The sequence below is a fragment of the Glycomyces sp. NPDC050141 genome, assembly GCF_055586545.1.
Map to the genome: position 1 here is coordinate 55,719 of NZ_JBVJHZ010000010.1, position 57,019 is coordinate 112,737.

The window sequence follows — 57,019 nt, forward strand, 5'->3', positions numbered from 1 at the left end:
GCGCAGATGGCGTCCACGAGGCGCTGCACGGGCGTGATGTCGGTGGGGAGGGTCCAGCGGTAGACCGGGACGGCGACGGCCGCGCCGCCGCCGTCGCGCACGGTCTGGATGAAGTCCTCGGCGGGGTCGCCGTGGAGCTGGATCGCGACCCGCTGGCCGTTGACGCCGTGCTCGCGCAGGTACTCCACGACCTCGTCGCCGGTCTCGCTCGGAGCGGTCCACTCCTCGGTGAGCCCGGCCGCGCGCACCGCGCCGAGGGCTTTGGGCCCGCGGCACAGGATGCGCGCGCGGCCCATCACGGTGAGCAGGTCGTCGCCCATGCCCCAGCCCTCGGCGGCTTCGAGCCAGCCGCGGAAGCCGATCCCCGTGGTGGCCACCACGAGGTCCGGGGCCTCGCGGATGAGCTCCACTGTGGCCGCTCGCAGCGCCTCGTCGTCCGGGAGGGGGACGATGCGCAGCGTCGGGGCGACCACCGTGCGGGCGCCGCGGCGCTCCAGGAGGGTCGCCAGCTCGTCGGCGCGGCGCTGCGCCGTGACGGCCACGGTGTAGCCGGTCAGCGGTGCGAGCGCCGTCGGCGACTCGGCGTCACGGGAAGGGGCTTGGGCTGCGACCATCAGGCGCTCGCTTTCACTTCCGATTTGAGGCCGACGCGGACCTGGCCGTCGAGGACTTCGACGGCGAAGACCTCCAGGGCGACGGTCGCATCGTCGAGGCAGACGCCGGTCTTGAGCGAGAACGCCTGCTTGAGCAGGGGGCTGGTGACGACCGGCTCGCCGCCGCGGTCGCCTACGAGGCCCCGGCTCATGACGTTGGCGTCCATGAACGGGTCCAGGTTGGACACGGCGTAGAGGCTGTCGTCGTGGAGGCGGAACACGGCGACCTGGGTGCCGTCCTCCAGGAGGGCGGCCACGCCGCGGCCGGGGATGATCCGGTCGTACTCGCAGATGGTTTCCATGCTGATCACTTCCTTACGGGCGTGCCGAGGGCGACGGGCGTGCTGTGCGAGCGCTCGGTGGACCCGGCCGGGAACTTCTGGCCGCGGACCTCCTCGAACTCGATCTTCGGGTCCGGGGCGTCGGGGGCGTTGACGAAGGACACGAACCGCTGGAGCTTCTCGGGGTCGTCGATGACGCCCTTCCACTCGTCGGCGTAGTTGTCGACGTGCTTCTCCATGAGGGCGTCGAGTTCGGCGCAGATGCCGAGCTTGTCGTCGACGATGACCTCGCGGAGGTAGTCGATGCCGCCTTCGAGGCCTTCGACCCACTTCGAGGTGCGCTGCAGGCGGTCGGCGGTCGAGATGTAGAACATCAGGAACCGGTCGATGGTCCGCACCAGCGTCTCGGAGTCCACATCGGACAAGAGCAGGTCGGCGTGGCGGGGCGTGAAGCCGCCGTTGCCGCCCACGTACAGGTTCCAGCCGTGCTCGGTCGCGATGATCCCGAAGTCCTTGCCGCGGGCCTCGGCGCACTCGCGCGCGCAGCCCGACACGGCCGACTTCAGCTTGTGCGGCGAGCGCAGGCCCCGGTAGCGCAGTTCCAGGTCGATCGCCATCTTCACCGAGTCCTGGACGCCGTAGCGGCACCAGTCGGTGCCCACGCAGGACTTCACCGTGCGCAGGGACTTGCCGTAGGCGTGGCCCGACTCGAAGCCCGCGTCCACCAGCTTGCGCCAGATCTTCGGCAGGTCCTCGACGCGCGCGCCGAACATGTCGATGCGCTGGCCGCCGGTGATCTTCGTGTACAGGTCGAATTCCTTGGCGACCTGGCCGATGACGATCAGCTTGTCCGGCGTGATCTCGCCGCCGGGGATGCGCGGGACGACCGAGTAGGTGCCGTTGCGCTGCATGTTCGCCAGGAAGTGGTCGTTGGTGTCCTGGAGGGACGCCTGCTCGCCTTCGAGGATGTGCCCGTTCGAGAGGCTCGCGAGGATCGAGGCCACGGTGGGCTTGCACAGGTCGCAGCCGGTGCCGGTGCCGTAGCGGGCGATGAGCTCCGAGAAGGTCGTGATGCCGGTGACCTTGACGATGTCGAACAGCTCGGCGCGCGACTGCGTGAAGTGCTCGCAGACCGCGTTCGAGACCTCGACGCCGCCTTCCTTCAACAGCTGCTTGAGCATCGGGATGCACGAGCCGCACGAGGTACCGGCCTTGGTGCAGGCCTTCAGCTCGCCGACGTCCTGGCATCCCTGCTCGTGGATGGCGCCCATGATGTCGCCCTTGGTGACCGCGTTGCACGAGCACACCTGCGCCGCGTCCGGGAGCGACCCTTCGATCTCGCCGCCGCCGAGCAGGTCCGCGAGCTTGCCGGGGACCTTGCCGCCGACGGAAGCACGAAGCAGCGGGTACGGCTCGGCGTCGCCGACGAGCATGCCGCCCAGCAGCGTCTGCGCGTCATCGGAGAGGATCAGCTTCGCGTACGTGCCGTGGGCCGGGTCGAGATAGGTGGTCGAAAGCGGACCCTCCATCGAACCGAACTGGGCCACGTCCACACCGAGGAGCTTCAGCTTCGTCGACATGTCGGCGCCTGGGAACGTCGCTTCGCCGCCCGCGATCCGGTCCGCGACGACCTCGGCCATCGAGTAACCAGGCGCGACCAGGCCGTAGCACATGCCTTCCATCGCCGCGACCTCGCCGATCGCGTACACGTCCGGGTCCGAAGTGACACAAGACAGGTCGGTGATGATGCCGCCGCGCTCGCCCACCTCGATGCCGCACTCGCGGGCGAGCTGGTCGCGGGGGCGCACGCCCGCCGCGAAGATGATCAGGTCGGTGTCGTACGCGACGCCCTCGCGGTTCGTCTCCATGCGCAGACGGCCGTCGACCGCTTCGATCTTGGTGCCGCCCGTGCCGCAGTCGACGCCGATGCCCAGCTTCTCGATGTGCTGCTTGAGGATGCCGCCGCCGGCCTCGTCCAGCTGACGGGCCATGAGCCAAGGGGCGAACTCGACGATCTGCGTCTCAAGACCCAAGAGCTTCAAAGCGTTCGCGGCCTCAAGACCCAAGAGCCCGCCGCCGATGACGACGCCGTGGCGCCGACCCTCAGAGTGGGCCTTGATCGCCTCGAGGTCCTCGATGGTCCGGTAGACGAACACGCCCTCGAGGTCCGCGCCCTCCATCGGCGGCACGAAAGCATAAGAGCCCGTAGCAAAAACAAGCTTGTCGTAGGGGTACTCGCCCTTGTCGGAGTACACGACCTTGCTGGTGCGGGCGATCGAGACCGCGGCCTCGCCGAGCTTCACGTCCACGTTCGGCAGGTCCGAGGCGAGCGAGAGCTCCTCCGCGCTGACCCCGTCGAAGAACGCCGACAGGCGCACCCGGTCGTAGGCCGGACGCGGCTCCTCGCAGAGGACCGTGACCTCCCAGGACGGGTCGCGCTGGGTGATCGCTTCCAGGAACCGGCGGCCGACCATGCCGTCGCCGATGACTACCAACTTGCTCATGCTGACACCTCATTCAATTGCTCGGCAGCCTGACCGATTCCAGCGACAGTGCTGTTCAGCCACTTGCACAGACCCGCGACGTCCTCGGCACACGTGCCGCATCCCGTCGAAGCCTGCGTAGCCTCCGACAGGGCCTCGGGCGTACGCGCTCCATCGAGGAACGCCTTGCCGAGCACCCCTTTCGTGACGTTGTTGCAGCGGCAGACCACGGCCTCGTCGGACATGGATGCCGGAGTATCGGGGGCCACCGACACGGACTCGCCGGGGCGGCCCATCAGGAGGGTGCGGCGGTCGTGCGGCACCGGGTCGCCGGTGTCGAACAACTGGACCACCTGGCCCACCATCGGGTTGTCGCCGAGCATGACCGCCCCCGCGAGGCGGCCTTCGGCGTCGATGACCAAGCGGGCGTACGTGCCGCGCGTCGGGTCCGCGAACGAGACGACCTCGTCGCCCTCCACGTCGCCCATCGCGGCGAGCTCGATGCCCGAAGCCTTCAATCGCGTGACCAGGCGCGAGCCCTCGTAGGCCGCGTCCGGGTTCGACTCCGTGATCAGGTCGACCACGACATCCGCCTGCTCCCAGGCGGGCCCCACGAGCCCGTAGGGAATCCCGCGGTGCTCGGCGCAGTCGCCGACCGCGAACACATCGGGGTGGGAGGTGCGGCACTGGTCGTCGATCTTCACGGCCCGACCGCACTCGATGCCCATGGACTGGGCCAGTTCGGTATTGGGGCGGATGCCGCAGGACACGACCATGAGCTGGCCGGTCACGGTGCGGCCGTCGGCCAGGACGAGCGTCAGGCCGTCGTCGCCGTGGATGACCTTCGTGGTCTGCGCGTCGACGATCGAATTGACGCCGACCTCGGCGTACGAATCAGCGAGGACCTTGGCGCCCAGGGGGTCGAGCTGCCGGTCCATGAGGTGGCCGGCCGCGTGCACCACGGTGACGTCCATGCCGCGCTTGGCGAGGCCGCGCGCGGCCTCAAGACCGAGGAGCCCGCCGCCGAGCACGATCGCGCTGGCGCGGTTCGCGGCCTCGTCGAGGATCGACCGAGCGTCCTCGATAGTCCGGAGAACATAAGCACCAGTGGGCAGAGGAAGCAGACCGGGAATAGGAGGAACGAAAGCGCCAGCGCCGGTAGCCAAGACCAACTTGTCGAAGGAGACCCCGTTGACGACCTTGTTCTCAAGGTCGACCGACTCGACCGCTTCGCCGAGCCGCAGCTCAACCGATTCGGGCGGGACCGGGAGGGCGATCTCGTCCTCGGTCTGCTTGCCCGCGATCATGCTGGAGAGCAGGATGCGGTTGTAGGCGGCCTGGGGCTCGTCACCGAACACGGTGACCTCGACGCCCCGCCGCCCGAGCTCGCGGGCGATGCGGGCCCCGGCCATGCCGTAACCGACGATCGCGACCTTCACGCGCTGGACCTCCCGGTGCTGGACTGACTGCGTAGGCGGCGGTGGGCTCGCAAACTCGCGTTTCCCGCAAGCCCGCCCGCCGCGCGCTGTCTGGGCGACGACGCTGTCAGTCCCCGACTGGGCTCTAGAGTCGCCTGGACCTGTTACGTGAGCGAGCGGTGAATGTTTCGCGTGTGCTAAGTAGTCCGCACTCTCCCGTTTCCAGCCCTCGACAGCTCGTGCCGGAAACCGGACCCCGCGTGAGCACCGGGAACGCCGATACAGCGGCGGAGACGGGGGATCAATGGGACGAACAGCAGGCGTCTGTGACGTGAGGGGCCATTGAACACCTGGGCTATTCTCGCGAACGGATGGACGTCGGCGCCCGGAGCCGGCGACACGAGGAGTGATCGAACATGGACAGACGGGTACTCAGCGGCGACGACGCCGTCGCCCGCCTAGAAGAACGCCAGGCCGCTTTCCAAAAGACAGTGGCGGCGACCCAGGAGATGGCGACGCGGATGCGGACCCTGACGGCCACCGCGAGCGACCCGAACGGCCTCGCCACCGTCACCGTCGACTCCAGCGGGGTCCTGCTCAAGGCCGACTTCTCCGCACGCATCCAGCGCACCGCCCCCGAGGCCGTGTCCCGCGCGCTCATGGAGGCCCTGGCCTACGCCAAGCTGCGCGTCGCCGAGCAGACCCAGGAGGTCATCGCCGAGACCGTCGGCGCCGACTCCGCGACCGGCCAGGCCGTCTCGCAGGACCTCCAGAACCGCCTCGGCGGCCGCCAGTGAGCACCGGCATCGAGGTCGACCCCGAGGAACTGCGCACCCACGCCGGGCACATCGACAGCCTCATCGCACGCTACGAGACCGTCAAGGCGGCCTCCGCGCAGATCTCGGCCGCACCCGACGCGTTCGGGCCGCTCTGCGAGTGGATGGCCGGCATCCTCGAGGACAAGCACCAGATGGTCGAGCCCCTCTTCGAGAAGGGCAAGAGCAACCTCGGCACCCACGTCGAAGCACTGCGGACCTGCGCGGACCTCTACGAGGAGTCCGACGCCGCGTCCGGGAGCGAATTCGACAAGCTCACCGGGGAGATGTAGATGGCCGAGAACCCCCTGGTCGCCGACGTCAAGGACTCGCACCACTTCTGGAAGGGCGCGGGCATCGGCGAGGACATCGCCGACATCGTCTCCGCCATCAAATCCGAAGACTGGGTCGACGCCTCCCTCGCGGGCGTCGGCGCCACACTCAGCGCGGTCGGCTTCCTCGACCCGCTCGGCGCGATCGTCTCCACCGGTGTCTCCTGGCTCATCGAGCTCATCGGGCCGCTGCGCGAGCTCCTCGACGACCTCACCGGCGACGCCGACATCCTCACCGCCCACGCCACCACGTGGACCAACATGGCCGAGGAACTCAACGCCATCAAGGACGAGCTCACCGCGTTCATCGACAGCGACATCACCGGCTGGCAGGACGACGCCGCCGATGCGTACAAGGCCAACATGGGCAACAACGTCGAAGGCACCAACGGGCTGGCGCAGCTGTGCGCGGCCATGAGCGCCGCGACGACGGGTGCCGGGACGCTCGTGACCGTCACCAGGGAACTCGTGCGCGACCTCATCGCGCAGCTGGTCGCGACGCTGCTGATCCGCCTCCCGGTGTGGTTGGGGCTGTGCGCAACCGGCGTGGGAATCCCCGCAGTGGCGGCGCAGGCGGCAGGCATGATCGCGCAGGTCCTCGCCACGGTGGTCGGGATCATCATCGCGCTCGTCCAGAGCCTCACGGCCCTCCAGCAGCTCCTCGACAGTTAGGCCAAGATGCGCGCTCTAGCCAAGCTTCTCGTCGTCGCGGCCATCGCCCTGGCGCTCAATACTCCTAAACCAGGCCCGAAACCCGGCGGCCCGAAACCGGGCGTTCCCAAAGTCAAACCGCCGGTCAACGGCGTCTCCTCGGCAGTGACTGCTGCCTGGGACGCGTTCGAGCAGGGCCAGGCCGGCGGTGGGACCACCCCGAACGGACCGAAGAATCCCAACAGTCCGACCACCAGCGGCTGGACCCCTGAGCAGCTGAAGAACATGCCGAACCTCGGCGACACGTCCAAGCGCAAGACCCACATCCTCTACGGTGAGTACGGCACTGGCGGCAAGCTCATCAGCGGCGGCCACGCTCCCGATGCGGGCGGCGGCACCGAGTTCCCGAGCAAGTGGTCGGAAGGCCAGATGATCGAGGGCATCGAGAATGTGGCCCGCAACCCGACCTCGATGACGCCGCGAGACGGCGGCGGCTACGAGGTTCGCGGCGTGCACAACGGCGTCGAGATCGAAGTGATCCTCAACGCGGACGGCACCGTGTGGACCGGCTATCCGACCCCGACCCCGGGCAACATCAGCGAAGGCGTCGTTGTCAACGACAAGGGCCTCTTGTTCTAGGAATTGAGGAAGACCGTGCAGGACGATTACAGGACCACTCTGGTGGAGCAGGTGCGCAAGTACGCGCCGTCGCTTGCTGCGGGCGTGGTGGACTCACTGCGCACGAAGGTGCTCGTTGGAGAGCTCTCCCTCGCCTCCGTCGATTTCGTGAGCGCCCTTGTCAGGGCTCAGGTGCCAGTTGACCCGCAGGACATCCCGACGCTCCGGTGGTTGTTGGAAAGCGTGACCCTGCCCCCGGACACCCCGCCTGGTCTGGCAGACCAGCTGACGGTCGCCTGAAAACACAAAGGCGCGCTTCCCAACACAAGGGAAGCGCGCCTGACGCTTTCACGGGCAAACCGGTCTAAGCGGGGGTCCCAGCTTTGATAGAGGCAAGCAGCCCACCAAGATCGGCAGAGCTAACGCGGAGGTGGGAGTAAGTGTCTGCGACAGGGGATTTCGTGTCCCCCACCGCAACCTCAGATCCCTGGACCGCAACCGCAACGCACTGTCCATTGCCCGAACTGTCGCTGCGGGAACTCTTCCGGAATCGCTCACGGGCCCACGAAGCTGACTGACGGTCGGACATTTCACTCATTTCAATTCCTCGGCGATGGTCTTGATTTTCGCTACGGAGTCGCCCGCCGAAAGCGCGGACCGGCCCCAGAGCTCGGCGTAAGCCACTCGGAATGAGTCTATGTCAGGCTCTTCCAGCACCACCGAGCCCGCAAGCCCCGCCTCGACCTGCACCAGCGTCGGCCACTCATCAGGCATCTCAAGGACACGGAAGCCGGTCGTAATCCCGGCCGCGATGTGGTCCCGACACTCGATCGGAAGCACCCGAAGCTCGATGTTCGGAAGCTCGGCGATGTCGAGCAGGTGCTCAAACTGCTCCACAAGGATGTCCGCTTCCACCCCTCGCTGCCACAGGATCGCCTCGTGGACAAGGAACTGGACTTCGGGCGCGTTCTCGCGCTTAAGCAGACGACTGCGCATCTGCCGCTGCTCCAGATCGCGGCGGACCTGAAGTTCATCGCCGCCACCCGACCCCGCCTTGATCAGCGACTCCGCGAAAGCCCGCGTCTGGATCAACCCGGGTACGGTGTCGAGCTGGAAGATCTTGATGCTGCTCGCTCGGTTTTCGGCCCAGAGGAAGTCGGCAAAGGCCTTATCGGTTACATAGCCCTCCCACCAACCACGCTTCGCGACCTCGACCGAGTCGCGCAACAGTCTTTCCCGTTGGTCCATATCGGAGATGTGGTACAGGTCCATAAGCTGCACCAGCTCGCGGTCACCGACCGGGTAGCGCCCGTTCTCGAAGCGCACCACATACGCCTGCCCACGGCCCAGGATCTCGCCGACCTCGTGCGATGTCATGCCGCAGTCCTTGCGCAGTTCGCGCAGCTGGTCGCCGAACTTCCGAGCGCGCCAGGAAGGATTTCGCTGTGCCATTCGTTCCTCACTGCCTTCCGGGAGATGCGGGGTGCCGAACATCGTACGGGTTTCGCGGCCTGGACACCAGATGCGAAACCGGTCAGGCATCGTCTGAATTAAATCACGGCGTGTCCCTTGACTCCAGACATCTAGCATGCCACCATCGAAAGGTGATGAACACCGCCGCAGCGGGGCATCACGACCAACCGCATACGGCCGCACACAGACTGCGGCCCGCGCCGGGAGAAATCTTTGGACGGATAGACCCAGCGCGGGCCGCTCACCTCAGAGAAACGAGCGTTCTCATGGGTCTCATCAGCGTACCTGCCGAACCCGTTCCCGCCCGGGCCCTGATCGCCCTGGAACTCCACCGGCCTGTCAGGTCCTGGCTCCGCCTGGGCCGCTGGCGCTGCGAGTGGTGCCATGAAGCCTGGGGCCGGTTCGGCTGCTGGCTCCGCGAAACCGCCGCCCGCACCTTCGTCACCACCGCGACCGCCGCCCAACACCAAGCGGCCCTTGCCGAAGGCCGCATCTCCCGCGACGACCTCCACCTCCGGCGCCGCAAGCGCCCAGTCGGTGCCCACCGCCCGAAACCAAGCCGCAAGCCCAGCCCCAACCCCAAGCCCTCACTCTTCGAGGGCATCGACCTCTCGGCGGTGCGAGCATGAACGCCTCCGAACCCAACCCCGGCGCTGCCGCCACCCCGGCCCCCGCAACCGGAGCCACCAAGATCGGCACCGAAGTCATAGGCGTCCGAGTCATCTCCGGCTCCGTGAACCAGGCCGAACCTTCCGCCGTGGTCCTCCATCAGCTCTACCCCGGAACACCAACCACCATCGGGGTCATCGACTCCATCACCGAAGACTCAAGCCAAGTCACCATCTACCCGACCCACCGCCGCGACTGGACCACCGTCGACCGCCTCCGCCTCGCCGAGTTCTTCGCCGCCCGCTACTGCGAACGCTTCTCCCCCACCCAAACCCAGGCGGCAGCCAATGATTGAAATCGGCCGCCGCGACGACACCGCAGCCTCTCCCGACTGGACCACCCTCGGCGACTTCTACATCGGCATCGGCAGCGGCGACCGAGTCCGCTTCACCGTCTTCCGCTCCAGCACCGACCCCACCCTCCACCGCCTCACCGCAGACGAACTCACCAACGCCGGCCCCCGCCTCATAGCAATCCTCACCGAACCCGCGACCGATACCTGGCACCCAGCCTGGCAAAGCGACCCCATGCGCCAAACAGTCGAAACCCGCACCCGTGACATCATGAGCAGGAGATAACTGAACCGATCTCGGAGGCTTCGATTTTTGTCTGAAACGGTCATAGGCATAGCAGCAGCCGAGCCCGACGAATACCGCCATAGCCTCGATCATCAAGCCGATGAGCGCCTTCCCTGACACGACTAGGCCGAACGACGCGCCCATGACGACCGCGGAAATGACGGAAGCGACAAACGCACTGTTGTCCCTGTCCGGACCGGATCTAACGAAGGTGCGCGAGCGTGGGAGAATGCTGGCCAGCCACGACCGGGTCTTGTTCGTGTCGGCGCTCAATGGAGTCAGCATTCCTGATGCACCTGATCTCACCAACTGCGTGTAGACGAGATCGCCGAATGCCACCGCAATCAGTCCCGAGAGCAGCGCACCCCCCGCTAGCGCCAACGGGGATCGTAGGTCAAACAGGTACTTAAGAGCTGCAACGCTGGAAAGCATTAGCAAGAACACAATGCCGTTGTAAACCCAGGCCGAGAATGATTTAAAGGTCACTACTTTGAAGCCTCCCTTGCACCGTCTAGGCAATCCGGTCCATAGAAGCCGATAAGACCTCCGATAATTGCCCCAGCAATTGCCCCGGGGACCCCTCCCTTGGCGCCAACGCCAGCCCCTGCAGCGGCGCCTCCGATTATGACCCCGCCTTCCTCGTGACGATTAACGTTGCCGTAATCCTTGCCGTCCCGAATATTCTTGGCGCAGCCTTCAACCCAGATAGCACCCGGCTCGACAGCATCTTGCATGGAATCATTGCCGTATTCCGATTCCCGACAATTCCAGGATCCAGCGTATGCATCGATGCATCCTCCGTCGACCAGGTCCCCAATTGTATCCCCAGCGTTTTCCAGCCAGTCGGTGGCCGTCCCCCAATCACCATGACCTCTCGGCCTTGGCCTGGGGAGGGGTTTCAGCTTCTCGAGCTTTTTGCCGTTTTTGGACTTGGGTTTGCCCTTGCTCTTCGACTTGCCCTTGGGTTTGGCCTTGCCGGATTTCTTGGTGCTCTTGGACCCGCTCTTCTTGCTCTTCTTGTTGCTCGAGCTCTTCGACTTAGAGTTGCTCTTGCTCTTCTTGTTTGAAGACTTCTTGGAAGACTTCTTGTTGTTCTTCATCTTCTTGGAACTTGAGGACTTCTTCGCCTTCGACTTCTTGCCGAGGAGGCCGTCGGAGTCGGTCATGTTCGTCGGGTCGTTGTTCGCGTAGGCGTAGCCGTTGATCTGCTGGCTGTCCTCGAAAACCGTGATCGGGTCGTCTGAGATGAACCTACCTGTGTCCGAGTCGTAAAAGCGCGCCCCCATCGACACAAAGCCCGTGGGGTCATCGATGCCGCTGTGGAAGCCCTCCTGCGTCGCTGTCCAGTTGGTCGCTTGGCCGCGCTGGTTGCCGAACGGGTCGAGACGTCGGAAGGTCACGGCCATCGTCACCGCGCTGATGGCCCAGGCCGCGGTGCCCTGGTGGGTGTTGCCGATCCAGGTCAGGCCGGCGTCCGTCGAGCGGGTCGCGACCATCTCGCCGTTGTGGCTGTAGGTGCGCGTCGCGTGGACGACGCCTTGCGGGTCGACCACGATCTCCTGGCCGCCGACGAACAGGTTCTGCGTGCCGTCCGCGTCGAGGCGGGCGATCCGGCTGCCGTCACCGTCGTAGAGCATCTTGGTGGTGCCCTTTTCGGAGGTGATCGACGCGAGCTTGCCCTGGTCGTCCCAGGCCAGCGTCTCGGTCTTGCCGCCGATGGTCCGCTCGGTGAGGTGCCCTGCGGCATCCCATGCGTAGTCGTTGACCGTCGAACCGGTGGTGACCGTGTCGATCAGGTGGCCGTCCCCGCCTGTGTAGGCATAGTTCGAGGTCGTGCTGCCGCCGATGGCAGTGCGCTCGGTGACGCTGGATCGGTTGCCGGTCACGTCGTACCGATAGCTGGTCCAGTAGGCACCAGGACCGCCGATGTCACCCGTGTCCAGGTCGGCCTCGGATGTGCAAGCGCCCGTTCCGGCCTGAGCCCATGCCTCCGTGATCCGCTGCAGGTAGTCGTAGACGAAGCACTGCGTCTCAGACTCGCTCGCCGAGCCGGAAGCGGCGTCGGTGATCGAGAGGACGTTGCCCGCCTCGTCGTAGGCGTAGGTCAGGTCCGCGACGATCGGCGCGTCGACCGCGTCCCTGGAGAGCCGGTGGCGCTCCACGAACCTCGTGCCGTCCTGATAGGTCCACGTCTGGTAGGCCTTCTGGCCCGACGTGCTTCCGAGAACCCGCTGGGCGAGTTCACCGAAGGCCGTGTACGTGGTCTCCGAGACGTAGTCGAAGCTCGAGGTCGAGCCGTTCATGGTTCCGTAGACACGGGTCACCATGCCGAGGCTGTTGTAGCTGTAGTCGACCGACTCGGCGGCGAGCCCGGAGACCTGCGGGAGTTTGGTGTTCGCGACCGAGCCGTCCGCGAGGTAGAACTGCTGGACGTTGTAGGTGCCCACCAGTGCGCTGAATCCAGTGATGTCCGGGATCACCTGGCTCATCGAGGTCGGGCGTCCGGCCGAGTCATACTTGTCGACGCGGTTGACGACGGACTTCCCGTCGACAATCGAGATGGACTGCGCCGGAAGGCCGAGGCCGCCAGAGACCAGGTCATAGCGCCACGAGTTGAGCTTCGTGCCGGTGCTCGCGTCGCCTGAGAACAGGTCGTACCTGCGCCCGAGCTTGTCGTAGGTGGTGGTGAGCTTCTTGCCGCGCGAGTCGACGGTCTGGACCAGCTGGCCAGCGTCATCGTATGCGGCCGTGGTCGTCCCGGTGTCGGGGTCGGTGGCCGAGATCTGGCGGCCGAGCAAGTCGTGCTCGTACAGCCACTGGTTCCCTGCGGCGTCAGTGACCTTGGCGAGGTTGCCGCGCCGGTCGTACGAGTAGGTCGTGGCGTCGTAGGTCCCGGTGGCGCTGTCGCCGTGGTAGTCCCGTTCCTCGATGACCTCGCCGCGCGCGTTGGTGAGCGTGGCGGACGGCGTCTCGCCGTTCGGGGGGTTCACCGCGACCAGCCAGCCCTCGGTCGAGCCGCCGTAGACGGTCTCGGTGGCCCGCAGGACCTCCTGGTGGGACATGAACTCCTCGCGCACGACGCGTCCGGCGCCGTCGTAGGTGTAGAACGTCCGCGACTGGTCCTCGCCCTGTGTGACATAGACGAGGTCGTTGCCCGGGTCGTTTACGGAGTCCCAGTTCGGGCCCGATTCCCAGCGGAGCAGGCCGCGGGTGTCGTACTCGATGGCCGAGAGCAGACGCCCGCCCTGCGGTGTGGGCGACTGCGACTGGATTTCGCGCAGCAGCGAGTCGTACAGCATGACCGAGTCGAGCCGCTGCGTGCCCGAAGGCGTGACGGCGTATGTGGTCACCGAAGACGGCGCCGAGTTCGAGATGTCGTAGTCATAAGCAACGGTCGGGACGTTCGGGTGGCCGGTCTTGGACCAGCCCTTGCCCCAGCCCGCCGTGGTGCGACCGAGCGGGTCGTAGGTCGTCTCGGTGACGCGGTTGTTGGCGTCGACGGTCTTGACCGTTGATCCGCGGGTACCGTCGAGGTACTCCGTGTACTTGTGTCCCAGCGCGTTCGTGGTCAACACGGACTTGAGCACACCACCCGTCGACGGGGTATAGGCGGTAGTCGTGGTCTGGCCGAGCGCGTCGGACTCCGTCAGGACTCGCCCGAGCGGGTCGTACGTGGTGTTCTCTACCGAGATGTACGACGCGGTGGTCCCGTTGTGCGACTTGGCTTCGCGGATCGAGGTCGGCAAGCCGAGGGTCGGGGTGGCGGTGCCGGTCGTGTCGCCGTCGTAGTAGTAGACGGTGTCGCTAACCAAATCGTCGGGGTACGAGACGCTCTGGTCGCAGTCGACGGCCACGAGCTCTTCGCGGCGAACCACCTCGTACAGGTTCTTGCTCGGGTTGTCAGCATAGGTCGTGCGCCAGCACTCGTGGTCGTCCGGGACGGTGATGTCGCCGAGGTCCGAGACCTCCACCTCTCGACCGCGGTCGTCGTACTCGACGAACACGCGGGTGCGTTCCCAAGTCCCCGTGCCACTGTCGAGCAGGTCGCGGTTGTCGATGCGGCTCTCACCCACGTACCAGGCCTTGATACTGCCGCCGTCGTATGCGCGCTCAGCCGCAAGCTTCGTCCAGTACTGGTAGGCGGTGCTGCCGATAAGGGTCGAGCCGTCGAAGGTAGCCGTCTCGAACTCGGCACCCGCCAGGGCGTCGGAGTCGGTGACCGTAATGCCTTCGGAGTCGGTCATGGTCGCGGTGCGCGAACCCGTCCCCGTCGCCGTGTCGGGCTGGCCGTCCATGCCGCGGAAGTAGCGCGTCCGCGAGACCAGCTGCTGGTCCTCGGCAGCGTCGCCGCTCTTGGTGATCACCTGGGCGTAGCCGCGCCACTGGTTGTAGGTGCGCAGTTCGTCGTCGGAATACTCGGAGTCGTCCCAGGCCCACAGGCGGTTCGTGGTGGTGCCGCCGTTCGAGTACTCGAAGTAGGTGCGCTCCGGCAGTTGGCCGCCCGTGGTGTCGAACTCCGTTACCTGCGTGACGACGTACTTGTGGAACCACTCCTCTTCGCCGTCCCCGGTGAGCACCGGGTAGCAGCGTTTCGAGTTGTTCTCCTTGGTGGGCAGGTTACCCCAGGTGCAGTCGGGCGCGGAGTACCAGACGCCGGTCACGCCGCCGGTCTCGGAGACGATCGTCGTCAAACGGGTCCGCCACATCGACGGGGTGCCTTCGGAGTGCTCGACCCGGTTCGGGAAGGCGATGCCGGAGAACGTCACCGGCGGTGTGGACTCGGTACCGCCCACATGCCCGGTGTGCTGGATCGACTTGAGCCAGAGGACAGTGTCCTCATCGTTGCCGTAGTCCAGGTACTCCTGCACCAGCGCCCACGAGTCGACCTTCGCGAATCCGCCGGCGCCGTCGGGCACGTACGTGACGACCTCGGAGAGCCGCTTGGAGTTGAAGAACGCCGGTGCGTAGAGGTCGGCGCAGGTAGTTGCCGCGCACTCCTTGTTCCACGGCGTCTCGGGCCATGAAGCGGCCTTCGGGGTGCCGTCGGTGTTGTAGCAGTCAGAAGCGCACCGGTCCGCATAGTTGAACACGACTCGCGCGGATTGGATCGAGGCGTCTGCGGCCCGCAGTCCGAGGTCGATACTCGTCAGCCGCGAGGAGCGGACGAACGGCATCCGCTTGTCCTTGTCGGCTGCCGCGCCGTAGTGCCCGGTCTCGGCCGTCCACTCGAAACGGACCCGGTTGCCGAGCACGTCGGTGATCTCGTCGAGCATCCACCGGTAGGCCTGCGTGCAGCCGGAACCCTTGAAGTCGCCGGTCGTGAAGCAGGGTTCGCCGGAATGGTTGCCGAACACCGGCATCGTCAGCCGTGAACCGGTGTCCGCGGCACGGGCGCCGAAGGTGTAGACGGTCCCGTCGGTCGTGGTCACCTGCCAGCGCTCGCTCGTGCCCGAGGTCGAGGTGGCCGCCGAGCCGAGCAGTTCGACCTTCCAGTTCGGATCGGCCGAGGCCACCCACTTGTCGGTCGCGTCGTCGAACACCAGCGCCGAGTTGGTCCCTTCGAGCGCCAGCGTGACTCCAGGCGAAGTGCCGTCCCAGCACTGGTCCGCAGTGGCGGTCGGGGTGTTGCCTCCCGTTTCGCTCGCACACGAGGTGTAGTTGCGCTCGATGAACCCAGGGGTGTAGGACCAGCCGTCGCCGATCAGGCCGGCCTGTGTGTTCGAGGACGACGTGTGCCCGTCCACCGCCTGCGAGGAGTACGAGAAACCGATGTCCGGAACCGGTCCCTCGGACGGGGGCAGTTCCAACCCGTAGTAGTAGGAGAACCCGCCGCCGGAGTCGCCCTGCGACCACGAGCCCGCGTTCGAGAGGTCGGTCGCGGACCAGTCGCCGGTCGCGCCGCTGCCCCCGGAGCTTCCAGAAGACGGGACGCTGATCATCCCCGAGTCGGTCGCCAGGCCCTCGGACTTGAGGTCCACCGAGGTGGTGGCCACCGGCGTAGTCGACACTGGCGTGCCCACGTCGGTGCTGGTCGCTCCCGACTGCGCTTCAGCGGGTGTGTGGAACGCGAACAGCGCTGAGGCGCCTGCCAACACCATTGCTGTGGTGTTTCGAGCGGCCGTCTTGGCGGTCCGGGACCACGATTCCCGGGCTGCGAGTCTCATCGTTGGGCCTTTCTCAAGGGGGCGAGGGGTGTCGGCGGGGTCGCGAGGTGGTGGAGCAGCCTGTCAGAGCGCCGCTCCACCGAGGTGTCGGTCGTCGATCCTTCGAATCAGGGGCAGTAGACGTCGTTCGGGTTCAGCGGAGAGTCGGGCCTGTCACGAGAGAGCCGCGCGATCGAGTCCTCATCGAGGACGCCTGACCAGGTCTGCACGTTGTCGACGGCGCCGACCATTTGGTTCACTACGCCGTCGTACTGGTCGGAGGCACCCACTACCAGCGATCCATTCGCCTGCCAAGGCGAGTCGACAATAGGAGCCTCTCCCTGGAACTCCCCGTTGACGTAGAACCGGATCACACCCGCGCCGAGGTCGACTTGGCCGACAAGGTGGTACCAGTAGCCGAGACCGGTATCCGGGTCCATTTCCGGCGCATCTGTCGCGAAGACCCGCACCCACTTCGTGTCCGTGGTATCGCTGCGCGCCATCGACATCTGGAAGCGCCCCTGAAGGGAGTTGTAACTGATGTTGAACGCGCCGTTGGAAGTGCCGCTCTGCATGACGATGGTGCGGAAACCGTCCAAGTCGTCCACGCGCGCCCAGGCGGCGACGGTGAAGGACTCATCGGTGGTGAGGACCGGGCCCGTTGTCTTGGCGTAGCCTGCTCCGGCGAGCTGCAGGGTCGACTCGCAGGAGTTCTTCCGGTCGATGCCGTACGCGTAGGTCCCGCTGAAGGCCAAGGGGTTCAGACCCCATTCATCCGTCGAGGCCGTAGCGGAGCCGAGCTCGTCCAAGGCCCATGCAGAGGCCCTCGTCGTGTGGGTCGAGGAGACCTCGTCAGCGCTCAAGGCGCCGCGCCACACGCGGACGTCCGAGATCGCGCCATCCCAGGTCTGGCTGATGCCGCTGGAGGTTTCGGCGCATCCGAGCATGAACTCACTCGCCCGCCAGGGCGTGATCGTGCTCAGGCTCTTGCTGATAGCGAACACACCGTCGACGTAGAGGATCGCGAGCTTGGCGTCGACATCGACCACGAGCGTGATCTGGGCCCATTGGCCGACCTGGCCCGACCCGGCGAGTGTATTGCTCGCCCAGGTCGCGGTCGGGTCGTCCGCCCCGGTGAGGGCGAAGCTCCAGCCACCGCTGGTGGTGTTGTACTTGGCCATCGCGGCGAAGTACTGGCTGCCCTGGAATTCGAAGATCCGGCTGTGGTTGTGGACGCCTTCAGGGTCGAGCCATGCCCAGGCGGACACCGAGAACGAGTCGTCGGTGCGGACCGGAACCTCCGAGGAGGTGGGGCAGGCGGTGCCGTCGAACGTCAGCGCGCTGGCCGACCTATTGTGCTGGTCCGGGACCCAGTTCGGAGAAGCGGGGAGTCCGGTGAGGTCGGTAGCGCGACCGGAGTAGTCGAGGCCGTCGCCGCGCAGGGGGTACCAGGCTTGGAGCGCCGCGGGCATGCCGTCACCGACCATCAGTTCGGCGACCTGCTCGCCAGTCAGCGGCTGCTGGAAGAGCACCGCGTCGTCCACCGATCCGGTGAACGGGCTGAACGGCCCATTCTGGGTGCTGATGCCGCAGCCGACCGAGAAGACCCCTGTCGCTTGCCAAGCGGTGAACGGGAGCGGCTTAGATGCAGCCAGAGCACCGTCGACATAGAGACGGAGCCGCCCGGTCGCGGCGTCGTAGACCCCGGCGAGGTGGGTCCACTGTCCGAACTTGGTCAGGGTCGCGTCAGCTTGGACTACGGTGGAGCCCGCCGTGTCGCCGTCCTCGGCGACCATAGCGATCCCCCACCGACCCGCCGAGGACATGAGGAACTTCATGTTGCTCTTCGTGACACCGGCAATGTCCATGAATGCCGACTCAGCTGCGGGGGCGGCATCGGTCTTGACCCACCCGGCGATTGTGAAGGACTGGGTGGTGTCGACGATCGGGCCGCTTGCGGTCAGGCAGGAGTCGGTGGTGCCGTTGAAGACTGCTGCCGAGTCGGTGCGCCCGAGTGCGTCGGTCCCCGTCGTCGCGGTGCCGAGCGGGGTCAGCGTCTGTTCGCCCGCGTCATCGAGCAGGTCGCCGTCGAAGCGCCACGTGCCGACGGCCTCCGCAGGCTGCGGTGAAATGACGGTCAGGATGTAGACCGTCTTGCTCGAGGTGTTGCCCTTGACTCCGACCGCCGCGTCACTTGCCCAGACTTCGAGCGTGAAGGTAGTCGAGCTGCCGGTCGGGGTCACTGCAACCGTGGCGATACCGCCGGTCGCGGAGATTTCCTGGACGGTGCCGCTGTTGAAGCTGTATTGGAAGCTCTTGACATCGCTGCCGCCGACGAAGTCGAACTCGACAGGGTTGTCGGCTGAGGGCGTTTCGGTCATCTGTACCACGTCAGGCGGTGCAGGAGCGGTGGTGTCGATGGTGAACCAGCAGTATCCCGAGAACGCGCTCGATGCGAACGCGTCGCTGGTCGCGGCACGCCACTTGTAGAGGCCGTCCGCCGCGGAGACGGTCGCCGAAGCTATCACCCCGCTTTTTCCGTCCGGCTTGATCTCCTTGTAGAGGGTGCCCGCGCCGGTGTAGACCTGGAACCAGGTCTTCACATTGCCGGTGTCGGGGTCGCTCGGCGTCGCATAGACCAGTGGTGCGGGTGTCGTCACCAGGGTCGGAGCGGTCTGCGTACCGCAGCCGAGGTTGGCCGTGGTCAGATTCGTCGGAGTCGTCGGCAGCTGGTTCACGGTGAAGTAGCAGTAGGACGTGAAGTCGCTGTACCGCGATGAGTTGGGATCAGAGTCCCAGGCCCTCGCCTGCCAGCGATAGGTCTTGCCGCGGGTGAGCTCGCCGGTCGCGACTGTGGCGGAGACGACCTGCTTCTCGGCAACGTTGCTTACCTCGATCGCCTGGAGCGCGTTCGGGTGGACCTTGTCCCGCTCGTACACGTAGAAGGTCATCTTGTTCGTGGCCTCGAGCGCAGGCGGGGCGGTGAGAGTCAAGGTCGGCGTGAGGGTGTTGATGACCGGGCCAGGCGCCGATGTCGCGCAGGCCTCGGTGCCGGTCTTGAGGCTGGTGGGTTTCAGGGGCCCGTGCCAGACCTTCAGCCTTCCAGTGGTCGGGTTGATCTTGCGCCAGTAGTTCCGGTTGGACTCCTGGTCGCTGTTGGCACCCGAGAGGACCGCGAACACCGCAGTGCCGCCGCCGTTGTCGACCAGGGTCTGGATCCGGGTCGCCGTCCGCGTGTCGGCCCATGTGATCTCGTGGTCGCCTTCGCCCGCAGAGGCGTTCGAGGTCGCCACCGAGGCGCTCGCGACCTGACCGACGATCTTGCTGTTGAAGGTGCTCCAGCTCGTGTTCGCGGAGAAGTCGAACCAGTCCATCGAATACAGGCGCACGGTGTGGGTCGCGCCCGCTGCGCCGGTGTGGGTCTGCGTGGCCCATACGTGCGCCTGCTGGATGTCGCGGTTGGCGAGCACGCCGAGGTTGTTGAATTTCATGGCCGAGCGCCAGTAGCCGTAGGTGGGGTCGCTGGACCAGGTCTGGGTGCCGGTGCACATCTCCGAGCCGGTGCCGCAGCTGATCCCGGTGCCTTCGGAAAAGGCGTTCTCGAAGTTCGGGCCTTCGTATACAAACTCGGGATCGATGTAGATCGGGTAGACCGCCTCGGGGTCGGCAAGCAGGTCCGGGTCGGGGACGACGGCGAGCGAGTCCGCGTCGACCTGGAGGTCCATTTCGGCTGCCAGTTCGGGAGCCTCTTCTGCGGCCCCGGACGAGTCCCACATCCAGGGACTCTCGACGCTGAAAGCAGCTTCACCTTCAGAGTCAGTGAGGACCGCGGTGTCGCCCTCCTCGTCGGCGTCGACAGTCAGCCCGTCGGCTTCGAGGCCGAGCTCGATGCGTTCGAGCGCTTCGCTCTCTGCGGCTTCAGGGGTCTTCACCACGAGTGCGTAGGAGAAATCGGCGACATCCGAGTACACCTCGAGGTCCACACCGGGCAGCACCTCGGGGTAGACCACGGTCGCACCGTTGAGCTCCGGGCTGGGAAGCGGTTCAGGCCAGCTGAGCGACACCTGCTCGCCGTCGACTCCGGTCGCCGTTACAAAGGCGGTCTCACCCTCGGTTCCGAACTCGAGATCGGCGAGGGTCGCCGCGGAACGGATCGAGCCGTCGTCGGCGACAACCACGGTCGGGTCGACTTCGGTCCATTCTCCGGCCTCGTCCGGCACCCACCGCGGCTCGGCATAGAACTCGGTGGCAATCGTGCCGTCGGGCTGCGCGAGCGAACGCGTGTCGTACGTCTGCGAATCACCGATCACTACCTCGGCCCCGCAGTCGGCCGCAAGGCCCAGCGCTGCGGACTCGACGGCCTCCTGCAAGAGCTCATCGTCGGTTGAGCAGTAAGTGTCGTCCGCCTCCTGGCCTAGTGCAGGCGGCGTCTGCAGCGATCCGAAGGCGATCGCAGAGGCGATGCCGACAATCAGGGCTCGCCTGGGGCGGCGGCGAGGATGGGGACTCGTCACGAGGGCTCGTTCTCCAGTTTGGTGTTCGGGTTTTCGAAGGGGTACCCGGGGGTATCGGGGTTGTCTCGGCACAGTACGTGACCGAGAACGTGGCAGACGCTATCAGCTCAGAATGGTCCAAGGGAGACAGACCATTGTGCGGGTGTCCGAATTACACATGATTGAAGACTTGTTCATGTTTGTTGATCAGTGTATATAACGATTTGAAAACGTCCGAATGAACGATCCCCTATCCGCCGCCAGTCTCACCCCCTGGACCCATCTGGACCCGCTCCAGGGGTGGCGATCTGCTCGCTGAGGGCTTACAGTGGGGCGCGTTGAAAACTGCCTGTTTCGACACTAAGGAGTGATATGGCAGAAAATCACCCGTTCGTGTTGCCCGTGTTCTATCAGCCGTATCCGGCACGGCTGAATCCCAATGTCGAAGGGGCTCGCGTGCATGCGCGGGTGTGGGCCAAGGAGATGGGGATGCTCGACGCCCCGGCCGAGGGCGGCGGGGTCATCTGGGATGAGGCCGAGCTCGACCGGCACGACTACGGGCTGCTGTGCGCGTACACGCACCCGGACTGCGACGCGCCCGCGCTCGACCTCGTCACCGACTGGTACGTGTGGGTGTTCTTCTTCGACGACCACTTCCTCGACGCGTTCAAACGCACCCGGGACATGAAGGGCGCCAAGGCGTACCTCGACCGCATCCCGCTGTTCATGCCGCTGGACCTGGGGGCTACCCCGGAGCCGGAGAACCCGGTCGAGCTGGGGTTGCTCGACCTGTGGCAGCGCACCGCGCCGAGCATGTCGATGGGCTGGCGGCAGCGGTTCCTCGAGAGCACGATCAACCTGCTGTTCGAGTCCCTTTGGGAGCTCACGAACATCACCACCGACCGGGTCGCGAACCCGATCGAGTACATCGAGATGCGCCGCAAGGTCGGCGGGGCGCCGTGGTCGGCGGGGATCGTCGAGTACGCAGTCGGTGCGGAAGTGCCCGACTCGGTCGCGCGGGAGCGGCCGCTCGAAGTCCTGCGCGACACCTTCAGCGATGCCGTGCACCTGCGCAACGACCTGTTCTCGTACGAGCGCGAAGTCACCGACGAGGGCGAGAACGCCAACGCCGTGCTTGTCTTCGAGCGGTTCCTCGGTATGGGGACCCAGCAGGCCGCGAACCTGGTGAACGACATCCTCACCTCGCGGCTCCACCAGTTCGAGAACACGGCCCTCACCGAACTGCCGATCCTCGCCGCCGACCGGCGGCTCACGCCGGCCGAGCAGGCCGCGATCGCCCTGTACGCCAAGGGCCTCCAGGACTGGCAGGCCGGCGGCCACGAATGGCACATGCGGTCCAGTCGGTACATGAACGACGCGGCGGACCGGGTCCTGCGCGGCCCCAACGGGATCGGGACGAGCGCGGCGCGGATCTCGGCGTCGGGGCTGAAGCAGCATGCGCGCGAGCCGTTCCGCAAGGTCGGGCCGATGACGCTGCCGGAGATCCACCTGCCGTACGAGCTGCGGCTCAACCCGCTGCTCGACCAGGCCCGCCGCCACGGCGAGGAATGGGCGGCGGCGATGGGCTTCCTCGCCCCCGACCCGGCGCTGCCGGGCTCGGGCCTGTGGGACCGGGAGCAGTTCCTCGGCTTCGACTTCGCGATCTGCTCCGCGGGCATCGCCCCCGAAGCGACGCAGGAGGAGCTGGACACCTCCGCGGACTGGCTCGCGTGGGGCACCTACGGCGACGACTACTACCCGGCGGTCTTCGGGCGCGGCCGCAACCTCGCGCCCGCAATCGCGCAGCACCAGCGGCTCCTGGAGTTCCTGCCGCTCGACCTCGGCCCGACCCCGTTGCCGGCCAACCCGATCGAAAAGGGCCTGGCCGACCTGTGGCAGCGCACCGCCGCCCAGTTCGACGAGCGGGCTCGTGCCGAGTTCAAGCAAACCGTCACGGTGATGATCGAGTCCTGGCTCTGGGAGCTGCATTCGGAGAACCAGAACCGGGTGCCCGATCCGGTGGACTACATCGAGATGCGTCGCAGGACGTTCGGCTCGGACCTCACGATGGCGCTGGCCAGGCTGAAGGCGGGCCGGGAAGTGCCGGACGAGGTGTTCAGGTCCCGTCCGATCCGCGCGATGGAGACGGCCGCGATGGACCAGTCGGCCCTGCTCAACGACCTGTTCTCGTACCGCAAGGAGATCGAGTTCGAGGGCCAGATCGCCAACGCCGTCACGGTCGTCGAGGAGTACCTCGACTGCGGACCGGCCGAGGCGATGGACGTCGTCAACGCGCTCATGACCGCCCGCGTCGAGCAGTTCCAGTTCATCGTGGAGAACGACCTGCCGCCGGTGGTCGCCGAACTCGAACTCGACGTCGACGCGCAGCGGACGCTCGACGCATACGTGACGAGCCTGCGGGACTGGAACGCGGCGATCCTCAACTGGCACCGGGTCACCGCCCGCTACGACGACGACAAGCTCCGGCCGCTCATGGCCGCGGGCCCCGGCGCGGTGGGCGGGCCGCGGGCGTTCCCGAAGAGCGCCCCCGCGACAGCGGAGGCGCCCAAGGAGTTCAAGCTGCCGGCGACGGCGACCGCCGGGTTGCGGCCGCCGTCGTGGCGGGACTACCTGCGGCGGGAGAGCGATGCACCCGCGCCGGTGGCGACGGCGAATCCGACGACCGCGGCGATCATGCGGCGCTGAGGCGTCGCTCCGCCGGATTCCTCAGGGGCCGCTTCGGGGGCGTCCTCCTCGACGACCGCGAGCGCCTCGGGCAGCGGCCCGGGGTCGTAAGGAGCAGAGTCGCGGGGCGGGGTGGGGGTCTCGGGCGGGTCGGCGGCGGGAGACGGCTCCGGTGAGGCCGGGGCGGGCGGGACCTCGGGTTCCGGCTGCTCCGGCTCGGGTTCCGGTTCGGGTTGGGGCTCAGGCGGGTTCGGGGCGGGCGGTTCAGGAGCGGGCGGGCTCGGGGGCTCGGGCGACGGTGGGCTCGGCGGTTCAGGCGAAGGGGGTTCGGGTGAGGGCGGTTCGGGCGAGGGCTCCGGCGGTTCCGGGCAGTGGTGGTGCCGCCCTTCGGCGTGTTCCGGGTAGTCCGGGTACGTCGGGTATTCGGGGTAGGAGATGCAGAAGGTCGGATAGTCCGGCCGGGTCGGGTAGTCGGGGCGGGCCTCGGGTGCGCCGCGGCCGTCGAAGGCCAGCGCGAGCGCCGGGAGCGCCATGAGCGCGACGGCGCAGATGACGAGCGTTATGAGCCGTCGCATGTCTGTCTCCGACCTTGATTCCGGAATTCACTAATATCCACGTGAATATTCTGCTTCATGAAGTTTGGTGGGATCAATGGCCATTTGGCTACAAGGGTTGCTGTTCTTTCTCGTCGTGGTGGCCGCGGCCAGCGTCGTCGTCGCGCTGCTGCAGAAGCTGACGCCGCCCACGGGGCGCGGGCACAACAACGAGCTGGGCACGACGCTGTTCGAGCTGTTGACCGTGCTGTACGCGATCGTGCTGGCGTTCGTGCTGATCACGGCCTGGGAGGACAAGAACGAGGCGGGCCATGTGACCTACCAGGAGTCGAACCAGCTGGTCGACGTGTACTGGTCGGCTTCGGCGCTCCCACCGGCGGAGCGCGACGAGGTGCGGGCGGCGTTGCGGGCCTACACGAACGAGGTGATCGAGGTCGAGTGGCCCGCGATGCGCGAACAGGACCCGGTGTCCTCGGAGGGGCTGCTGCTGCTCGACGAGGTGCGGGCCCCGGTGTCGGGCGCGCAGCCCGATGAGGACCTGATGCAGACGCAGCTCGAGGTGAGTGACGGCGTCATGGCCGTGGAGCAGTACCGCACGGACCGGCTGTTCACGGCGCAGCGCGGCCTGGGGCCGGTGATGTGGACGGTGCTCGTGCCGGGGGCGCTGCTGGTGTTCGCGGTGATGCTGACGCTCGGCACGCCGACCCGCAAGTACCAGTTCGTGCTGGTGGGGCTGATCTCGGGCATGGTGGCGCTCATGCTGTTCGCGGCCTACCAGCTGGAGTACCCGTTCAGCCGCGGCGGGGCCTCGGACCCGGTGGCGTACGAGACGGCGATCGAGCGGTTCGACGTCATTGATGTGAAGTACTCGGAATAAGTACTCGTATGGGTGAATTATTGGCTTTTCCGACCTTGTGATAGATAAGATCCTGCACGAGCCAAGTCAGCCCCAAAGTGAGGAAGTGACTGCATGACCGACTCTGTCGTCGACAGCACGCCGGCCGTTCCACAGCAGACCTCGAACGGTCAGCATCCCCCGACCAGCCTCAGCACCGCCGCCGCCCGCAACCTCGCCACCACCACCAAGTCCGCCCCGCAGATGCAGGAGATCACCTCCCGGTGGCTCCTCAAGGTCCTGCCGTGGGTCCAGACCCAGGGCGGCGCGTACCGCGTCAACCGGCGCCTGACGCACACGGTCGGCGACGGCCGCGTCGAGTTCGCCACCGAGGGCGACACCGTCCGCGTCATCCCGACCGAGCTCGGCGAGATCGCGCACCTGCGCGGCCTCCAGGACGAGGAAGTGCTTGCGGCGCTTGCCGACCGCTTCGAGCAGCGCGAGATCCGCGCCGGGGAGCACCTGGCGCAGCAGGGCGCGCCGATCGACGGCCTGTACCTCATCGCGCACGGCCGCGTCGAGCAGTTCGGCGAGGGCAAGTTCGGCGACCGGTTCTCCGTGGGCGTCCTGGTCGACGGCGACCACTTCGGCGATGAAGTGCTCACCGAGTCCGGTCCCGTGTGGCGCAACGACGTCATCGCGGCCACACCGGTCACGGTGCTGGCGCTGCCGACCGGGGCCGTGGGCGAGCTCGTCGAGCGCATCCCGGAGCTCGCGGCGCACCTGGAGCAGTACCGCGCCGGGCGTTCGGCGAAGACGAACAAGCACGGCGAGTCGGCGATCGACATTGCGGTAGGCCACACCGGCGAGCCGGACCTGCCGACGACGTTCGTGGACTACGAGCTGAAGCCGCGCGAGTACGAGCTTTCGGTGGCGCAGACCGTGCTGCGCGTCCACACGCGCGTCGCCGATCTCTACAACCAGCCGATGAACCAGATGGAGCAGCAGCTCCGGCTCACCGTCCAGGCCCTCCGCGAGCAGCAGGAGGACCAGATGATCAACAACAAGGAGTTCGGGCTCCTGCACAACGCCGCGCTGAACCAGCGCATCCCGACCCGCTCGGGGCCGCCCACGCCGGACGACCTCGACGAGCTCATCTCCCGGCGCCGCGACACCCGCGTGATCCTGGCGCACCCCAAGGCGATCGCCGCGTTCGGGCGCGAGCTCAACAAGCGCGGGCTCTACCCGCCGCTGTCCTCGTTCGAGGGCGGCGAGGCCGTGGCGTGGCGGGGCGTTCCGGTGCTGCCGTGCAACAAGATCCCGATCACGTCGGCCGGTACGACCTCGATGCTGGCGATGCGCCTCGGCGAGGACAACCAGGGCGTCGTCGGCCTGCACCAGACCGGGCTGCCCGACGAGTACGAGCCGGGCCTCTCGGTGCGGTTCATGGGGATCGACGAGAAGGCCGTCATGTCCTACCTCGTGAGCGCCTACTACTCCGTCGCGGTCCTGGTCCCGGACGCGCTCGGCATCCTCGAACACGTCGAGATCGGACGCTGAGCATCCCGGGCGGCCGCCTCCGCACTCAGGCGGCCGCCCGGGCCACAGGGGCGTCCGCGCATCCGCGGCGACCCCTTGGACCCCACCGCGATCCCACCGCGATCCCCGCAGACCCCGCCGCCCAGGGAGGCCCCGCTTGACCGTCCTGACCGACCACACCGCCGCCCGCGAGGCCGTCGACGCCGGACTCCGCGCCGCCGCCGCCCGGCTCCCCGCGCCCGCCGCGCGCATCGCGGCCTACCACTTCGGCTGGACCGACGCCTCCGGCTCGCCCGTCCAGGCCAACTCCGGCAAGGCCCTGCGGCCGCTCCTGACCCTGCTGGCCGCCAAGGCGGTCGGCGGCGAGGACGCGTGGCGGCAGGCCGTCCCGGCGGCTGTGGCCGTCGAGATGGTCCACAACTTCTCCCTCATCCACGACGACATCATCGACCGCGACAGCCTGCGGCGGCACCGCCCGACCGCGTGGAAGGTCTACGGCGTCAACGACGCGATCCTCGTAGGTGACGCCTTGCACGCCTTGGCGTTCGAGGTCATCGCCGAGTCCGGCTGCGACAAGGTCCCGGCGGGCACGAACCTGCTCGCGCAGACCGTGCGGGCCCTCATCGAAGGGCAGCTGGCGGACACGCGGTTCGAGACGCGCGACCGGGTCGAGCTGGCCGAGTGCGTGGCGATGTCCGAGGCGAAGACGGCCTCGCTGATGGGCTGCGCGACCGCGCTCGGGGCGCTCTTCGGGGGCGGCACGCCGCAGCAGGTGGACGCGCTGCGGGACTTCGGGTTCCGGCTCGGGCTGGCGTTCCAGCACGTCGACGACCTGCTGGGGATCTGGGGCGACCCGGACGTCACGGGCAAGGCGGTCTACTCGGACCTGCGCAACCGCAAGAAGTCGCTGCCGGTGACGGCGGCGCTCGGCTCCGGGCACCCCGACGCGCCGGAGCTGGCGGCGATCTACAGCGCCAGCGGGCAGCTCACCGAGACCGAGCTGCGCCGGGCCGCCGACCTGGTCGAGGCCTGCGGGGGGCGGCAGGCGAGCCGCCGGTCGGCGGAGACGCTCACCGAGGCGGCGACGAACAGCCTCGGCGTGGAAGGACTCCGGGCCGAGGCCGTCGAGGAGCTGACGGGCCTGGCGGCGAGCACGGTCCACAGGGCTAATTGATGGCACGCCTTCGCCGGGTGCTGCTTCCCGCCCCGCGTTCTTTCTGCGCCGGTGTGGAGCGGGCGATCGAGATTGTCGAGCGGCTGCTTGAACAGCACGGACCGCCTGTCTACGTGCGCAACCAGATCGTGCACAACGCGCACGTGGTGGCGGACCTGGAGTCGCGCGGCGCGGTCTTCGTCGGCGAGCTCGACGAGGTCCCCGACGACGCGCTCGTGGTCTTCAGCGCCCACGGCGTGGCCCCGGCCGTCGAGCGGGAGGCGGCCGGGCGCGGCCTCGACACGGTCGACGCGACCTGCCCGCTGGTCGCGAAGGTCCACGCCGAGGCCAAGCGCGCAGCCGACAGCGGCGACACGGTGATCCTCATCGGACACGAGGGTCACGAGGAGGTCGTAGGCACTGTCGGGATCGCGCCAGACCGGACCCTCCTCGTCGGGAGCGCCGAAGAGGTCGCCGACCTGCGCGTCCCCGACACCGCCCGGCTCACCTACCTGAGCCAGACGACCCTGGCGGTGACCGAGGTCGAGACCATCGCCGAGGCCTTGAAGCGGCGCTTCCCGGCGATCAAAGGCCAAGGCGCCGATGACATCTGCTACGCCACGAGCAACCGCCAGGCGGCGGTCGCCGCCGTCGTGGACGAGGCCGATCTCGTGCTCGTGGTCGGCTCGGCGAACTCCTCGAACTCGAACCGCCTGGTGGAGCTGGCGAACGGCGCCGGGGTCGAAGCGCACCTCATCGAAGACGCCGCCGCCATCGACCCGGCTTGGCTGAGCGGCGCCGAGGCCGTGGCGGTGACCGCCGGGGCGTCGGCGCCCCCGCGCCTCGTCGACGAGGTCGTGCGGGCCCTCGCGGCCCTCGGCCCCATCGAGGTCATCGAACGAGTCCATACCCGTGAGACCCAGGAGTTCCTACTCCCCCAAAGGCTCCGCCCTCCTCAACTCCAGCGCCCCTGACCACTGCCGCCACTTTTCCCAACCCCTGGAAAAAAGAAAGGCAGCGCTCCCGCCTATCGCTAAGCTGAGCGGATGACAGTCAATATCCCTGGACTCCCCTTTCCCCTCGACTGGGAAGACGCCGTCGAGCCGCAGCACTGGCAGGTCACCGGGACCGGCCTCGAAGCGACCGCCGATCCCGGCACCGACTGGTACGTCTACGCCCCCGCGCCCGCGAGCCACGCCCCGACCACCGGCGCCCGCCTGCTCGGCCTGCCGCCCGAAGGCGACTGGCAGTTCAGCGCCCGCATTACCGTGGACTTCAACGGCAAGTACGACGCCGGAACCCTGTTCCTCCTCGCCGACGAGAGCCACTGGTCGAAGCTGTGCTTCGAGTACTCCCCCGACGAGCAGGGCATGGTCGTCTCGGTCGTCACCCGGGGCACCTCCGACGACGCCAACGCCTGGATCGTCGAAGGCGACACCGTCTGGATGCGCGTCAGCAGCGTCGGCGAAGGCTTCGCCTTCCACGCCTCGAACGACGGCCGGCGCTGGGAGTTCGTGCGCTGCTTCGGGTTCGGTGTCGACGGCCCGGTCAAGGCCGGGTTCGGCGTCCAGGCCCCGGAAGGCCAGGGCTGCAAGGTCCAGTTCAACGACGTCGTCTTCAAGCAGGCGACCCTCGCCGACCTCCGCAACGGCTCCTGACTGCATCTGACCGCCTCCTTTCTGACCTGCCGGCCCGGCCGCGCTCTACGCGGCCGGGCTTTTTCCGCTGGTGCCTAAGGGTTGTGGAAGACGAGTTCGGGCCAGGCCGGGTCGGGGCCTTCGAGGACCGGGGGTCCCTCGTCTCGGAGGTGGGTGTCGACGAAGCCGGTGACGAGGGCCCGGGCGATCTCGTTGCTGCGGTTGCCGTCGAGGTCGTCCTGGTTGAGCCCGGCCTGCTCGCCGAGCGGGCCGAAGTCGGTCATAGAGCTGTGGGTGGTGCCGGTGACGGAGATCCAGCGCTTCCAGCCGTCGAGCTTCTTCCAGGCCTTGTCCCAGGTGTCGTCCTGGCCAGGCGAGCCGTGGTCGTCGCCGCCGCCGACCATCATGAAGGGCCGGTCGAGCTTGTGCGGTTCGAGGGCGAAGAAGGTGCCGTCGAGGTTGAACCCGGCGTCGAAGCGGTCGTCGGCGTGCATCGCGCGGTGGCTGCTCGCGCCGCCGATCGAGTGGCCGCCCACGGCGATCCGCTCGGCGTCGATGATGCCCGCGTCCTCCCAGGCCGCGTCGTCTCCGGTGAGTTCGTCGAGGACGAAGGAGAGGTCGACGGCCCGGTTCGGCACGAGCGTCTGGTCGTCGAGGTCGTCCTGCTGGCAGGTGAGGCACTCGGTGGTGCGGCCGCCCGGGAAGGTGATGGGCGCTTCGTAGGTGTGGCCGACAGTCGCCACCGCATAGCCTTGGCTCGCAAGCTCTTCGGCCATGCCCGTGAGGGTGGCGCGGGGGAACGAGAAGCCCGGTGAGAGCACGACGAGCGGCAGCGTGCCGTCGTCGGCGAGCGGTTCGGCGTCGAGCACCGAGTTCGTTTCTACTGAGGCTAGGAGTTCGCCGGGGAGGTTGAGTTGCGCGCCGAAGAGCGCGCCTTCCTCAGCCGTCATGTACGGCGCCGTCTCGCCTTCGGTCTCGGCGGTCGGGTACCACATGGAGACCATGAGTTCCCGGTCCTGTTCGGGCACCCAGACATCGGGGCGGCCTTCGTCGACGAGGTGGAGCCGGGTGGTGCCGGTGGCGAACTCGCCGCCGGGCTCGGGGATCGCCAGCGCGGGTGCGGCGGCGGGCGGGTCGGCGGGTTCGGCTTGGGCGGTGTGGACGGCGGCTGCGGTCGTTCCGGCGGCGACCGCGAGGGCGGTGGCGCCGAGGAGGAGGCGTTTCGCTTGGCGTCGCAAGTGGAGTTCCAATCGGTCGGTGGTGCGGGTCCGTTTCGGCCCGCATCATCAACTCTGGCGGTTGGAGTCCTTGCTGCCATGGGTATTTCGACCGAAGTCGTATAGGTCTTTAGACCGGTTTTCAGCGCCTTCACCCCTGACGAAAGTCAGGGGTGAAGGGTGAACATAGTGGTCAGGGGGTGGTCGTCAGCGGCGGGGCGGCCGGGGCGATCTTGACGGCGCAGACCTTGAACTCGGGCATGCGGCTGATCGGGTCGAGCACGTCGGAGACGGCGGCGTTGGCGTTCGCGGCGCCGGGGAAGTGGAAGGGGCTGAACACGGTGTCCGGCCGGATGTCGGCGGTCAGGCGCGCGGGCGCGGTGTAGGAACCGCGCCGGGAGGTGATGCGGACCCAGTCGCCTTCGCCGATGCCGTGGCGCACAGCGGTGTCGGGGTGGATCTGGAGGAACTGCTCGCTGTCGGGTCCGTCGAGGGAGCCGATGAGGCGGGTCTGCGCGCCCGACTGGTACTGGGTGAGCACGCGACCTGTTGTGAGGTACAGCGGGTAGGAGCGGTCGCGGCGCTCGGCCGGGTGGCGGTGGTCGACGGCGATGAACTTCGCGCGCCCGTCCGGGGTGGGGAACTTGAAGTCGGCGAACATGCGCGGCGTGCCCTCGTGGTCGGGGCTGGGCACCGGCCACTGGAAGGTCTGCTCTTCAAGGCGCTCATAGGAGACGCCGGAGTAGTCGGCCTTGCCTCCGGCGGAGGCGCGGCCCAGTTCCTCGAAGATCGCTTCGGGGTCGGTGGAGTACGAGCCGGGCGCGTCGAGGCGGGCGGCGAGCTCCTTCATGATCCACAGGTCCGAGTGGACGCCGTCGGGGGCGCCGCGCAGGGACTTGCGGCGGATGATGCGGCCTTCGAGGTTGGTCATCGTGCCGTCCTCCTCGGCCCACTGCGTGACCGGGAGGACCACTTCGGCGAGGCGCGCGGTCTCGGACATGACGAAGTCGAGCGAGACGAGGCAGTCGAGGTCCTTGAGGCGGTCGGCGACGCGCGTGGCGCGCGGGGCCGAGACGACCGGGTTGGAGCCGAGCACGAACAGCATCTTCACTTCGTCGCCGCATTTGCGCAGCAGCTCGACTGCGGAGACGCCCGCGCCCGGGATGATCTCGGGGTCGACGCCCCACACGGCCGCGACGTGCTCGCGCGCCGCCGGGTCGGTGATCATGCGGTAGCCGGGGAGCTGGTCGGCCTTCTGGCCGTGCTCGCGCCCGCCCTGGCCGTTGCCCTGCCCGGTGATGCAGCCGTACCCGGAGCTGGGCTTGCCGGGCAGGCCGAGCGCGAGCGCGAGGTTGATCCAGGCGGTGACGGTGTCGACGCCCTTCGCGTGCTGCTCGGAGCCGCGCGCGGTCAGGATCGCGGTCTTCTTGCCGGCCATGAGGCGGGCGGCGGCGTACAGGTCGGGGACGGAGACGCCCGTGATGCGCTCGACGAACGCGGGCCAGTACCCGGCGGCGGTCTGGCGGACCTCGTCGAAGCCGTTCGTGTGCGCCTTGATGTAGTCGTGGTCGAGGTAGCCCTGCTCGATCGCGATGTGCAGCAGCCCGTTCGCCAGCGCGAGGTCGGTGCCGGGGGCGGGCTGGAGGTGCAGCTGCGCCTGCTCGGCGGTGGCGGTGCGGCGCGGGTCGATGACGATGAGCTCGGCGTTGGTGAGGAACCGCATGAGCGGCGGCATGGTCTCGGCCGGGTTGGCGCCGACCAGGACGATCACGTCCGCGTCCTGCAAGTCCTCCTTCGGGAACGGCAGGCCGCGGTCGACGCCGAAGGAGCGGTTGAGGGCCCCGGCGGCCGAGGACATGCAGAACCGGCCGTTGTAGTCGATGTGCTTGCTGCCCAAGGCGAGGCGGGTCCACTTGCCGAGCTGGTAGACCTTCTCGTTGGTGAGGCCGCCGCCGCCGAAGACGCCCACGGCGTCCTTCCCGTGCTCGGCCTGCACCGCGCGGATCTTCGCCGCGACGTGGTCGAGGGCGGTCTCCCACGAGACGGGCTCGCCGTGCAGGAGCGGCGAGGTGAGCCGCTCGGGGTGGTCGAGCAGTTCGGGGGAGGTCCAGCCCTTCTTGCACATGCCGCCGCCGCGCGGCGAGGCCGTGACCTTGCCTTCGGTGTCCTCTTCCAGCCGCATGCCGCACTGCAGCGCGCAGTACGGGCAGTGGGTGTCGGCGGTGCGGACGACAGGGAGGGCGGCGCGAACGGTCATGCGCCGAGTGTGACCGCGCGGCGTTTCGACGTCACGTGAGCAATGTTTCCGGAATGCTAAGTGGCCCGCAATCGTCAGTGGGAGACGATTGCGGGCCGTGGGGCTGGACGGCGACGCTGCCGCGGTGTCGTACTGGGTCAGACCTTGGCGTACGCCAGGCTCGGGACCTTCTCCACGAGGACCGTGCGCTGGTAGCACCACCAGTTGATGACCAGGAAGACCGCATAGGCTCCGACGAACACCCACATGGCGGGGACGACCGAGCCGGTCTGCTCGTTGGCGATGCGGAAGCCCTGGTTGATGAGGAACCCGCCGAAGGCGCCGATCGCGGAGATCCAGCCGAGGGCCGCGGCGGTGAGCTTCTTGGCCTGGACGACCTCGGTCTCGCTGGCCTGGCCTCCGGCCGCGGCGTGGGCTTCGGCCTGGAAGATCGCCGGGATGGACCGGTAGGTCGAGCCGTTGGCCATACCGCTCATCAGGAACAGCACCATGAAGGCGACGAAGAACAGCGCGAACGAGCCGGTGTTGATGCCCCAGATGGCGCCCATCGCACCGGCGCCCATGAAGACCAGCGCAGTGCTGGTGATGGGGGCGCCGCCCCATTTGTCGGCGAGCCAGCCGCCGAAGGGCCGCACGACCGAGCCGACGAGCGGGCCGAGCGCGGCGATCCACAGGGACTGGAACTCCGGGAAGGAGAGCTTGATGACCAGGGGGAACGCGAACGAGTAGCCGATGAACGAACCGAACGTGCCGATGTAGAGGACGCTCATGATCCAGGTGTGGCCTCGCGTCAGCGCGGGCAGCTGCTCCTTGATCGAGGTGCGCGAGACCGAGAGGTTGTCCATGAAGCGCCAGGCCATGACCGCGGCGAACAGGCCCAGGACCATCCACAGGATCGGCACGTTCTGCAGGAAGATGTTCTTCCCGGCCTCATTGACGCCCTGGGAGGCCCCGGCGACGCCGGCGACGATCAGGAACGGGCCGATGAACTGCACGGCCGGGACGCCGATGTTGCCGCCCGCGGCATTGACGCCCAGGGCCGAACCGCGGTAGCGCTCCGGATAGAAGTAGGAGATGTTCGCCATCGACGAGGCGAAGTTGCCGCCGCCGAACCCGGCGGTGATCCCCGCGACGATGAACAGCCAGTACGGGGTCCCGGGGGTCATGACGCAATAGGCCAGGAGCGCGGTCGGGATGACCAGGAGCGCCGCCGAGATGACGGTCCAGTTGCGCCCGCCGAAGATCGCCACGGCAGCCGTGTAGGGAATGCGCAGGAAGGAGCCCACGAGGTTGGGCACCGCGGTGAGCCAGAACAGTTGGCTGACGGTGAAGTCGTATCCGGCCACGGCCAGGTACGGGGTGATGATGCTGAACATCACCCACACCGAGAAGCCCAAGTGCTCGGCGAGCACTGACCAGATCAGGTTGCGTCGGGCGACCTTGCGGCCGGTCGACTGCCAGAAGGCTTCGTCGTCCGGTCGCCAGTCGGTGATCCATCCCTTGCGGGCGGGGGGTGCGGATTGCGTCAAGGTCGCTGTCATGCCGCTACCTTCCGCGAGCGGCGTTGCTGGGTTGTGCGGCACCTGTACCGGCGCGATGAAGTTCGCCTCACGGTTCTGTTACGGAGGGTGTGAACGGAATGCCACCACCGCCGTAGCCGCCTCGTACACCCGTAAGGCGAGAACCCCGTCACAACGGGCCATGGCATAGCGTTAGCGGCTATGGACGCCGCCATCGAGGTCGCCGACCTCCGCAAGACCTACCGCGGCCGCAGGACCGGCGAGGTCCGAGCGGTCGACGGCGTGAGCTTCCGCGTCGAGCGCGGCGAGTTCTTCGGCATCCTCGGCCCCAACGGGGCCGGGAAGACCACCACCCTCGAGATCGTCGAAGGCCTGCGCAGACCCGATTCCGGGACCGTGCGCCTGCTCGGCCGCTCGCCGTGGCCGCACTCCCCCGAGCTGACCGGCCGCCTCGGCGTGCAGCTCCAGGCGTCGGCGTTCTTCGAGTTCCTGACCGCTAAAGAGCAGATCGAGACGTTCGCGGAGCTGTACGGCGCGACGAAGGCCCGCGCGGCCGAGATGCTGGAGACCGTGGGCCTCGCCGAGCACGCGGACGTGCGCTGCGAGAAGCTCTCGGGCGGCCAGCAGCAGCGGCTCTCCATCGCGTGCGCGCTCGTGGGCGACCCCGAGCTCGTCTTCCTCGACGAACCGACCGCCGCCCTCGACCCGCAGGCCAGGCGGAACCTGTGGGACCTCATGCGCTCGATCAACGCGGAAGGCCGCACCGTGGTGCTCACGACGCACTACATGGAGGAGGCCGAGGCGCTGTGCGACCGGGTCGCCATCATGGATGCCGGGAAGATCCGCGCGATCGACTCCCCTGCCGGTTTCGTGCGCGACCTCGACGCCCCCACGAAGATCACCGTGGCGGCCGGGCAGCTCAGCGGTGAGCGCATCGAAGCGCTCGCGGCGGGCGAGACCGTGACGGCCGACGAAGCGACAGTCGTCTTCGAGACCCGCGACCCGCGCAAACTCCTGACCGAACTGGCATCGGACGGGGCCCTGGAGGGCCTGTCGGTGCGCACCGCGAACCTGGAGGACGTCTTCTTGCACGTGACCGGACGGGAGTGGCGCGGATGAGCACCGGGACGATGGCGGCCGCGAACATCGAACGCAAGCGCGGCAGCGCGTACCTGAGCCTTGTCAAGGCACTGGGGCGCGGCTGGCTGCGCGACCGCAGCCAGGTGTTCTTCACGATCCTCCTGCCGCTGATGTTCATGGTGCTGCTGGCGAGCGTGTTCGGCTCGGGCGACACCGCGGCCTCGCGGATCGTCGCGGTCGGCGACGTGGCGGTGCTCGACGGCGCCGACCCGGACGAGTTCGCGGTCACCGAGGCAGCCGACCTGGACGAGGCGCTGGCGATGCTGCGCGACGGCGACGCCGATGCGGCGGTCGTCCAGGACGGCGACACGGTGCGCATCTACCCGTCGGCGACGAACTCGACTTCGGGCGCGATCGCGGAAGGCAAGCTCGCGGCGCTGATCGACGACGTGAACGTCGAAGTACTCTCGGCGGCGGCCCCGCACGAGCCGGTGCTGGTCACCGAGGTCGAAGAGGCCGACGGCGGCGCGCTCAAGCCGATCCAGTACCTCGCGCCGGGCATCCTCGCGTGGGGCATCGCGATCACGGGCGTGTTCGGCGCGGCCGGGACGATCGTGGACTGGAAGCGCGACAAGCTGCTGCGGCGCCTGCGCCTGACGCCCGCGTCGGTGGGCACGTTCCTGGGCGCGAAGGTCTCGGTCATGCTGATGGTCGCGCTCGGGCAGACCGCCGTGTTCCTCGCGGTGGCGGCCTTGGGCTTCGGTCTGCAGCTCTCGGCGTGGACGTGGTTCGCGGCGCCGCTCGTGCTGCTGGGGACGCTCGCGTTCATCGCGATGGGCGTGGTCATCGGCGGTATCGCGCAGACCAGCCCGGCAGCGGCGGGGCTGAGCAACCTCGTGACGATGCCGATGGCGTTCGTCTCGGGCGCGTTCTACCCGCTCGCGCTCTCGCCGCAGTGGGTGCAGACGATCTCGTACGTCTCGCCGATGCGGTACCTCAACGAGGCCCTGCAGTCGGTCGTGGTCTACGGCGAGCCGCCGACGGCGGTGCTGCCGCAGATCGGGTTCCTCGCCGCGTTCGCGGCAGTCGTGGCCCTGTTCTCCTGGAAGACCTTTAAGTTCGACGAGCTGTGAGGACCGCGTCGTAGACGTCCCTGCGGCTGACGCCGTATCGGACGGCGACCTCTTTCATCGCGGTCTTGTGGTCGGTGCCTGTGGCTTCCAGCGCGGCGACGGCGGCGGCCATCGCCTCCGGGGTCGCCTCGCTCGCGTCGGGTCCGGTCCAGCCGGAGACGACGAGGGTGATCTCCCCGCGCGGCGGGTCGGCCTCCGCGCCCGCTGCGAGTTCGGCCAGGCCGCCGCGGCGGACCTCCTCGTGGGTCTTCGTGAGCTCGCGGCACAGCGCCGCGGGCCGGTCATCGCCGAACGCGGAGGCCATGGCGCGCAAGGTGTCCTCGACGCGCCGCGGGGACTCGAAGAACACCATGGTCCGCTTCTCTTCGGCGAGTTCAGTGAAGAGACGCCTGCGCTCGCCGTCCTTGCGGGGCGCGAAGCCCTCGAAGCAGAACCGGTCGCACGGCATGCCCGAAAGCGCCAGGGCGGTCGTGACGGCGCTCGCGCCCGGCGCGCAGGTCACCGCGATACCGGCGTCGATCGCGGCCTTGACCAGCCGGAAGCCCGGGTCGGAGACGGAGGGCATGCCGCCGTCGGTGATGACGGCGACCCGCTTTCCGTCGTACAATTGTTCGATAAGCCCTGACGTTTTGCCCGCCTCGTTCGCCTCGAAATACGACGTGATCTGCGCAGTGGGAACGACATCCAGTTCGCTGAGGAGCCGCCGGAGCCGCCGGGTATCCTCTGCGGCGATGACGTCGGCGCGGGCCAGCTCGGTCCGGAGCCGAGACGAGGCGTCCTCCGGATTTCCCAGGGGCGCACCGAGAAGCACCAAAACGCCAGTTGAAGATGTCGACATCGGGCCAGTATCCCCCATAGCCGCAGCTGGGGTCCGGGCTCGGTGAGCGTGTCGCGACGGGCCGCACATGCAGGATGCCGAACCAAGCTGTCGGGTACCGGACATTGGCCTTACGCGTGAGCGAACGGTAACGGATACTCATAGTCATGGCGACGCTCGCGAGCCATACCTAGTACCGACATCACAGGCGACATAACGCTAACCGCACCCTCTAACCCAGTGGAGGCCGCCTTGTCCGTGATCCTCAGAGTCGGAGCGGCGATCGCCGTTCTCATCCTCGGTTACTTCGTTCTCGGATTCATAGCGGACCACTGGGCCTGGTTCGCCTCCATAGCGATCCTGTTGGGCGGCACCGCACTCGCCGGCTGGATCCTGTTCCGCAGCCGCGGGCACGAGCACCGCGACCGGGCCGTCGCCCTCGAACGCCAGACCCTCATGCGCAGCGTCGACAAGATGAACATCCCGGCCTTCGACGCCATGGCGGGCCAGCTCCTGGTCGGCCTCGACGCCAAGCGCGTCAAGAAGTTCGGCCACCGCAAGAACGACCTCGGCTGCAACTTCGTCGTCACCTTCAACAACGGCCAGCGCATCATCGTGCGCGCCAAGAAGGACGACAAGACGCTGCGTCGGCGCAACGGCTACCGCAACATCCAGGTCCTCGGCGGCGACATCAAGGCCCGCTGGGACTGCGACGCGGGCGTCCTCATCACCAACGCCAACCTGCACTGGATGCACCACGCCGCGCGGAACGAGGCCGTCGCCGCGCAGCTGGGGGTCCTGATCGTCGACCGCGAGCGCCTCGCGGAGTGGATCGACACCGGTGTGGCCCCGCCGGAACTGCGTCCCACCCGCCCCGCGCTCGAACCGAGCGCGAGCACCGCGGCGCAGTGACCCCGATGCGTCGTGGCGTCGTGATCGCGACACGGCGCCATGGCACCTGCTGACGAAGCGGACGCGGCCCCGAGCTTGAAGCTCGGGGCCGCGTCCGCGTTCGGTTAGGAAGCGGCGAGGGTGGCCGTGGTCTCGGCCTCCTGCTCGTCGCGGGTGTAGGTGATGGCAACCTCGGTGCCCGAGGAGGTGCCCTGGACGGCGGCGACCACTTCGGACGCGGTGGTGACGGTGGTGCCGTCGATCGCGGTGATCACGTCGCCCTCCTGGAGCCCGGCCTCCGCAGCCGGGGAGCCGCCTTCGACGCTGAGGACCATGGCCCCGTTGCCGTCGGTGTCGGCCACCGAGACGCCGAGGTAGCCCTGCTCGACCGAGCCGTTCTGGATGAGCTGCTCGACGGTGTCCTTGACGGTGTTGGACGGGATCGAGAAGCCCAGGCCGATCGAGCCGGAGTCGGTGGTGGCGATGGCAGTGTTGATGCCGATGAGCTCGCCGTCGCCGTTGACGAGGGCGCCGCCGGAGTTGCCGGAGTTGATGGCCGCGTCGGTCTGGATGAGGCCGCTCAGGGTCGAGCTGGACTGCTGCCCGAAGCCCTGGGACTCCTCGCTGGAGACGGTCATGGACCGGTCGAGGGCGGAGACGATGCCGGTGGTCACGGTGCCTTCGAGGCCGAGCGGCGAGCCGATCGCGACGGCCACGTCGCCGACCTGGACGGCGCTGGAGTCGGCGAAGGTGACCGGCGTGAGGTCGTCGACGCCGTCGACCTGGATGACCGCGAGGTCCTGGGTCGAGTCGGTGGCCACGATGGACGCGGTGGCGGTGGTGCCGTCCGAGAAGCGGACCTCGACGGACTGCGCGCCGTCCACGACGTGGTTGTTGGTGACGATGTAGCCGTCCTTGGAGTACACGACGCCCGAGCCTTCGGCGGCGTCAGTGACGATGGTGACCACGGAGGGGCTGACCTTGTCGACGATCTCGGTGTAGGTCATGCCCGAGCCGGCGTCCATCGAGACGGACTGGACAGTGGTGGTGCCGCCGTCGCTGTCGTTGAGGAACCAGCCCGCGACGCCGCCCGCACCGCCTGCGAGCAGGGCCAGTGTCAGCGCCCCGGCCACGAGCCTGCCGCGGCCGCGCGGCTTGTACGGCGCGGCGACGGGTGCGCCAGGCTGCTGGTACATCGGCGGGACGGGAGCCCCGGGCTGCCAGGCGGGGGCGGACATGTGCGGCGCCCCGGCGGGTGCCGGAGCGGGCGTGCCCGCCAGGACCTGGGTGTGGTCGGAAGGAAGCTGTTCAGCGGGTGCCTGCTGCGCAGCCGCCGCGTACGGCTGGAACTGCGGGTCCGCGGCGGGCGCGCCGATGACGGCGGTGTCGCCCGCGGCGGGCGCGGTGGCCGGGGGCAGGCTCGCGGCCTGCGGCTCGGCGTTCAGGGCGTCGGGCGCGGCGTCGGGGGTGCGAGGCCCGTCGGGGCCCTGCGGTTCGGTCCCCTCGGGGCCCTTGGTGCTCTCAGTGCTGCTCATGTACGGAAGCATGCCGGGCCCAGCTCTCGGCCCGCTGGTAAAACGCCTTAAAACCCTTTAATGATCCGCGACCGGTCCAGGAGCGGGCGCACTGGTCAGAGGGGTCGGGCCCGCTCCGGCGGGCGCGCGGGACATCGACGTACTTTAAAGCTTTCCAAGGTTCCCTAGTCGGATTGCGGTTCGGCCGTGAGGATCACGGTGAACGCCGTGCCCTCGCCGGGCTCCGAGGCGACCTGGACGGTCCCGCCGTGGGCCTTGACGATCGCGGCCACGATCGCGAGGCCGAGGCCCGAGCCGGGGTGGGCGACCGAGCCGGAGCGGAAGAACCGCTCGAAGACCCGTTCGGCGGTCTCGGGGGTCATGCCGGGGCCGTCGTCGGCGACGGTGAGGCGCACCGAGTCGTCCTCGGCGGCGACCTCGACGGCGATGTGCGTGCCCGCCGGGGTGTGCCGGACCGCGTTCGACAGGAGGTTGTCGAGGACTTGGCGCATCCGGGCCCTGTCGGCGGCGACCACAGTGGAGTTGCCGGGGACGCTGGTGAAGCGGAACTCGTGGTCCTCGGCGGTCACCGCGTGCGCCGCGACGGCCTCGTGGCCGAGCACGGCCAGGTCCACCGGCTCGGTCTCGACGGGTCGCTCCTGCCCGAGCCGGGCCAGGTGCAGCAGGTCGCCCACGAGCAGGCCCATGCGCTTGGCGGCCTCCTCGATCTGCCCGATGTACTGCTGCCGGTCGGCCTCGGGCATCTGCGGGTTCGTGCGCACGAGCTCGGCGTACCCGCGCACGCTCGTCAGCGGCGTGCGCAGCTCGTGCGAGGCGTCCGCGATGAACTCGCGCATCCGCTCCTCGGAGTCGTGCGCGCGCTGCTCGGACCATTCGCGGGCGCGGATCGCACCCTCTACTTTGGTCAGCATCGAGTTGATGGCCCGGCCGACCCGGCCCACCTCGGTGTTCGGGTCGTGGTCGGGCACGCGCCGCGAGTAGTTCCCGGCCGCGATCATCGCCGCCGTGTTCTCGATCTGCCGCAGCGGCGACAGGCTCGCGCGCACCAGGCCCACGCCGATCGCCGCGAGCCCGGCGAGGACGCCCGCGCCGATGAGCAGGTCGACCCACACGAGCCCGGCGACGGTCTTGTCGAAGTGCGAGAGCTTGTAGGAGAGCACGTAGTACGCGTCCGGGTCGAGGTCGTGCTCCTCGGGCTCGTAGTCGGGGTCCTTGCTGCCCACTTCGGAGCCCGGCAGGCCCAGCACCCGCCAGCGCGTCGCGCCGTCCGCGCTGAGCGCCGTGAACGCCTCGCCGTTCGCCGCCGCCACCTGCCCGTAGTCGAACACCGGCAGGTCGGCGAGGTAGCTCGTCCGGTCCTCGCGGGCTCCGTCCGGGTACACCACGCTGAGGACGTACTGCTCGGGACTCAGACTCGGGGACTCTTCGGCGTCCTCATCGCTCAGGGGCCCCATCGTGGCGGGCTTCCAGCCGGTCAGCTGGGTCTTCAGCTCGTCGTCGACCGTGCCGAGGAAGTAGGAGTGCAGCGCGAGGATCGTGGAGACGCTGATGAGGCTGAGGGAGCCCGCCACGAGGACGAGCACGGCCGCGGTGAGCCGGACCCTCAGCGGCGTCCGGTCCCACTTGTCGCGGACGCCCTCGAAGACGCGAGGCGCGCTCAACGATGCTGCTCCCGCAGGACGTAGCCGATGCCCCGGAGGGTCTGGATGAGTTTGGGCTCCCCGGTGTCGATCTTGCGCCGCAGGTACGACACATAGGACTCGACGATGCCGTCGTCGCCGCGGAAGTCGTAGCGCCACACGTGGTCGAGGATCTGGGCCTTCGACAGCACGCGCCCGGCGTTGATCATGAAGTAGCGCAAGAGCTTGAACTCGGTCGGCGAGAGCTGCACGGCCTTGCCCGAGCGCCACACCTCGTGCGTCTCCTCGTCGAGCTCCAGATCGGCGTACTGCAGGCGCGAGGGCCGGGGCAGCTCCCCGGAGGAGCGGCGCAGCACCGCGCGGATGCGCGCCACGACCTCCTCGAGCGCGAACGGCTTGGTGATGTAGTCGTCCCCGCCCACCGAGAGGCCGGTGACGGTGTCGGCGGTGTCGTCGCGGGCCGTGAGGAACAGCACCGGGGTGTGGTCCGAGCCCGAGCGCATGCGGCGCACGACCTCGAACCCGTCGAAGTCGGGGAGGTTCACATCGAGCACGACCAGGTCGGGGCGGTGCCGGGCGATCGAGCGGAGGGCCTCGTCACCGGTGCCGACGCCGTGGACGGCGAAGCCCGCGTACCGCAGCGACGTGGACAGGAGCTCGCAGATGTTCTCGTCGTCCTCGACGACGAGCAGGGTGGCCTCGGTCTCGGCGTTCGGCTGGCTAGTCGAAAGCGGCATGGGCCTCTCACAGGTTCGGCGGTCAAGCGCAGGTCACGGGTGGTTGTGAAGCATACGCCCGCGGCCGGGACGTGCCAAGCGGTCCGGATCCGGTACCGGTTCGCCCGTGACACTGCGCACTCGAACAGAACACGTTCGAGTGACCTTTATCTGCGGTGTGTGGGGCTATGCGGGAAACTGGCGCGCGCGAACTGTTTTCCGTCGTACCGGTCGGATAGACTTTGTGTCGCAGCCGAGCACGTGACGTGCTCGGGACCCTACCGAATCAGGTGAGTTCATGACGCTGTCAATCGAGACCGCCACGACCGACGCCGGGGTCGTCACCGTCGAGCTTGCAGGCGAAGTCGACTACGCGACCGCGCCGCAGATCCGCGAGACGATCACCAACGCCCTCGAAGCAGGCGGAGCCACCGCCATCCGGGTCGACGTCGCCAAGGTGACGGTCCTCGACTCCACCGGTATCGGCACCATCGTGGTGGCCTACCGCATCGCCCGCGAGATGGGCGTCGCGCTGGCCGTCGTCAACCCCAACCGCTTCATCACCCGCCTGTTCACCGTCGTCGGCGCCGAAGAGCTCCTCGAGGAGCCCACCGAGACGTTCTCGGGCAGGGAGCGCGCGGCCAGCTAGCCCCGCTCTCGGTACTTCAAGGCTTCGTTCGCGCCCCGGCTCAGCCGGGGCGCGGCCGCGTGTCAGGGCCCTGTTCCCCGCACATCGGGGCGCCTCCAGAAGTGCGAAACGCCGGTGTGGCGAACGAGACTTCCACACCTATCTGCCTGCTGCGCAGCACATTCACCGGGGCCTGAGTGACCGGCCCCGCAACGGCGTTACCGGTACTACACTTTTTCCTCCCCCCGGTTACCCTTGAGTCCGGGGACTGCCGTCCCCGTCCACGCAGCGTCAAAGAAGAGGCGATTCAGTCGTGTCGAGTGCGACTCCGGGCAATCAGTTGACCGATTTCGGTGCCAATGAATGGCTGGTCAACGAGATGTATGAGCGTTTCCGCGAAAACCCCGACAGCGTCAGCGCCGGTTGGCGCGAGTTCTTCGGCGGCGATCCGACGGGCGCATCCTTCAACGATGAGGGCGAGCGCAAGGCCGAGGAGGCACCCTCGGCGAAGCTTGCGAGCCGTCAATCGGACGAGCCCGCACCCGCCCCTGCCGTCGAGGTGAAACCCGAACCCGAGCCGGTCGTGCAGCCCGCTCCGGTCGCCGAGGTGAAGCCCGAAGTCAAGGCCGCTGTCGCTGCGTCGACCCCCGTTGCAGAACCCGCGAAGAAGGCAGAGCCCGTCGTGAACGAACCCGGCACCACCAAGCCGCTCAAAGGCGTCGCGGCCAAGGTGGCCCAGAACATGGACGCGTCCCTGGAGATCCCCACCGCCACGTCGGTGCGCGCGGTCCCCGCGAAGCTCCTGTTCGACAACCGGATCGTCATCAACAACCACCTCAAGCGCGGCCAGGGCGGGAAGGTCTCCTTCACCCACCTGATCGGCTACGCGCTGGTGCAGGCCGTCAAGGCCCACCCGGGCATGAACGCCTCCTACAAGGTGGTCGACGGCAAGCCGCAGCTGGTCACCCCCGAGGCGATCAACCTCGGCCTCGCGATCGACCTCGCCAGGCCCGACGGCACCCGCACGCTCGTCGTGCCGTCGATCAAGAACTGCGAGTCGATGGACTTCCGCGAGTTCTGGCAGGCCTACGAGGACCTGGTCCGCAAGGCCCGCAACAACAAGCTCACGATGGAGGACCACGCCGGGGCGACGCTGACGCTCACCAACCCCGGCGGGATCGGCACCGTCCACTCCGTGCCGCGCCTGATGAAGGGCCAGGGCCTCATCGTCGGCGTCGGCGCCATGGAGGTGCCCGCCGAGTTCGCCGGAGCCTCGGACGAGACCCTGTCCGACCTGGGCGTCTCCCGGATCATGACGGTCACCTCGACCTACGACCACCGCATCATCCAGGGCGCCGAGTCCGGCCAGTTCCTGGCGACCCTGCACAAGCTGCTGCTCGGCGACGGCTTCTTCGACGAGGTCTTCCGCTCGCTGCTCATCCCCTACGAGCCGGTCCGCTGGGTCCGCGACGTGTCGAAGACCCACGAGGGCCAGATCGACAAGAACGCCCGCGTCATCGAGCTCATCCACGCCTACCGCGTGCGCGGCCACCTCATGGCCGACACGAACCCGCTGCACTACGAGATCCGCCGCCACCCCGACCTGGACATCCTGTCGCACGGCCTCACCCTGTGGGACCTCGACCGGACCTTCCCCGTCGGCGGCTTCGCGGGCCAGCAGCGCATGAAGCTGCGCGAGATCCTCGGCGTGCTCCGCGACTCCTACTGCCGCCGCGTCGGCGTGGAGTACATGCACATCCAGGACCCCGAAGAGCGCGCGTGGATCCAGCGCCGCATCGAGGTCCCCTTCGAGAAGCCGAAGGTCCAGGAGCAGAAGCACATCCTCGGCCGCCTCAACGCCGCCGAGGCGTTCGAGACGTTCCTGCAGACGAAGTTCGTGGGCCAGAAGCGCTTCAGCCTCGAAGGCGGCGAGTCGCTCATCCCGCTGCTCGACCGCGTCCTGAACGAAGCCGCGGGCGCCGACATCGACGAGGTCGTCATCGGCATGCCGCACCGCGGCCGCCTCAACGTCCTCGCCAACATCGTCGGCAAGAAGCTCTCCAAGATCTTCACCGAGTTCGAGGGGCACATCGACCCCAAGAGCATCGGCGGCTCCGGCGACGTCAAGTACCACCTGGGCCTCACCGGCAAGTTCACCTCCCCCGACGGGCGCAACGAGACCGTCGTGTCGGTCGCGGCCAACCCGTCGCACCTGGAGGCCGTGAACCCGGTCCTCGAAGGCATCGTCCGCGCCAAGCAGGACCGCCTCAACCTGGGCGAGGACGGCTTCACCGTCATGCCCGTGGCGATCCACGGCGACGCGGCCTTCGCGGGCCAGGGCGTCGTCGCCGAGACCCTGAACCTCTCGCAGCTGCGCGGCTACCGCACCGGCGGCACCGTGCACGTGGTCGTGAACAACCAGGTCGGCTTCACCACCGCCCCGGCCCACTCGCGGTCCTCGCTGTACTGCACCGACGTCGCCCGCATGATCCAGGCGCCGATCTTCCACGTCAACGGGGACGACCCCGAGGCCGTGTGCGAGGTCGCGAAGCTCGCCTTCGCGTACCGGCAGCAGTTCAACAAGGACGTCGTCATCGACATGGTCTGCTACCGCCGCCGCGGCCACAACGAGGGCGACGACCCGAAGATGACCAACCCGCAGATGTACCAGGTCATCGACGGCAAGCAGTCCGTGCGCAAGCTCTACACCCGCGCGCTCATCGGCCGCGGCGACATCACGATGGAAGACGCCGAAGAGGCGCTCGCGGACTACCAGGCCCAGCTCGAACGGGTCTTCCGCGAGACCAAGGAGGCCCTGGCCGGGCAGACCGGCCCGCTCCCGTGGCGCCACCAGCCCGAGCCGGTCCACGACATCGACACCTCCGTCGACGCCGAGACCATCGCGATGATCGGCAAGGCCCACACCACGCTGCCGGAGGGCTTCGGCCCCCACAAGGCCGTGCGCAAGGTCCTCGAGAAGCGCAGCGAGATGTCCACTTCGGGCACCGTCGACTGGGCCTACGCCGAGACCCTCGCGTTCGGCTCGCTCCTCATGCAGGGCAAGCCGATCCGCCTCGCCGGCCAGGACTCGCGCCGCGGCACCTTCGTGCAGCGCCACGCCGTCGTCGTCGACCAGGCCACCGGCGCCGAGTACACGCCGCTGGCGCACCTCGGCGAGCAGGCCGCGAAGTTCTTCGTCTACGACTCGCTGCTCTCGGAGTTCGCCGCCGTCGGCTTCGAGTACGGCTACTCGGTCGAGAACCCCGAGATGCTCGTCCTGTGGGAGGCCCAGTTCGGCGACTTCGTCGACGGCGCCCAGACCATCACCGACGAGTTCATCTCCTCCGGCGAGGCCAAGTGGGGCCAGCACTCCGGCATCACGCTGCTGCTCCCCCACGGCCACGAGGGCGCGGGCCCCGACCACACCTCGGGCCGCATCGAGCGGTTCCTGCAGCTGTGCGCCGACGAGAACATGCGCGTCGTCAACTCCACGAGCCCGGCGAACTACTTCCACCTGCTGCGCCGCCAGTCGCTCGACCCGGTCAAGAAGCCCCTCGTGGTCTTCACGCCGAAGTCGCTGCTGCGCCACAAGGCCGCCGTCAGCCAGCTGGAGGAGTTCACCACCGGCCGCTTCCAGCCGGTCCTGCGCGACACCGCCGTGGCGAGCGGCCAGATCAGGGCCGAGAACGTCAAGCGCGTGCTCCTGTGCTCCGGCAAGGTCTACTACGACCTGGAGGCCGCCCGCCAGAACCGCGGCGTCACCGACACCGCGATCCTGCGCGTCGAGCAGCTGTACCCGCTCCCGGCCGAGGAGCTGAAGAGCGCCCTCGAGGCGTTCCCGAACGCGACCGACACCGCGTGGGTCCAGGAGGAGCCGGCGAACCAGGGCGCCTGGTCGCACATCGCCCTCAACCTGCTGGAGCAGCTCGGCGGGGTCCACCTGCGCCGCATCTCCCGCCCGGCCGCCGCCGCGCCGTCCACCGGCTCGCCGAAGGTCCACGAGGTCGAGCAGCAGGCGCTGGTCGACGTGGCGGTCCCGCAGCCGCAGTAGTCACGTAAAGCGAAATCGAAGCGGGGGAGGCCATCAGGCCTCCCCCGTTTTCGCGTGTTCCGTAACTTTACCGGTAACGTTTCGGCGTCAAGAAACTTTACGCATGTTGCAATATCGTTTTCTTCCGATGTCCGCCCTTGACCACCCTGATGAGAACGATAACAATGGCTCCACGGCCCGCCCTTCGAACGGCCGCCCCCACAAAGAATCACATTGGAGTGATGCATTGATGCCGAATCATCCCTCGCCCCCTGGCTCCGTCTCCAGAAGGGCACTCCTCACCGGCACGGCGGCGGCCGCCGGTCTCGGCCTGGCCGGCTGCGGCTCGGTCGCCGGAGGGCTGAGCGACAAGACCCGCGTGAAGCAGTGGAACCTCCTGGCCGGCGCCGACGGCGCGATCATGACCGAGATGCACGGCAACTTCTCGGCCGAGCACCCCGACATCGACCTCGAGGCCACCACCTTCGGCTGGGGCACCCCGTTCTACACCCGCCTCGTCATGGGCGCCTCCAGCGGCAACGCCTCCGACATCGCCACCATCCACCTCTCCCGGCTCAAGAGCCTCTCGCCCGACACGCTCATGGACCCCATCACCCTCGACGAGCTCAAGGGCCACGGGCTCAACCCCGAGGACTTCCCCGAGAAGATCTGGGAGAAGGCCTTCGTCGACGACGAGCTCTACGCCATCCCGCTCGACACCCACGCGCTCGTCAACTACTACAACCGCGACATCTGCGGCCAGGTCGGCGTCCTCAACCCCGACGGCACCCTCCTGGAGACCAGCAGCGTCGAGGAGTACTTCGACCTCCTCCGCGCTGTCAAGGAGGCCACCGGCCAGTTCGGCACCTCGCTCGACACCTTCGGCGGCTGGCGCCAGTTCTGGGCCTGGTACCGCCAGCAGGACGGCGAGATGACGTTCGGCGACGACGACTACGAGATGGATGACGACAAGGCGCTCGCGGCCATCGAGATCATGTACAAGATGGCCGAAGAGGGCCTGTGCCCCACCTTCGCCGACGGCGGCCAGTGCTCGGCCAACTTCGAGACCGGCGCGGCCGGGCTCGTCCAGGTCGGCAACTGGGAGATCAACCGCTTCAAGCTCTTCAACACGGACAACCCCGAGTGGTTCTCCATGACGGAGATGCCCTCGTTCTTCAACGGCAACCGGTACACCCAGGGCGACTGCCACGCCTACGTGCTGCCCTACCACAACAGCTGGGACCCGGCCGTCCGCGAGGCGACCCTCGAGTACGCCGCATGGATGCTGCAGCACAGCTTCCGCTGGGGCGAGGGCGGCGGCCACACCCCGGCCTACCTGCCCGTCACGGACAGCGCCGAATACCAGGCGCTGCAGCCGAACGCGGAGTACTCCGGCGTGGTCCAGAACGTCCAGTTCGACCCCGAGGCCTGGTTCTCCGGCTCGGCGGCCCGGATCTACGACGAGACCGGCTCGATCTTCAACCAGGTGTACGCGCTCGCGATGACCCCCGAGGACGCCCTGGCGCTCATGAAAGAGCGCATCGAGACCCTGCTCGCCCTCCCCTCGCCGGTCGACTGAACCGTTCAATTAGGACTTCTGATGACAGTTAAGACTGAGGCACCCCCGGTGCCGGCCGCGATGGTGCGGCCCCCTACCGCGAATACGAAGAAGCGGTCCTGGACCGGACTCTGGTTCGTCCTCCCCTTCGCCGCCTTCTACGCCCTCTTCCTGGTCTACCCGACCTTCCTGGGCCTCTACTACTCGTTCACCGACAAGAGCCTGACCGGCCGCGCCACCTCCTGGATCGGCCTGGACAACTGGGCCGAGGCCTTCGGCGACGAGCGCGCCTGGGCGGCGCTGAAGAACACCGCCGTGTTCACCCTCTGGTCGACCCCGATCCTGGTGGTCCTGGCGATCGTCTTCGCGCTCCTGGTCCACCGCGCCCGCCGGCTCGGCTGGTTCCTGCGCATGGCGTTCTTCGCGCCGTTCGTGGTCCCGGTCTCCGTGGTCACCATGATCTGGGTCTGGATCTACCAGCCCGACGGCGGCCTGCTCAACCACTACCTGCAGCTCCTGGGCATCCAGGACGCCGCCGCGCCGCAGATCTGGGTGCAGGGCGAGAACGGCGTGGCCATGTGGTCGGTCATCATCACGACCGTGTGGTGGACCGTCGGCTTCAACTTCCTGCTGTACCTCGCCGCGCTCCAGACGATCGACCCGAGCGTCTACGAGGCCTCCAGCATCGACGGCGCGAACTGGTGGCAGCAGCTGTGGCGGATCACCATGCCGCTGCTGAGCCGCACCACCGGCATGGTCGTCACCCTGCAGCTCATCGCTTCCCTGCGGATCTTCGACCAGATGTACATCATGACCGGCGGCGGCCCGAACCGCGAGACCGAGGTCGCGATCCACTACATCTACATCGCGGGCTTCGAGGGCTTCCGCATCGGCTACGCCTCGGCGCTGTCCTATGTGCTGTTCGTGCTCATCCTGATCATCTCCATCTTCCAGTTCCGGCTGTTCTCGAAGAAGGAGGACTGACATGACCGCAGTGCAAGAGAAGCCGACCGCCACGCAGACACGGACTGCCCCCAAGCGCCGCTTCAAGAGGCCCACCGTCGGCGCCGTCATCGTCTACGTCGCCGCGACCGTCCTCGCCGTGTTCTGGCTGCTGCCGCTGCTGTGGGCGCTGTCCACCTCGCTGAAGAACGAGGCCGAGGCCAGCCTCGGGCAGGACATCCACTGGTGGCCGCAGGACTGGTCGCTCGAGGGCTACAAGGTCCTGTTCGAGCGCGGCGACCACCTCACGTGGATGCTCAACTCGACGATCGTCTCGACGATCGTCACGGTCCTGACCCTGCTCCTGTGCATCCTGGCCGCCTACGGGTTCTCCCGGTTCGACTTCCCGGGCAAGAACATCATCTTCGGCGCGATCATCGCCGGCCTGATGGTGCCCGGGCAGGCGCTCATCATCCCGCTGTTCGACCTCGTCAACGCCCTCCACATGGGCGGGACCTACTGGGGCCTGGCGCTGCCGCAGGTCGTCGCCCCGGTCATGGTGTTCATCCTGAAGCGCTTCTTCGACGCGATCCCGCGCGACTACGAAGAGGCCGCGAAGCTGGACGGGGCCGGGCACCTGCGCATCCTGTGGAACGTCATCATGCCGATCTCGGGCCCGATCGTCGCGGCGGTCGCGATCTTCACGTTCATCGGCTCCTGGAACAACTTCCTGTGGCCGATGCTCATCGCGACCGACCCGTCGATGATGACCCTCCCGGTCGGCCTCCAGGCCGTCGCGGGCGGCTACGGCCTGTTCTACGCCCAGAACATGGCCGCCGCGATCCTCGGCGCGGCCCCGCTGCTCATCATCTTCCTGATCTTCCAGAAGCGGATCGTGGAAGGCGTGGCGGGCGTCGGCCTCAAGTAAGCGCACACAGCGAGCGGGGTCCGGCAGTAGCCGGACCCCGCTTCGCGTACCCCTCCCCCGAAATTCGCTTCCTAGAAGATCCCGTCACTGACGAGGCAGGAGGCCGGCGTGTACCCGACCGTGTCGCCGTGGCGGACGTGAATCCACTCGGTCTCCCATTCCAGGCCCTTGCAGCCCAGGGACTTCTCGCCCTTGGTGGACGTGCACGACCCTTCGATCTCGGTGTCGTTGAGCAACCGCGCGAGGCGACGCGAGGTCCAGTCGGTCTCGGTGAAGATCGAGACCCCGAACGTGGCGTCCACGCGGTACTTGCAGAGGAAGAGCTGCTCGTCGGTCCAGCCCTCCGAGAGGATCGCCCGCTGCGCACTGATCGGATGCGCCTCGGTCCCCGAGACCTCCACGCCTCCCGTGGTCTCGGACGCGGCGCTCTCGCCGCTCCTGGCCAGTGCGATGGCGACGACCATGATGGCGGCCGCGATCGCGACTCTGATCAGGAGCTTCTTGGTGACGACCCACGTGCTCCCGGCGGCGGCCTTGACCCCGCCCTTGACCCGACCCATTACTGACATGGCCGCTCTCCCCCTTGTGCAACCCCGAACCTATTCGGTGGTGACATCCATTACAGGGTGAACGCAGGCGGGCCCGCCCGTAGTGCGAACCCGCCAGAAACCGGCTCCAGTGTCGTACTTACGACGCTGGGCTTCATTCGTTGGTGATGACGACCTTGCCGAAGGCCTCGCCGGAGTGGAGGCGGCGCAGCGCCGATTCGGCGTCGGCGAGCGTGAAGGTGGAGTCGATGACGGGCTTGACCTCCCGTTCGGCGCAGAAGCGGATGACTTCGACCAGTTCGTCCCGGGTGCCCATGGTCGAGCCGAGGATCTCCAGCTGCTTGAAGAAGACGTGCCGCATGTCGACATCCGCGATAGGCCCCCCGGTCACGCCGCAGCTGACGAGGCGCCCGCCGGGCTTGAGGGACTTGACCGAGTGCTCCATGACCGGCGCGCCGACCGAGTCGATGACGACGTCCACGCGCTCGGGCAGGCGGCCCCCGGCCTCGACCGGGACCGCGCCGATCGCCTCGGCCTGCTCGCGGCGCTCGGGGCTGCGGCCGGTCGCGTAGACGCGCGCGCCGAGGGCCTTGGCGAGCAGGATCGCGGCTGTGGCGACACCACCGCCGGTGCCCTGCACGAGCACCGCGCCCTGGGCAGGCAGGCGCCCGCGGGTCGTCAGCATCCGCCAGGCGGTAAGGAACGTAGTAGGCAAGCAGGCAGCCTCAGCGGCCGACCACCCGTGAGGAGCCGGAACAAGGTTCCGGTGAGGCACCGCGACAGATTCAGCAAGCGTCCCGGGATAGAACTCCGAGAGCAGGGTCCGCTTGGGGTCCAAGGTCTCATCGTGGAGCGAAGCGTCCGCGATCACCGGGTAGATCACCACGTGGCCGCCGCTCTCGGTGCGCCCCACGGCATCGGTGCCGAGGATCATCGGGCACTGGTCGGCACGAAGGCCCACACCCGCGAGCGACCACAGGTCGTGGTGGTTGAGGGAGGCCGCCGCGAGGGGCACGCGCGTCCAGTCCTCGGGAACGGCCGGGGGCTCGATCTCACCCACCGAGAGGGCGGCGAAGGGGTCGTCGGGGTTCACTGCACTGGCGTAGGCGGCGAGCATCTGGATTGACCTCCATCTTTGCGGCGCTTGCGGGTCCGAAGCTTTTGGCGACGGTGTTCGCACTGTCCAGCATGGTGTTCCGTGCGGGTCTGTGCTGCGTCTCTAACTGTAGGGGCCGGACGGAAAACGGCGTCCGGAGAGGTAGGGTCGGCGGTGGAATCACACCCACTGGAAAGAAGCTGGAGGGGCAATGTTCAAGCCTCTGTTCAAGCGGCTCATGCCGCAGATCTCGGCTTCGGCTCACTGCGACCTGCCGTGCGGGGTCTACGACCCGGCGCAGGCCCGCATTGAAGCGGAGTCCGTCAAGGCCATCTGCGAGAAGTACCAGGCCAACGAGGACCCTGAGTTCCGCACGCGCGCCCTGATCATCAAGGAGCAGCGTTCGAACCTGGTCAAGGAGCACCTGTGGGTGCTGTGGACCGACTACTTCAAGCCGCCGCACTTCGAGAAGTACCCGCAGCTGCACACCCTCGTGAACGAGGCGACGAAGCTGGCCGGGGCCTCGGGCTCCAAGGGCTCCGCCGACCCCAAGGTCGCCGAGGAGCTGCTGGCCAAGATCGACGAGATCGCCAAGATCTTCTGGGAGACCAAGCAGGCCTAGCGCCCGCGCCGGTACCCGCACGAGCGCCCGTCACCGCAACCAGCGGCGGCGGGCGCTCCGCTCTTTCCAGAACACCCGCAGGAGCGGCGCAGGCGTCCGCGCGGCGGCCCCGGGAGTGGGATTTCAGGCGGGGTGTACCTCGCCGCGGAAGCGGCCCGATTATCCTTTGCAGCGAGAGGGCGGAAGTCCTTCGGCCCCTCAGTCACAGGAAGCGGCGATGCCGGTGAGCGAAGAGCGCGAGGACGTGCTGCTGCTCGACGTGCCCTCGACGGGCGACTACCTGTCGGTCCTGCCGACCGCGACCGCGGCGGTCGCGACCAGGCTCGGGTTCTCGCTGGACGAGATCGAGGACCTCCGGGCGGCGGTCAACGCCGCCGTCGCGCTCCTGATCCCCGCCGAGCCCGGCCGCCCGCGCCCGTTCCGCCGCAAATCCGGCGACCAGCCCCTCCACTGCCGCCTAGCTGTCGGCGAGGAGACCCTCAAGATCACGCTCAGTCGCTCGAAGGGCGAGCCCCTGCCCGACTCCGGGTCGTACCAGTGGCAGGTCCTCAGGGCCCTCACAGACGAGGTCCAGGCCCACGTCGAGGACGCCGCCACCACCATCACGATCTCCCAGCGCCGCCCGGCCACCGAAGCCGACGCCGACACCCAGCGCCACCAGATCTACTAGGCCCTCCCCGATTCACCCGACCGCGGTCCACCCGGTTCACCCGCCCGAACCAACCGGCCACCGATTCACCCGACCGGGAATGTCGTACCCCTCCGATAGCTTGGTTCGAAAGGGGAGCTCGCGAATCGCGAGGGCGCTTCACATCCGGGCAAGCTTGAAGGCCCGACGGAACCGCCGGGCCTTCCAAGCTTCTGGTGTCGCAAATATGAGGGATGGACTAAATCAAGGGATCGCGCGGTACTGCTAGCCGACGACCTGGGTCGCCAGGGTCCGCAGCGCACCCGAGCGGCGCTTCAGCTCGCGGCGCTCGATCTCGCTCATGCCACCCCACACGCCCGCGTCCTGACCGGACTCGAGCGCCCACCGCAGGCACTCCTCGGTCACCGGGCAGCGCCGGCAGACGTTCTTCGCCTGCTCGATCTGCGTCAGTGCCGGTCCGGTGTCCCCGATCGGGAAGAACAGCTCGGGGTCCTCGTCACGGCAGATGGCCTCGTGGCGCCAATCCATCAAAACATCTCCTTGCTAAGCATCAAGCATCTTGCTTTCACGGTGTTATGAACAGCTCTTGCGGTTCGGGCGTCTCGCGGTCCGTTGCGGCCCGCGGCGGCGTTCAGTCCGCGCTTCGCGTGAGCGCCGCGCCGTGTCCGTCACGGAATTGCCGGTGTGACGGTCGCACCTTCACGGGCGGTACTGGTAAGCGCTCGGCACGGAACCCGTTTCCCGGCAAAGGGAATCGTTGTCACCGCGAGTTCGGAGCACTCTCGCATCGCATCAGCGTCATTGCTGAACGCCAGGGCATCGGGGAGCACACCCGCCTACGGCGTCGGTCGCCCAAGTGGCGACTGATAGGTCCGCACCTAAAAACCCGACCTATCTTGTGAATGCTTTCACAAGCTCGGGATTTGTCAAGGGTTCGACTCCGGAAATCAGCCCGAAGTGAGTGAACTCACCGCGCTGTACCTCGAAGAAGACTCGTGGAACGCGTTCCACAGTACCGCCGGAATCCTTACCGCGGACCCTCATGGCGGCCTCCGCCACACTCACCCGAACCAAAAACATCGGGGTCGGTGACAGCGAGTCGAACCGGTTTGACACACTGGTACTCAACGTTGGCTGGACTTACCACGCTCGGAAGTTTCGCCAGGGCTCTGCAAATGTATGGCTCGCAAGCTTCGCCAAGACGTGAATACCCACCGAATGCCCGGTTATACGCACCGAAAATACGATATTCGGTTGTAAGTCTCGTGCCGTCCCGGTAGGGATGGCGAAATCAACCTTGCCTGCTCACGGGCGACTTGTCAACACCCACCTTGAGGTTTTCCCAAGTTGTTAGCAGGCCACCCGCAGCGCCTCCGGAACCGAACTCAGTTCCAGTTCCGTACGCTCCCCGAGGTAGTCCCCGTCGAGCTGGAAGGCCTGCGGCAGCGAAGCGCGCAGTCTGATCCTGGAGAGATCGTGATGCGTCACCGCGTGTTTGCCGTCGGGCCCGTCCCGACCTACCAGCAGTGAAGCGGCGGTCTTCGCGGCGTCCGACAGGCCAAGTTTACGCAGAACCAGGACATCAAGTCCAGCATTAAAGGATGCCCGCGCGTTGAGATTCACCGGAAGGGTACCGAGGTATGTCCACGGTGCGCAGTTCTGCACCACGACCATCCCCTCGGAGAGGTCCTCCTCCCCCGAAGAGAGCTCAACCTCGATCGTGTCCCCTTCCACGCCATGCTCATTCAGCTCCGCCATCACCGCGCGGGCGTAGTGCGCGCCGAGATTGCGCTTCTTGCGGTACGACTCCACCTTCTTGATGATCGACGCGTCCCAGCCCAGACCCGCGCAGAACGTGAACAGCCGGTCGACGTCCTCACCGGTCGCCCGCCCCAGGCTCACCGTGCGCACCCGCCGCTCCTCGATCGCCGACACGATCGCCAGCGACGCCCTGCGGCGGTCCCACGGCAGCCCGAGCGCCCGCGCGAACACGTTCGTCGAACCGGCCGGGATCGGCGCGAAGATCGGAGCCTCCGCAGCAGGCCGACCGCCCGCGACCAGGCCGTTGACGACCTCGTTCACCGTGCCGTCGCCGCCGAGGCTGAGAACCACGTCGTAACCCTTGTCCGCCCCGCGCTTCGCGAGGATCTCGGCGTGGTCCCGGCGGCGGGTCACCTCGACATCGAGGTCCAGCACCTCGTCGAGCTTCTTCCTCACCCAACGCGTGCGGCGCCGCGAGCCGGTGGAGGCCTTCGGGTTCACGATGAGCAGACCACGCTGTGGCGCTGCTTTCAGGTCGCGCATAGGCGCAGCGTAGCCCGGGATACGGTTGGCGTGTGAACGAAACCGATGCCGACATGGGCGCGGTCACCGAAACCCCCGACTCCGGTGACCGTCCTTGGACCTTGACCGCCGCGGCGATCCTGTTCTGGCTCCTCGCAACGGGACTCGCCACCGCGGGGGTGTGGGGCCTGGCACAGATCGCGACGGGCCAGGTCGAGACCGTCAGCGGCGCCGTGGGCGTCGCACTCGTCGCGTTCCTCGGGGCGCTTTACTACTGGTTCATCGGGCGCAAGCTGCTCCGCATGGAGGACATCGTCGCGCAGGCGGTCTTCCAAGGGCTCCTTTGGCTCCCGGTCGGGTACTACCTCCGTGAAGCGGCCCACCCGGTCATCGGGATCGGGGCCTGGGCGCTGGCGGCGGCGCTCGTCGGGCTGGTCCTCAGCGGGCCGACGCGGCGCGCGGTCGGCTTCGGCGAGCGAAGGCCCTTCAGTAGTTAGGCCGCTGCGGCGCGGTCCGCGATGACCGCGATCAGTTCCGGTGCCGTGCCGAGCGGTTCGCCCACATGGACGATTCCGGCTTCGCGCGCGGACTCGATCGCCTTGTCGCACAGCAGACCCGGTGCGATGAAGTAGCAGACGGCGGCGACGCGCCGTGCCCCTTCGGCCTGCAGCGCTGCGACGGTCTCGCCCGCCGTCGGGCCCGGCCCGGAAGCGAATCCCGGTCCGGCCGGGACGCCGAGCAGGCGTCCGGCTTCGGCGGCGACCGCCGCGACATGCGCGCGGCCCTCGTCGACGCGGGTACCGGCGGCGCAGACCACCAGGCCGTCGATGCCGTCCGGCAGTCCGCGGACCAGTGCCTTCGCGAGGGACAGGTCCCCCACCGGGCGGCCCACGTGCACCGAGAGGCCCGGACGGTCCTCCTCTGCGCGCTTGGCGACCTCGGGGAGGTCGGTGCGCGAGTGGTAGGCGTCGGTCAGCAACAGCGGCAAGGCGACCGCGTCAGAGATACCGGAGTCGGCGAGGCCGGTCAGGACCTCGACCGGGCGCGGCTCGTTGAACTCAAGGAAGCCCACATGCGCTCCGGCCGTGCGGGCGATGGCCCGCACGGCCTCCGGGGAGCGCGGGTCCGGACTGCCGTGCGCGACGAGCACGACGGGCCGGGAAATGGGGGATACACCGGAACCCGGCGCGGCAGTCGCGCCGGGTTCCGGGACGTGCCTGCTAGACATGCAGTCCGCACTCGGTCTTGTCGAACGCGGCCCAACGGCCGGCGCGCGGGTCCTCGCCCGGCGCGGTGCGCCGGGTGCAGGGCCAGCAGCCGATCGAGCGGAAGCCGTCCTTGAGCAGCGGGTTGACCGGGATGTTGTGGCGCTCGATGTACGCCTCCTGGTCGGCCTCGGTCCACTTCGCGATCGGCGAGACCTTGACCTTGCGGCGGGAGATGTCGAAGTCCACGACGCGCGTGTTCGCGCGGCTCGGGCCCTCGTCCCGGCGCAGGCCCGTGGCCCAGCCGTCGTAGTCAGCCAGGGCCGCGTTGAGCGGCAGCACCTTGCGCAGCGCGCAGCACTCGTCAGGGGAGCGGGCGAAGAGCCTCGGCCCGAACTCGGCGTCCTGCGACAGCACCGACTGGTCGGGCTGGATCGAGCGGACGTTGACGTTCATCGTCGCGGCCACGAAGTCGCGGACTTCGAGGGTCTCGGGGAAGTGCAGACCGGTGTCGAGGAAGACGACGTCGATGCCGGGGGCGACCTCGCTGGCGAGGTGGACCACGGCGGCGTCGGCCATCGAGGAGGTCACGCAGAAGCGCTCGCCGAACTCGCCGACCGCCCACTCGAGGATCTGGTGGGCCGTGGCGTCTTCCAGGCGCTTCCCCGCGTCCATCGCGAGGTCACGGAGTTCGAAGGGGTCTCTCTCGTTCCC

The 57,019-nt window shown here is 67.9% G+C and carries 48 protein-coding genes (2 of these 48 only partly in view); 26 read left to right on the top strand and 22 right to left on the bottom strand.

Annotated features, from left to right (window positions below; translation table 11 throughout):
- The 4 genes in view from ACZ60M_RS08810 to ACZ60M_RS08825 are tightly spaced (at most 5 nt apart) and all read right to left on the bottom strand, a layout consistent with a single transcriptional unit that may run on beyond the window.
- Positions 1–614: the 5' portion of a uroporphyrinogen-III synthase gene (locus ACZ60M_RS08810; RefSeq protein WP_465416160.1), read on the bottom strand. The gene continues 541 nt to the left of window position 1, outside the view; the window shows 614 of its 1,155 coding nt (coding positions 1–614); it begins with the start codon at positions 612–614; its stop codon lies beyond the left edge, outside the window.
- The gene (gene nirD, locus ACZ60M_RS08815; protein ID WP_465416162.1) at positions 614–955 is read right to left on the bottom strand and encodes a nitrite reductase small subunit NirD; all 342 of its coding nucleotides are present in this window, start codon (positions 953–955) and stop codon (positions 614–616) included. Before nirD ends, ACZ60M_RS08810 begins: the two co-directional genes overlap by 1 nt.
- A 5-nt stretch (positions 956–960) precedes the next feature.
- Positions 961–3,438 (bottom strand): nitrite reductase large subunit NirB, encoded by a 2,478-nt coding sequence (gene nirB, locus ACZ60M_RS08820; RefSeq protein ID WP_465416164.1) that lies wholly within the window; start codon positions 3,436–3,438, stop codon positions 961–963.
- Positions 3,435–4,856 (bottom strand): FAD-dependent oxidoreductase, encoded by a 1,422-nt coding sequence (locus ACZ60M_RS08825; protein ID WP_465416166.1) that lies wholly within the window; start codon positions 4,854–4,856, stop codon positions 3,435–3,437. The genes nirB and ACZ60M_RS08825 overlap by 4 nt, the downstream gene beginning before the upstream one ends.
- Positions 4,857–5,251: 395 nt before the next feature.
- On the opposite strand from ACZ60M_RS08825, the gene ACZ60M_RS08830 reads away from it, so the two are divergent.
- The 5 genes from ACZ60M_RS08830 to ACZ60M_RS08850 are packed head-to-tail and all read left to right on the top strand — an operon-like array spanning position 5,252 to position 7,551.
- A complete protein-coding gene (locus ACZ60M_RS08830; protein ID WP_465416168.1) occupies positions 5,252–5,632 on the top strand; it encodes a YbaB/EbfC family nucleoid-associated protein in 381 nt (126 codons plus the stop codon).
- Positions 5,629–5,943, top strand: a complete 315-nt coding sequence (locus ACZ60M_RS08835) for a type VII secretion target (RefSeq protein ID WP_465416170.1) — start codon at positions 5,629–5,631, stop codon at positions 5,941–5,943. Before ACZ60M_RS08830 ends, ACZ60M_RS08835 begins: the two co-directional genes overlap by 4 nt.
- Positions 5,944–6,654 carry a WXG100 family type VII secretion target gene (locus ACZ60M_RS08840; protein WP_465416172.1) on the top strand — a complete coding sequence of 237 codons (711 nt, stop codon included), beginning with the start codon at positions 5,944–5,946 and terminating at the stop codon, positions 6,652–6,654.
- 6 nt (positions 6,655–6,660) lie between these two features.
- Positions 6,661–7,272, top strand: coding sequence for an EndoU domain-containing protein (locus tag ACZ60M_RS08845; protein WP_465416174.1), 612 nt, complete (start codon positions 6,661–6,663; stop codon positions 7,270–7,272).
- Between the two features lie 15 nt (positions 7,273–7,287).
- Positions 7,288–7,551: a hypothetical protein gene (locus tag ACZ60M_RS08850; protein ID WP_465416176.1), complete on the top strand. Its 264-nt coding sequence runs from the start codon at positions 7,288–7,290 to the stop codon at positions 7,549–7,551.
- A 64-nt stretch (positions 7,552–7,615) separates the two neighbouring features.
- Here the strand turns inward: ACZ60M_RS08850 and ACZ60M_RS08855 are convergent, their stop codons facing one another.
- Both ACZ60M_RS08855 and ACZ60M_RS08860 read right to left on the bottom strand, forming a co-directional pair.
- Complete coding sequence (locus ACZ60M_RS08855) at positions 7,616–7,849, bottom strand: DUF397 domain-containing protein (RefSeq protein WP_465416178.1); 234 nt, start codon at positions 7,847–7,849, stop codon at positions 7,616–7,618.
- A complete protein-coding gene (locus tag ACZ60M_RS08860) occupies positions 7,846–8,793 on the bottom strand; it encodes a helix-turn-helix domain-containing protein (RefSeq protein WP_465416180.1) in 948 nt (315 codons plus the stop codon). Before ACZ60M_RS08860 ends, ACZ60M_RS08855 begins: the two co-directional genes overlap by 4 nt.
- A 197-nt stretch (positions 8,794–8,990) precedes the next feature.
- Here ACZ60M_RS08860 and ACZ60M_RS08865 point away from each other — a divergent pair, with 197 nt between their 5' ends.
- From ACZ60M_RS08865 to ACZ60M_RS08880, 4 genes are all read left to right on the top strand, one after another.
- Positions 8,991–9,353: a hypothetical protein gene (locus tag ACZ60M_RS08865; RefSeq protein ID WP_465416182.1), complete on the top strand. Its 363-nt coding sequence runs from the start codon at positions 8,991–8,993 to the stop codon at positions 9,351–9,353.
- Positions 9,350–9,688, top strand: a complete 339-nt coding sequence (locus tag ACZ60M_RS08870; RefSeq protein ID WP_465416184.1) for a hypothetical protein — start codon at positions 9,350–9,352, stop codon at positions 9,686–9,688. Before ACZ60M_RS08865 ends, ACZ60M_RS08870 begins: the two co-directional genes overlap by 4 nt.
- Positions 9,681–9,971 (top strand): hypothetical protein, encoded by a 291-nt coding sequence (locus tag ACZ60M_RS08875; RefSeq protein WP_465416186.1) that lies wholly within the window; start codon positions 9,681–9,683, stop codon positions 9,969–9,971. Before ACZ60M_RS08870 ends, ACZ60M_RS08875 begins: the two co-directional genes overlap by 8 nt.
- Positions 9,972–10,071: 100 nt before the next feature.
- Positions 10,072–10,290: a hypothetical protein gene (locus tag ACZ60M_RS08880; RefSeq protein ID WP_465416187.1), complete on the top strand. Its 219-nt coding sequence runs from the start codon at positions 10,072–10,074 to the stop codon at positions 10,288–10,290.
- Positions 10,291–10,456: 166 nt separating this feature from the next.
- Here the strand turns inward: ACZ60M_RS08880 and ACZ60M_RS08885 are convergent, their stop codons facing one another.
- Together ACZ60M_RS08885 and ACZ60M_RS08890 are read right to left on the bottom strand one after the other, a co-directional pair.
- Positions 10,457–16,069 (bottom strand): RHS repeat-associated core domain-containing protein, encoded by a 5,613-nt coding sequence (locus ACZ60M_RS08885; RefSeq protein WP_465416189.1) that lies wholly within the window; start codon positions 16,067–16,069, stop codon positions 10,457–10,459.
- 173 nt (positions 16,070–16,242) lie between these two features.
- On the bottom strand, positions 16,243–20,628 hold the full coding sequence (locus ACZ60M_RS08890) for a LamG domain-containing protein (protein ID WP_465416191.1): 4,386 nt from the start codon (positions 20,626–20,628) through the stop codon (positions 16,243–16,245).
- Between the two features lie 351 nt (positions 20,629–20,979).
- On the opposite strand from ACZ60M_RS08890, the gene ACZ60M_RS08895 reads away from it, so the two are divergent.
- Positions 20,980–23,313 carry a terpene synthase family protein gene (locus ACZ60M_RS08895; RefSeq protein ID WP_465416193.1) on the top strand — a complete coding sequence of 778 codons (2,334 nt, stop codon included), beginning with the start codon at positions 20,980–20,982 and terminating at the stop codon, positions 23,311–23,313.
- Here ACZ60M_RS08895 and ACZ60M_RS08900 read toward each other — a convergent pair.
- Positions 23,235–23,867, bottom strand: coding sequence for a hypothetical protein (locus ACZ60M_RS08900; protein ID WP_465416195.1), 633 nt, complete (start codon positions 23,865–23,867; stop codon positions 23,235–23,237). The two genes, ACZ60M_RS08895 and ACZ60M_RS08900, sit on opposite strands and share 79 nt — an antisense overlap.
- Positions 23,868–23,964: 97 nt before the next feature.
- Between ACZ60M_RS08900 and ACZ60M_RS08905 the strand changes: the two genes are divergently transcribed.
- The 5 genes from ACZ60M_RS08905 to ACZ60M_RS08925 all read left to right on the top strand — a co-directional run bounded on the left by ACZ60M_RS08905 (position 23,965) and on the right by ACZ60M_RS08925 (position 29,031).
- Entirely contained in the window at positions 23,965–24,723 is a 759-nt protein-coding gene (locus ACZ60M_RS08905; protein ID WP_465416197.1) for a bestrophin-like domain, read from the top strand.
- Positions 24,724–24,816: 93 nt separating this feature from the next.
- Positions 24,817–26,241, top strand: coding sequence for a family 2B encapsulin nanocompartment shell protein (locus tag ACZ60M_RS08910; RefSeq protein WP_465416199.1), 1,425 nt, complete (start codon positions 24,817–24,819; stop codon positions 26,239–26,241).
- A 136-nt stretch (positions 26,242–26,377) separates the two neighbouring features.
- Positions 26,378–27,394 (top strand): polyprenyl synthetase family protein, encoded by a 1,017-nt coding sequence (locus ACZ60M_RS08915; RefSeq protein WP_465416201.1) that lies wholly within the window; start codon positions 26,378–26,380, stop codon positions 27,392–27,394.
- Entirely contained in the window at positions 27,394–28,347 is a 954-nt protein-coding gene (gene ispH / locus ACZ60M_RS08920; RefSeq protein ID WP_465416203.1) for a 4-hydroxy-3-methylbut-2-enyl diphosphate reductase, read from the top strand. Before ACZ60M_RS08915 ends, ispH begins: the two co-directional genes overlap by 1 nt.
- Positions 28,348–28,419: 72 nt before the next feature.
- Positions 28,420–29,031 carry a DUF1349 domain-containing protein gene (locus ACZ60M_RS08925; RefSeq protein ID WP_465416205.1) on the top strand — a complete coding sequence of 204 codons (612 nt, stop codon included), beginning with the start codon at positions 28,420–28,422 and terminating at the stop codon, positions 29,029–29,031.
- Positions 29,032–29,105: 74 nt separating this feature from the next.
- Here ACZ60M_RS08925 and ACZ60M_RS08930 read toward each other — a convergent pair whose 3' ends face one another.
- The 3 genes from ACZ60M_RS08930 to ACZ60M_RS08940 form a co-directional block, all read right to left on the bottom strand.
- Positions 29,106–30,248, bottom strand: coding sequence for an alpha/beta hydrolase family protein (locus tag ACZ60M_RS08930; protein WP_465416207.1), 1,143 nt, complete (start codon positions 30,246–30,248; stop codon positions 29,106–29,108).
- Positions 30,249–30,420: 172 nt separating this feature from the next.
- Entirely contained in the window at positions 30,421–32,484 is a 2,064-nt protein-coding gene (locus ACZ60M_RS08935) for a molybdopterin oxidoreductase family protein (RefSeq protein WP_465416209.1), read from the bottom strand.
- Positions 32,485–32,621: 137 nt separating this feature from the next.
- Entirely contained in the window at positions 32,622–34,025 is a 1,404-nt protein-coding gene (locus ACZ60M_RS08940) for an MFS transporter (RefSeq protein ID WP_465416211.1), read from the bottom strand.
- 180 nt (positions 34,026–34,205) lie between these two features.
- On the opposite strand from ACZ60M_RS08940, the gene ACZ60M_RS08945 reads away from it, so the two are divergent.
- Together ACZ60M_RS08945 and ACZ60M_RS08950 are read left to right on the top strand one after the other, a co-directional pair.
- The gene (locus ACZ60M_RS08945; protein WP_465416213.1) at positions 34,206–35,123 is read left to right on the top strand and encodes an ABC transporter ATP-binding protein; all 918 of its coding nucleotides are present in this window, start codon (positions 34,206–34,208) and stop codon (positions 35,121–35,123) included.
- On the top strand, positions 35,120–36,217 hold the full coding sequence (locus ACZ60M_RS08950; protein ID WP_465416215.1) for an ABC transporter permease: 1,098 nt from the start codon (positions 35,120–35,122) through the stop codon (positions 36,215–36,217). The genes ACZ60M_RS08945 and ACZ60M_RS08950 overlap by 4 nt, the downstream gene beginning before the upstream one ends.
- Here ACZ60M_RS08950 and rsmI read toward each other — a convergent pair.
- On the bottom strand, positions 36,198–37,055 hold the full coding sequence (gene rsmI, locus ACZ60M_RS08955) for a 16S rRNA (cytidine(1402)-2'-O)-methyltransferase (protein ID WP_465416217.1): 858 nt from the start codon (positions 37,053–37,055) through the stop codon (positions 36,198–36,200). The two genes, ACZ60M_RS08950 and rsmI, sit on opposite strands and share 20 nt — an antisense overlap.
- Before the next feature lie 237 nt (positions 37,056–37,292).
- Here rsmI and ACZ60M_RS08960 point away from each other — a divergent pair, with 237 nt between their 5' ends.
- On the top strand, positions 37,293–37,946 hold the full coding sequence (locus ACZ60M_RS08960; RefSeq protein ID WP_465416219.1) for a restriction endonuclease: 654 nt from the start codon (positions 37,293–37,295) through the stop codon (positions 37,944–37,946).
- A gap of 104 nt (positions 37,947–38,050) precedes the next feature.
- On the opposite strand, the gene ACZ60M_RS08965 is transcribed toward ACZ60M_RS08960, so the two are convergent.
- The 3 genes from ACZ60M_RS08965 to ACZ60M_RS08975 all read right to left on the bottom strand — a co-directional run bounded on the left by ACZ60M_RS08965 (position 38,051) and on the right by ACZ60M_RS08975 (position 41,837).
- Positions 38,051–39,460: a S1C family serine protease gene (locus tag ACZ60M_RS08965; RefSeq protein WP_465416221.1), complete on the bottom strand. Its 1,410-nt coding sequence runs from the start codon at positions 39,458–39,460 to the stop codon at positions 38,051–38,053.
- Between the two features lie 164 nt (positions 39,461–39,624).
- On the bottom strand, positions 39,625–41,121 hold the full coding sequence (locus ACZ60M_RS08970) for a sensor histidine kinase (protein WP_465416223.1): 1,497 nt from the start codon (positions 41,119–41,121) through the stop codon (positions 39,625–39,627).
- Entirely contained in the window at positions 41,118–41,837 is a 720-nt protein-coding gene (locus tag ACZ60M_RS08975; RefSeq protein WP_270118629.1) for a response regulator transcription factor, read from the bottom strand. Before ACZ60M_RS08975 ends, ACZ60M_RS08970 begins: the two co-directional genes overlap by 4 nt.
- Positions 41,838–42,114: 277 nt before the next feature.
- Here ACZ60M_RS08975 and ACZ60M_RS08980 point away from each other — a divergent pair, with 277 nt between their 5' ends.
- From ACZ60M_RS08980 to ACZ60M_RS09000, 5 genes are all read left to right on the top strand, one after another.
- Positions 42,115–42,465 carry an STAS domain-containing protein gene (locus ACZ60M_RS08980; protein WP_465416226.1) on the top strand — a complete coding sequence of 117 codons (351 nt, stop codon included), beginning with the start codon at positions 42,115–42,117 and terminating at the stop codon, positions 42,463–42,465.
- A gap of 292 nt (positions 42,466–42,757) precedes the next feature.
- A complete protein-coding gene (locus tag ACZ60M_RS08985) occupies positions 42,758–46,495 on the top strand; it encodes a multifunctional oxoglutarate decarboxylase/oxoglutarate dehydrogenase thiamine pyrophosphate-binding subunit/dihydrolipoyllysine-residue succinyltransferase subunit (RefSeq protein WP_465416228.1) in 3,738 nt (1,245 codons plus the stop codon).
- A gap of 229 nt (positions 46,496–46,724) precedes the next feature.
- The gene (locus ACZ60M_RS08990) at positions 46,725–48,053 is read left to right on the top strand and encodes an extracellular solute-binding protein (protein WP_465416230.1); all 1,329 of its coding nucleotides are present in this window, start codon (positions 46,725–46,727) and stop codon (positions 48,051–48,053) included.
- 21 nt (positions 48,054–48,074) lie between these two features.
- Positions 48,075–49,016, top strand: coding sequence for a carbohydrate ABC transporter permease (locus tag ACZ60M_RS08995; protein ID WP_465416232.1), 942 nt, complete (start codon positions 48,075–48,077; stop codon positions 49,014–49,016).
- 1 nt (position 49,017) lies between these two features.
- A complete protein-coding gene (locus tag ACZ60M_RS09000) occupies positions 49,018–49,902 on the top strand; it encodes a carbohydrate ABC transporter permease (protein ID WP_465416233.1) in 885 nt (294 codons plus the stop codon).
- Positions 49,903–49,973: 71 nt separating this feature from the next.
- On the opposite strand, the gene ACZ60M_RS09005 is transcribed toward ACZ60M_RS09000, so the two are convergent.
- Complete coding sequence (locus tag ACZ60M_RS09005; protein WP_465416235.1) at positions 49,974–50,471, bottom strand: hypothetical protein; 498 nt, start codon at positions 50,469–50,471, stop codon at positions 49,974–49,976.
- Between the two features lie 133 nt (positions 50,472–50,604).
- Positions 50,605–51,567, bottom strand: a complete 963-nt coding sequence (locus ACZ60M_RS09010; protein ID WP_465416237.1) for a zinc-binding dehydrogenase — start codon at positions 51,565–51,567, stop codon at positions 50,605–50,607.
- A gap of 190 nt (positions 51,568–51,757) precedes the next feature.
- Between ACZ60M_RS09010 and sodN the strand changes: the two genes are divergently transcribed.
- Both sodN and ACZ60M_RS09020 read left to right on the top strand, forming a co-directional pair.
- On the top strand, positions 51,758–52,168 hold the full coding sequence (gene sodN / locus ACZ60M_RS09015) for a superoxide dismutase, Ni (RefSeq protein WP_465416238.1): 411 nt from the start codon (positions 51,758–51,760) through the stop codon (positions 52,166–52,168).
- 217 nt (positions 52,169–52,385) lie between these two features.
- On the top strand, positions 52,386–52,838 hold the full coding sequence (locus tag ACZ60M_RS09020; RefSeq protein WP_465416240.1) for an anti-sigma regulatory factor: 453 nt from the start codon (positions 52,386–52,388) through the stop codon (positions 52,836–52,838).
- Between the two features lie 243 nt (positions 52,839–53,081).
- On the opposite strand, the gene ACZ60M_RS09025 is transcribed toward ACZ60M_RS09020, so the two are convergent.
- Both ACZ60M_RS09025 and ACZ60M_RS09030 read right to left on the bottom strand, forming a co-directional pair.
- A complete protein-coding gene (locus ACZ60M_RS09025; RefSeq protein ID WP_205326283.1) occupies positions 53,082–53,345 on the bottom strand; it encodes a WhiB family transcriptional regulator in 264 nt (87 codons plus the stop codon).
- Between the two features lie 822 nt (positions 53,346–54,167).
- Positions 54,168–55,121 carry a diacylglycerol/lipid kinase family protein gene (locus tag ACZ60M_RS09030; protein ID WP_465416242.1) on the bottom strand — a complete coding sequence of 318 codons (954 nt, stop codon included), beginning with the start codon at positions 55,119–55,121 and terminating at the stop codon, positions 54,168–54,170.
- A gap of 32 nt (positions 55,122–55,153) precedes the next feature.
- On the opposite strand from ACZ60M_RS09030, the gene ACZ60M_RS09035 reads away from it, so the two are divergent.
- On the top strand, positions 55,154–55,597 hold the full coding sequence (locus ACZ60M_RS09035; RefSeq protein WP_465416244.1) for a hypothetical protein: 444 nt from the start codon (positions 55,154–55,156) through the stop codon (positions 55,595–55,597).
- Here the strand turns inward: ACZ60M_RS09035 and ACZ60M_RS09040 are convergent.
- Positions 55,594–56,328 (bottom strand): sirohydrochlorin chelatase, encoded by a 735-nt coding sequence (locus ACZ60M_RS09040; RefSeq protein WP_465416246.1) that lies wholly within the window; start codon positions 56,326–56,328, stop codon positions 55,594–55,596. The genes ACZ60M_RS09035 and ACZ60M_RS09040 overlap by 4 nt on opposite strands.
- Positions 56,321–57,019, bottom strand: the 3' portion of a protein-coding gene (locus ACZ60M_RS09045; protein WP_465416248.1) for a phosphoadenylyl-sulfate reductase. The gene runs 12 nt beyond the window's last position; 699 of the gene's 711 nt are visible here — the last part of the coding sequence; its start codon lies off the right edge, out of view — the gene reads right to left on this strand; it ends in the stop codon at positions 56,321–56,323. Before ACZ60M_RS09045 ends, ACZ60M_RS09040 begins: the two co-directional genes overlap by 8 nt.

Excerpts from the sequence above, each read along its gene's own strand:
- nirD (WP_465416162.1), bottom strand. The coding sequence starts at position 955 with ATGGAAACCATCTGCGAGTACGACCGGATCATCCCCGGCCGCGGCGTG.
- nirB (WP_465416164.1), bottom strand. The coding sequence starts at position 3,438 with ATGAGCAAGTTGGTAGTCATCGGCGACGGCATGGTCGGCCGCCGGTTC.
- ACZ60M_RS08830 (WP_465416168.1), top strand. The coding sequence starts at position 5,252 with ATGGACAGACGGGTACTCAGCGGCGACGACGCCGTCGCCCGCCTAGAA.
- ACZ60M_RS08840 (WP_465416172.1), top strand. The coding sequence starts at position 5,944 with ATGGCCGAGAACCCCCTGGTCGCCGACGTCAAGGACTCGCACCACTTC.
- ACZ60M_RS08845 (WP_465416174.1), top strand. The coding sequence starts at position 6,661 with ATGCGCGCTCTAGCCAAGCTTCTCGTCGTCGCGGCCATCGCCCTGGCG.
- ACZ60M_RS08855 (WP_465416178.1), bottom strand. The coding sequence starts at position 7,849 with ATGAGTGAAATGTCCGACCGTCAGTCAGCTTCGTGGGCCCGTGAGCGA.
- ACZ60M_RS08860 (WP_465416180.1), bottom strand. The coding sequence starts at position 8,793 with ATGCCTGACCGGTTTCGCATCTGGTGTCCAGGCCGCGAAACCCGTACG.
- ACZ60M_RS08865 (WP_465416182.1), top strand. The coding sequence starts at position 8,991 with ATGGGTCTCATCAGCGTACCTGCCGAACCCGTTCCCGCCCGGGCCCTG.
- ACZ60M_RS08870 (WP_465416184.1), top strand. The coding sequence starts at position 9,350 with ATGAACGCCTCCGAACCCAACCCCGGCGCTGCCGCCACCCCGGCCCCC.
- ACZ60M_RS08875 (WP_465416186.1), top strand. The coding sequence starts at position 9,681 with ATGATTGAAATCGGCCGCCGCGACGACACCGCAGCCTCTCCCGACTGG.
- ACZ60M_RS08880 (WP_465416187.1), top strand. The coding sequence starts at position 10,072 with ATGAGCGCCTTCCCTGACACGACTAGGCCGAACGACGCGCCCATGACG.
- ACZ60M_RS08885 (WP_465416189.1), bottom strand. The coding sequence starts at position 16,069 with ATGGTGTTGGCAGGCGCCTCAGCGCTGTTCGCGTTCCACACACCCGCT.
- ACZ60M_RS08895 (WP_465416193.1), top strand. The coding sequence starts at position 20,980 with ATGGCAGAAAATCACCCGTTCGTGTTGCCCGTGTTCTATCAGCCGTAT.
- ACZ60M_RS08900 (WP_465416195.1), bottom strand. The coding sequence starts at position 23,867 with ATGCGACGGCTCATAACGCTCGTCATCTGCGCCGTCGCGCTCATGGCG.
- ACZ60M_RS08910 (WP_465416199.1), top strand. The coding sequence starts at position 24,817 with ATGACCGACTCTGTCGTCGACAGCACGCCGGCCGTTCCACAGCAGACC.
- ispH (WP_465416203.1), top strand. The coding sequence starts at position 27,394 with ATGGCACGCCTTCGCCGGGTGCTGCTTCCCGCCCCGCGTTCTTTCTGC.
- ACZ60M_RS08925 (WP_465416205.1), top strand. The coding sequence starts at position 28,420 with ATGACAGTCAATATCCCTGGACTCCCCTTTCCCCTCGACTGGGAAGAC.
- ACZ60M_RS08935 (WP_465416209.1), bottom strand. The coding sequence starts at position 32,484 with ATGACCGTTCGCGCCGCCCTCCCTGTCGTCCGCACCGCCGACACCCAC.
- ACZ60M_RS08940 (WP_465416211.1), bottom strand. The coding sequence starts at position 34,025 with ATGACAGCGACCTTGACGCAATCCGCACCCCCCGCCCGCAAGGGATGG.
- ACZ60M_RS08945 (WP_465416213.1), top strand. The coding sequence starts at position 34,206 with ATGGACGCCGCCATCGAGGTCGCCGACCTCCGCAAGACCTACCGCGGC.
- ACZ60M_RS08950 (WP_465416215.1), top strand. The coding sequence starts at position 35,120 with ATGAGCACCGGGACGATGGCGGCCGCGAACATCGAACGCAAGCGCGGC.
- rsmI (WP_465416217.1), bottom strand. The coding sequence starts at position 37,055 with ATGTCGACATCTTCAACTGGCGTTTTGGTGCTTCTCGGTGCGCCCCTG.
- ACZ60M_RS08965 (WP_465416221.1), bottom strand. The coding sequence starts at position 39,460 with ATGAGCAGCACTGAGAGCACCAAGGGCCCCGAGGGGACCGAACCGCAG.
- ACZ60M_RS08975 (WP_270118629.1), bottom strand. The coding sequence starts at position 41,837 with ATGCCGCTTTCGACTAGCCAGCCGAACGCCGAGACCGAGGCCACCCTG.
- ACZ60M_RS08980 (WP_465416226.1), top strand. The coding sequence starts at position 42,115 with ATGACGCTGTCAATCGAGACCGCCACGACCGACGCCGGGGTCGTCACC.
- ACZ60M_RS08990 (WP_465416230.1), top strand. The coding sequence starts at position 46,725 with ATGCCGAATCATCCCTCGCCCCCTGGCTCCGTCTCCAGAAGGGCACTC.
- ACZ60M_RS08995 (WP_465416232.1), top strand. The coding sequence starts at position 48,075 with ATGACAGTTAAGACTGAGGCACCCCCGGTGCCGGCCGCGATGGTGCGG.
- ACZ60M_RS09000 (WP_465416233.1), top strand. The coding sequence starts at position 49,018 with ATGACCGCAGTGCAAGAGAAGCCGACCGCCACGCAGACACGGACTGCC.
- ACZ60M_RS09005 (WP_465416235.1), bottom strand. The coding sequence starts at position 50,471 with ATGTCAGTAATGGGTCGGGTCAAGGGCGGGGTCAAGGCCGCCGCCGGG.
- ACZ60M_RS09010 (WP_465416237.1), bottom strand. The coding sequence starts at position 51,567 with ATGCTCGCCGCCTACGCCAGTGCAGTGAACCCCGACGACCCCTTCGCC.
- sodN (WP_465416238.1), top strand. The coding sequence starts at position 51,758 with ATGTTCAAGCCTCTGTTCAAGCGGCTCATGCCGCAGATCTCGGCTTCG.
- ACZ60M_RS09020 (WP_465416240.1), top strand. The coding sequence starts at position 52,386 with ATGCCGGTGAGCGAAGAGCGCGAGGACGTGCTGCTGCTCGACGTGCCC.
- ACZ60M_RS09025 (WP_205326283.1), bottom strand. The coding sequence starts at position 53,345 with ATGGATTGGCGCCACGAGGCCATCTGCCGTGACGAGGACCCCGAGCTG.
- ACZ60M_RS09030 (WP_465416242.1), bottom strand. The coding sequence starts at position 55,121 with ATGCGCGACCTGAAAGCAGCGCCACAGCGTGGTCTGCTCATCGTGAAC.
- ACZ60M_RS09040 (WP_465416246.1), bottom strand. The coding sequence starts at position 56,328 with ATGTCTAGCAGGCACGTCCCGGAACCCGGCGCGACTGCCGCGCCGGGT.